Origin of the sequence: Streptomyces curacoi (assembly GCF_001513975.1) — a bacterium.
GTDB lineage: Bacteria > Actinomycetota > Actinomycetes > Streptomycetales > Streptomycetaceae > Streptomyces > Streptomyces curacoi.
Window position 1 is genome coordinate 512179 of record NZ_KQ947984.1, and the last position, 56263, is coordinate 568441.

Annotated in this window: 50 protein-coding genes (2 of these 50 running past the window's edge); 29 read left to right on the forward strand and 21 right to left on the reverse strand. The window is 72.1% G+C overall.

Annotated elements, in window-relative coordinates:
* Positions 1 to 616, forward strand: partial view of a cysteine desulfurase/sulfurtransferase TusA family protein gene (locus AQI70_RS02300; protein WP_079051111.1) — the end only. Its footprint begins 761 nt before the window's first position; the window shows 616 of its 1377 coding nt (coding positions 762-1377); its start codon lies off the left edge, out of view; its stop codon occupies positions 614 to 616.
* A gap of 69 nt (positions 617 to 685) precedes the next feature.
* Here the strand turns inward: AQI70_RS02300 and AQI70_RS02305 are convergent, their stop codons facing one another.
* Entirely contained in the window at positions 686 to 1660 is a 975-nt protein-coding gene (locus AQI70_RS02305; RefSeq protein ID WP_062143301.1) for a carbohydrate kinase family protein, read from the reverse strand.
* 130 nt (positions 1661 to 1790) lie between these two features.
* Between AQI70_RS02305 and AQI70_RS02310 the strand changes: the two genes are divergently transcribed.
* On the forward strand, positions 1791 to 2000 hold the full coding sequence (locus tag AQI70_RS02310; protein WP_062143304.1) for a hypothetical protein: 210 nt from the start codon (positions 1791 to 1793) through the stop codon (positions 1998 to 2000).
* A 168-nt stretch (positions 2001 to 2168) separates the two neighbouring features.
* Entirely contained in the window at positions 2169 to 3992 is a 1824-nt protein-coding gene (locus tag AQI70_RS02315; RefSeq protein ID WP_062143306.1) for a hypothetical protein, read from the forward strand.
* Positions 3993 to 4061: 69 nt separating this feature from the next.
* On the opposite strand, the gene AQI70_RS02320 is transcribed toward AQI70_RS02315, so the two are convergent.
* Complete coding sequence (locus AQI70_RS02320; RefSeq protein ID WP_004001854.1) at positions 4062 to 4418, reverse strand: HesB/IscA family protein; 357 nt, start codon at positions 4416 to 4418, stop codon at positions 4062 to 4064.
* Between the two features lie 328 nt (positions 4419 to 4746).
* Between AQI70_RS02320 and nadA the strand changes: the two genes are divergently transcribed.
* Positions 4747 to 5931 carry a quinolinate synthase NadA gene (nadA, locus tag AQI70_RS02325; protein ID WP_107116911.1) on the forward strand — a complete coding sequence of 395 codons (1185 nt, stop codon included), beginning with the start codon at positions 4747 to 4749 and terminating at the stop codon, positions 5929 to 5931.
* Positions 5932 to 5952: 21 nt separating this feature from the next.
* On the opposite strand, the gene AQI70_RS02330 is transcribed toward nadA, so the two are convergent.
* From AQI70_RS02330 to AQI70_RS02355, 6 genes are all read right to left on the reverse strand, one after another.
* Entirely contained in the window at positions 5953 to 8184 is a 2232-nt protein-coding gene (locus tag AQI70_RS02330) for a serine/threonine-protein kinase (RefSeq protein WP_062143311.1), read from the reverse strand.
* 118 nt (positions 8185 to 8302) lie between these two features.
* Positions 8303 to 11431: an efflux RND transporter permease subunit gene (locus AQI70_RS02335; protein WP_062143314.1), complete on the reverse strand. Its 3129-nt coding sequence runs from the start codon at positions 11429 to 11431 to the stop codon at positions 8303 to 8305.
* A gap of 178 nt (positions 11432 to 11609) precedes the next feature.
* A complete protein-coding gene (locus AQI70_RS02340; protein WP_062143316.1) occupies positions 11610 to 12293 on the reverse strand; it encodes a response regulator in 684 nt (227 codons plus the stop codon).
* A gap of 100 nt (positions 12294 to 12393) precedes the next feature.
* Entirely contained in the window at positions 12394 to 13623 is a 1230-nt protein-coding gene (locus tag AQI70_RS02345) for a sensor histidine kinase (protein ID WP_425264595.1), read from the reverse strand.
* A gap of 126 nt (positions 13624 to 13749) precedes the next feature.
* Positions 13750 to 14028: a PspA-associated protein PspAA gene (pspAA, locus tag AQI70_RS02350; protein ID WP_062144968.1), complete on the reverse strand. Its 279-nt coding sequence runs from the start codon at positions 14026 to 14028 to the stop codon at positions 13750 to 13752.
* 42 nt (positions 14029 to 14070) lie between these two features.
* Positions 14071 to 14862 carry a PspA/IM30 family protein gene (locus AQI70_RS02355; protein WP_279616739.1) on the reverse strand — a complete coding sequence of 264 codons (792 nt, stop codon included), beginning with the start codon at positions 14860 to 14862 and terminating at the stop codon, positions 14071 to 14073.
* Between the two features lie 296 nt (positions 14863 to 15158).
* On the opposite strand from AQI70_RS02355, the gene AQI70_RS02360 reads away from it, so the two are divergent.
* The 3 genes from AQI70_RS02360 to AQI70_RS02370 all read left to right on the forward strand — a co-directional run bounded on the left by AQI70_RS02360 (position 15159) and on the right by AQI70_RS02370 (position 17739).
* Positions 15159 to 15803, forward strand: coding sequence for a DUF3043 domain-containing protein (locus AQI70_RS02360; RefSeq protein WP_062143321.1), 645 nt, complete (start codon positions 15159 to 15161; stop codon positions 15801 to 15803).
* 83 nt (positions 15804 to 15886) lie between these two features.
* Positions 15887 to 16588 carry a class I SAM-dependent methyltransferase gene (locus AQI70_RS02365; RefSeq protein WP_062143324.1) on the forward strand — a complete coding sequence of 234 codons (702 nt, stop codon included), beginning with the start codon at positions 15887 to 15889 and terminating at the stop codon, positions 16586 to 16588.
* Positions 16589 to 16644: 56 nt separating this feature from the next.
* Positions 16645 to 17739, forward strand: coding sequence for a S1C family serine protease (locus AQI70_RS02370; RefSeq protein WP_062143327.1), 1095 nt, complete (start codon positions 16645 to 16647; stop codon positions 17737 to 17739).
* Positions 17740 to 17781: 42 nt separating this feature from the next.
* On the opposite strand, the gene AQI70_RS02375 is transcribed toward AQI70_RS02370, so the two are convergent.
* Complete coding sequence (locus tag AQI70_RS02375) at positions 17782 to 17994, reverse strand: hypothetical protein (protein ID WP_062143330.1); 213 nt, start codon at positions 17992 to 17994, stop codon at positions 17782 to 17784.
* Between the two features lie 112 nt (positions 17995 to 18106).
* On the opposite strand from AQI70_RS02375, the gene AQI70_RS02380 reads away from it, so the two are divergent.
* Positions 18107 to 19309 carry a bifunctional adenosylcobinamide kinase/adenosylcobinamide-phosphate guanylyltransferase gene (locus AQI70_RS02380; protein WP_062143334.1) on the forward strand — a complete coding sequence of 401 codons (1203 nt, stop codon included), beginning with the start codon at positions 18107 to 18109 and terminating at the stop codon, positions 19307 to 19309.
* A gap of 96 nt (positions 19310 to 19405) precedes the next feature.
* Here AQI70_RS02380 and AQI70_RS02385 read toward each other — a convergent pair whose 3' ends face one another.
* Positions 19406 to 20221 (reverse strand): class I SAM-dependent methyltransferase, encoded by an 816-nt coding sequence (locus AQI70_RS02385; RefSeq protein ID WP_062143337.1) that lies wholly within the window; start codon positions 20219 to 20221, stop codon positions 19406 to 19408.
* 228 nt (positions 20222 to 20449) lie between these two features.
* Between AQI70_RS02385 and cobT the strand changes: the two genes are divergently transcribed.
* Positions 20450 to 21568 (forward strand): nicotinate-nucleotide--dimethylbenzimidazole phosphoribosyltransferase, encoded by a 1119-nt coding sequence (gene cobT, locus AQI70_RS02390; protein ID WP_062143340.1) that lies wholly within the window; start codon positions 20450 to 20452, stop codon positions 21566 to 21568.
* Positions 21569 to 21818: 250 nt separating this feature from the next.
* The gene (locus AQI70_RS39735) at positions 21819 to 22559 is read left to right on the forward strand and encodes a hypothetical protein (RefSeq protein ID WP_062143343.1); all 741 of its coding nucleotides are present in this window, start codon (positions 21819 to 21821) and stop codon (positions 22557 to 22559) included.
* Here AQI70_RS39735 and AQI70_RS02400 read toward each other — a convergent pair.
* Entirely contained in the window at positions 22457 to 23221 is a 765-nt protein-coding gene (locus AQI70_RS02400) for a hypothetical protein (RefSeq protein WP_062143346.1), read from the reverse strand. The two genes, AQI70_RS39735 and AQI70_RS02400, sit on opposite strands and share 103 nt — an antisense overlap.
* 74 nt (positions 23222 to 23295) lie before the next feature.
* Between AQI70_RS02400 and AQI70_RS02405 the strand changes: the two genes are divergently transcribed.
* Entirely contained in the window at positions 23296 to 24075 is a 780-nt protein-coding gene (locus AQI70_RS02405; protein ID WP_062144972.1) for an adenosylcobinamide-GDP ribazoletransferase, read from the forward strand.
* 14 nt (positions 24076 to 24089) lie between these two features.
* Here AQI70_RS02405 and AQI70_RS02410 read toward each other — a convergent pair whose 3' ends face one another.
* The 5 genes from AQI70_RS02410 to AQI70_RS02430 all read right to left on the reverse strand — a co-directional run bounded on the left by AQI70_RS02410 (position 24090) and on the right by AQI70_RS02430 (position 30782).
* Complete coding sequence (locus tag AQI70_RS02410) at positions 24090 to 24914, reverse strand: endo alpha-1,4 polygalactosaminidase (protein WP_107116890.1); 825 nt, start codon at positions 24912 to 24914, stop codon at positions 24090 to 24092.
* Entirely contained in the window at positions 24875 to 25525 is a 651-nt protein-coding gene (locus AQI70_RS02415; protein WP_062143354.1) for a spherulation-specific family 4 protein, read from the reverse strand. The genes AQI70_RS02410 and AQI70_RS02415 overlap by 40 nt, the downstream gene beginning before the upstream one ends.
* On the reverse strand, positions 25522 to 27090 hold the full coding sequence (locus tag AQI70_RS02420; RefSeq protein ID WP_062143356.1) for a hypothetical protein: 1569 nt from the start codon (positions 27088 to 27090) through the stop codon (positions 25522 to 25524). Before AQI70_RS02420 ends, AQI70_RS02415 begins: the two co-directional genes overlap by 4 nt.
* Entirely contained in the window at positions 27087 to 28610 is a 1524-nt protein-coding gene (gene pelF / locus AQI70_RS02425) for a GT4 family glycosyltransferase PelF (RefSeq protein ID WP_062143359.1), read from the reverse strand. Before pelF ends, AQI70_RS02420 begins: the two co-directional genes overlap by 4 nt.
* 135 nt (positions 28611 to 28745) lie before the next feature.
* On the reverse strand, positions 28746 to 30782 hold the full coding sequence (locus tag AQI70_RS02430; RefSeq protein WP_062143362.1) for a hypothetical protein: 2037 nt from the start codon (positions 30780 to 30782) through the stop codon (positions 28746 to 28748).
* A gap of 62 nt (positions 30783 to 30844) precedes the next feature.
* Between AQI70_RS02430 and AQI70_RS40575 the strand changes: the two genes are divergently transcribed.
* The 4 genes from AQI70_RS40575 (at position 30845) to sucB (ending at position 36320) form a co-directional block, all read left to right on the forward strand.
* Positions 30845 to 30970, forward strand: coding sequence for a hypothetical protein (locus tag AQI70_RS40575; protein WP_279616740.1), 126 nt, complete (start codon positions 30845 to 30847; stop codon positions 30968 to 30970).
* 165 nt (positions 30971 to 31135) lie between these two features.
* A complete protein-coding gene (locus AQI70_RS02435) occupies positions 31136 to 32686 on the forward strand; it encodes a leucyl aminopeptidase (RefSeq protein WP_062143365.1) in 1551 nt (516 codons plus the stop codon).
* A 370-nt stretch (positions 32687 to 33056) separates the two neighbouring features.
* The gene (gene lpdA, locus AQI70_RS02440) at positions 33057 to 34445 is read left to right on the forward strand and encodes a dihydrolipoyl dehydrogenase (RefSeq protein WP_062143368.1); all 1389 of its coding nucleotides are present in this window, start codon (positions 33057 to 33059) and stop codon (positions 34443 to 34445) included.
* 63 nt (positions 34446 to 34508) lie between these two features.
* Positions 34509 to 36320, forward strand: a complete 1812-nt coding sequence (gene sucB, locus AQI70_RS02445) for a 2-oxoglutarate dehydrogenase, E2 component, dihydrolipoamide succinyltransferase (RefSeq protein WP_062143374.1) — start codon at positions 34509 to 34511, stop codon at positions 36318 to 36320.
* A gap of 73 nt (positions 36321 to 36393) precedes the next feature.
* Here sucB and AQI70_RS02450 read toward each other — a convergent pair whose 3' ends face one another.
* Positions 36394 to 37065 (reverse strand): hypothetical protein, encoded by a 672-nt coding sequence (locus AQI70_RS02450; protein ID WP_062143378.1) that lies wholly within the window; start codon positions 37063 to 37065, stop codon positions 36394 to 36396.
* Positions 37066 to 37301: 236 nt separating this feature from the next.
* Here AQI70_RS02450 and AQI70_RS02455 point away from each other — a divergent pair, with 236 nt between their 5' ends.
* From AQI70_RS02455 to AQI70_RS02475, 5 genes are all read left to right on the forward strand, one after another.
* Entirely contained in the window at positions 37302 to 37934 is a 633-nt protein-coding gene (locus AQI70_RS02455) for a GntR family transcriptional regulator (protein WP_062143381.1), read from the forward strand.
* A 96-nt stretch (positions 37935 to 38030) separates the two neighbouring features.
* The gene (locus AQI70_RS02460; protein ID WP_159042601.1) at positions 38031 to 38429 is read left to right on the forward strand and encodes a hypothetical protein; all 399 of its coding nucleotides are present in this window, start codon (positions 38031 to 38033) and stop codon (positions 38427 to 38429) included.
* Between the two features lie 322 nt (positions 38430 to 38751).
* Entirely contained in the window at positions 38752 to 41454 is a 2703-nt protein-coding gene (gene aceE / locus AQI70_RS02465) for a pyruvate dehydrogenase (acetyl-transferring), homodimeric type (RefSeq protein ID WP_062143388.1), read from the forward strand.
* 74 nt (positions 41455 to 41528) lie between these two features.
* Positions 41529 to 42503 carry a helix-turn-helix transcriptional regulator gene (locus tag AQI70_RS02470; protein ID WP_062143391.1) on the forward strand — a complete coding sequence of 325 codons (975 nt, stop codon included), beginning with the start codon at positions 41529 to 41531 and terminating at the stop codon, positions 42501 to 42503.
* 188 nt (positions 42504 to 42691) lie between these two features.
* Positions 42692 to 43210: a DUF4240 domain-containing protein gene (locus AQI70_RS02475; RefSeq protein ID WP_037889506.1), complete on the forward strand. Its 519-nt coding sequence runs from the start codon at positions 42692 to 42694 to the stop codon at positions 43208 to 43210.
* 3 nt (positions 43211 to 43213) lie between these two features.
* Here the strand turns inward: AQI70_RS02475 and AQI70_RS02480 are convergent, their stop codons facing one another.
* The gene (locus tag AQI70_RS02480; protein ID WP_062143395.1) at positions 43214 to 43417 is read right to left on the reverse strand and encodes a hypothetical protein; all 204 of its coding nucleotides are present in this window, start codon (positions 43415 to 43417) and stop codon (positions 43214 to 43216) included.
* A 168-nt stretch (positions 43418 to 43585) separates the two neighbouring features.
* Here AQI70_RS02480 and AQI70_RS02485 point away from each other — a divergent pair, with 168 nt between their 5' ends.
* Complete coding sequence (locus AQI70_RS02485; RefSeq protein ID WP_062143399.1) at positions 43586 to 44713, forward strand: lipid II:glycine glycyltransferase FemX; 1128 nt, start codon at positions 43586 to 43588, stop codon at positions 44711 to 44713.
* Positions 44714 to 44737: 24 nt separating this feature from the next.
* On the opposite strand, the gene AQI70_RS02490 is transcribed toward AQI70_RS02485, so the two are convergent.
* Complete coding sequence (locus tag AQI70_RS02490) at positions 44738 to 45496, reverse strand: peptidoglycan recognition protein family protein (protein ID WP_062144975.1); 759 nt, start codon at positions 45494 to 45496, stop codon at positions 44738 to 44740.
* 36 nt (positions 45497 to 45532) lie between these two features.
* Here AQI70_RS02490 and AQI70_RS39475 point away from each other — a divergent pair, with 36 nt between their 5' ends.
* Both AQI70_RS39475 and AQI70_RS02495 read left to right on the forward strand, forming a co-directional pair.
* On the forward strand, positions 45533 to 46075 hold the full coding sequence (locus AQI70_RS39475) for a hypothetical protein (protein ID WP_167358873.1): 543 nt from the start codon (positions 45533 to 45535) through the stop codon (positions 46073 to 46075).
* Positions 46076 to 47104: 1029 nt separating this feature from the next.
* Positions 47105 to 48289 carry a MarP family serine protease gene (locus AQI70_RS02495; RefSeq protein ID WP_062143402.1) on the forward strand — a complete coding sequence of 395 codons (1185 nt, stop codon included), beginning with the start codon at positions 47105 to 47107 and terminating at the stop codon, positions 48287 to 48289.
* Between the two features lie 93 nt (positions 48290 to 48382).
* Here AQI70_RS02495 and AQI70_RS02500 read toward each other — a convergent pair whose 3' ends face one another.
* Entirely contained in the window at positions 48383 to 48883 is a 501-nt protein-coding gene (locus AQI70_RS02500; RefSeq protein WP_062143405.1) for a GNAT family N-acetyltransferase, read from the reverse strand.
* A gap of 69 nt (positions 48884 to 48952) precedes the next feature.
* Between AQI70_RS02500 and AQI70_RS02505 the strand changes: the two genes are divergently transcribed.
* Both AQI70_RS02505 and AQI70_RS02510 read left to right on the forward strand, forming a co-directional pair.
* The gene (locus AQI70_RS02505; protein ID WP_062143408.1) at positions 48953 to 49852 is read left to right on the forward strand and encodes a TIGR01777 family oxidoreductase; all 900 of its coding nucleotides are present in this window, start codon (positions 48953 to 48955) and stop codon (positions 49850 to 49852) included.
* Positions 49853 to 50022: 170 nt separating this feature from the next.
* Positions 50023 to 51402: an NAD(P)/FAD-dependent oxidoreductase gene (locus AQI70_RS02510; RefSeq protein WP_062143411.1), complete on the forward strand. Its 1380-nt coding sequence runs from the start codon at positions 50023 to 50025 to the stop codon at positions 51400 to 51402.
* 14 nt (positions 51403 to 51416) lie between these two features.
* On the opposite strand, the gene AQI70_RS02515 is transcribed toward AQI70_RS02510, so the two are convergent.
* Complete coding sequence (locus AQI70_RS02515; protein WP_062143415.1) at positions 51417 to 52892, reverse strand: NsdA family TPR-like regulatory protein; 1476 nt, start codon at positions 52890 to 52892, stop codon at positions 51417 to 51419.
* A gap of 280 nt (positions 52893 to 53172) precedes the next feature.
* Between AQI70_RS02515 and lipB the strand changes: the two genes are divergently transcribed.
* The 4 genes from lipB to AQI70_RS02535 all read left to right on the forward strand — a co-directional run.
* Complete coding sequence (gene lipB, locus AQI70_RS02520; RefSeq protein WP_062143422.1) at positions 53173 to 53970, forward strand: lipoyl(octanoyl) transferase LipB; 798 nt, start codon at positions 53173 to 53175, stop codon at positions 53968 to 53970.
* A 107-nt stretch (positions 53971 to 54077) separates the two neighbouring features.
* A complete protein-coding gene (lipA, locus tag AQI70_RS02525; protein ID WP_062143427.1) occupies positions 54078 to 55043 on the forward strand; it encodes a lipoyl synthase in 966 nt (321 codons plus the stop codon).
* Between the two features lie 291 nt (positions 55044 to 55334).
* Positions 55335 to 55535: an SCO2195 family GlnR-regulated protein gene (locus AQI70_RS02530; protein WP_062143430.1), complete on the forward strand. Its 201-nt coding sequence runs from the start codon at positions 55335 to 55337 to the stop codon at positions 55533 to 55535.
* A gap of 81 nt (positions 55536 to 55616) precedes the next feature.
* Positions 55617 to 56263, forward strand: the 5' portion of a protein-coding gene (locus AQI70_RS02535) for a DUF4191 domain-containing protein (protein ID WP_004001810.1). It continues 55 nt past the right edge of the window; the window shows 647 of its 702 coding nt (coding positions 1-647); the start codon lies at positions 55617 to 55619; the stop codon falls past the right edge of the window.

Sequence of the window (56263 nt, forward strand, 5' to 3'; positions counted from 1 at the left end):
AGAGGCGGTACGGCTGCGGGAGCTGACGGAGCGGATCCGGGCGCGGGTGCCGGGGCTGGTGCCGGATGTGGAGGTGGTGGGGGATCCGGCGCGGCGGCTGCCCGGGATCGTCACCTTCTCCTGTCTCTATGTCGACGGGGAGACATTGCTGCACGAGCTGGATCGGGCCGGATTTTCGGTTTCATCCGGTTCGTCCTGTACGAGCAGCACGCTGACGCCCAGCCATGTGCTGAAGGCGATGGGGGTGCTGAGCGAGGGGAACGTGCGGGTGTCGCTGCCGCCGGGGACGGCCGAAGAGGATGTCGAGCGGTTCCTGGAGGTGCTGCCGGGGGCGGTGGCCGGGGTGCGGGAGAAGCTGGGGGCGCCGGCCGGGGAGGCGGTCGTACGGGACGACGTCCTGGTCGTGGACTCGCTCGGCAAGCGGTGCCCGATTCCCGTCATCGAGCTCGCCAAGGTGATCGGCGAAGTGCCGGTGGGCGGACTGGTACGGGTCCTCTCCGACGACGAGGCGGCCCGGCTGGACATCCCGGCGTGGTGCGAGATGCGGGGGCAGGAGTACGTGGGCGAGGAGCCGACGGACCAGGGAACGGCGTACATCGTCCGCCGGGTGAGCTGAACGCCCCCGAGGGGTGCGGGGAGCTGACCGGCCGGCCCCCGCGCACCCGTACCCGACGACGGGCCGGAATCAGCCCAGGTGCGCCTGAACGTCCGCGGCGGCCTCATCCCCGTACGCCTTGGTGAACCGCTCCATGAAGTGCGCCCGGCGCAGCTGGTACTCCTGCGTGCCGACGGTCTCGATGACGAGGGTCGCCAGCATGCAGCCGACCTGCGCGGCGCGCTCCAGGGACACACCCCACGCCAGTCCCGACAGGAACCCCGCGCGGAAGGCGTCGCCGACGCCCGTGGGGTCGGCCTTGCGCTCCTCCTCCGGGCAGGGCACCTCGATCGGGTCCTCGCCGGACCGCTCGATGCGGACGCCCCGCGAGCCGAGGGTGGTGACGCGGTGGCCGACCTTGCCGAGGATCTCCTCGTCCGTCCAGCCGGTCTTGGACTCGATGAGGCCCTTCTCGTACTCGTTGGAGAAGAGGTACGTCGCGCCCTCCAGCAGTACCCGGATCTCGTCGCCGTTCATGCGGGCGATCTGCTGGGAGAAGTCGGCGGCGAAGGGAATCGCCCGGGAGCGGCACTCCTCGGTGTGGCGGAGCATCGCCTCCGGGTCGTCGGCGCCGATGAGGACCAGGTCGAGACCGCCGACGCGGTCCGCGACGGTCTTCAGCTCGATGAGGCGGGCCTCGCTCATCGCGCCGGTGTAGAAGGAGCCGATCTGGTTGTGGTCGGCGTCGGTGGTGCACACGAAGCGGGCGGTGTGCAGGGTCTCGGAGATACGGACCGAGCCGGTGTCGACGCCGTGCCGGTCCAGCCAGGCCCGGTACTCGTCGAAGTCGGAGCCCGCGGCGCCGACCAGGATCGGCTGCGTGCCCAGCTGCCCCATGCCGAAGGCGATGTTCGCCCCGACACCGCCCCGGCGTACGTCCAGATTGTCGACCAGGAAAGAGAGCGAGACCGTGTGCAGCTGGTCCGCGACGAACTGGTCGGCGAAGCGGCCGGGGAAGGTCATGAGGTGGTCGGTGGCGATGGAGCCGGTGACTGCGATGCGCACGGCGTGAAGTCTCCTGGGGGGAGGTTTGATTGACAGTCCACGCTACCGTTGGCGACCGGGACTCTGAAGCGGCCAAAACTACCCGATAGTAGATCTTTCTTCACGGCTTCTCCGTGCATACGGTGCCGCTATGACGAAATTCGAGGTCCACGCCTCCGCTCCGGCCGACCTGGAGGTCGACCTGGCGTCACTGCTCGGTGACTGCGCGCGGATGGCTCCCCACTGGGCCGCTCCCGATCGCGTCCTCTCCCGTCCGGTCTCCCCGTCCCTCATCCATGGCGTGACCGTGCCGCCGGAGTCGGCGCGACTGCTGGACGCGATGTCCGACTACGGCGACTGAGCGCACCCCGGTAGCCGAATCGGCGCCTTTGGGGGAACCGCGCGCTCCCCCGCTGCGTCCCATCGCTGTCCCCCGTAAAGGGGATGCGGAATACGACCCGGCACGCCGACCTCTTTGACAGGGGCGGGTCAGGTCAAGGGACATGTGCGCAGCCGAAGGAGCGATGCGGTGAACACCGAGCGACCCGACAATGACGACGTGGCCGCCGACGGCTCCGCCGAGGAACAGGGCGCCCGGGAGCACAAGGGTGCCGCCGGCACCGAGGCTTCCGGCGTCACGGACGTCGAGGCTTCCGGCGTCGCGGACGGCGACACCGGCGCTTCCGACACCGGGACAGAGCAGGCCGCCGTGGACGAGCCGAGTGCCGCGGATGAGCAGGCCGCCGCGGACGAGCCGAGCGCCGCGGACCAGCACGCCGCCGCGGACGAGGGCACCGGACCCGAGAGGGCTGCCGTCGGCGAGCAGGCTGGTGGCGTCGAGGTCGGGGACGCCACTCCTGCTCCCGAAGAGGCGGGAGCCGACGGTTCGGCCCGGCGCCGCTCCCCCGCGATCATCGCCTCCGTCGCCGCCGCCGTACTGCTCGTCGGGGGCGGCGGGGCCTATCTCGCCGCGAACGCGGCCGGGGGGTCGGGCGGCGGTACGGCGTCCGGGGCGACCGGCGGTGACACTCCCCCGCCCCTGCACCTCGACGGTTACAGCGAGGGCGGTACCAACGGCATCGCGCCCGGGGAGCCCAACCCGTACGGCGCCACCTACCGGGCCGACGGGGAGCTGCCGGACGGGCCCGGGTCGGCGCCCGTGTACCGGGCGGGAGGTGAGGTCGGCGCGGACGAGGTGGCCCGGCTGGCCAAGGCGCTCGGGATGGACGGGAAGCCGGTGGCGCAGGGGCAGACCTGGAAGGTCGGGGCCAAGGACGGGGCGGGGCCCAGTCTGCAGGTGAACAAGAGGGCGCCGGGGACCTGGACGTTCTACCGGTACGCCCCCGGCACCGACGACTGCGAGAGCACCACCGTCTGCGCGAAGAAGCCCGGCGGCCAGGCCGGCGACCCGGTGAGCGAGGAGGCCGCGAAGAAGGCCGCCGCACCGGTTCTCAAGGCGGTTGGTCAGGATGACGCGAAGCTCGACGCGAGCCAGCTGATGGGTGCCCAGCGGGTGGTGAACGCCGATCCCGTGGTCGGCGGGCTGCCGACGTACGGCTGGACCACCGGGGTGACCGTGAGCGCCCAGGGCGAGGTGGTCGGCGGGAGCGGTCAGCTGAAGGCGCCGGTGAAGGGGGCCACGTACCCGGTACTGGACGCCGAGAAGACGCTCGGGCTGGTGAACGCGGCGCCGGGGGCCGGCCACCGTATGGGCATCGGGGGCTGCGCCAGCCCCGTACCGCTGAAGGACCGTCTTGAGGCGCCCTGTGGGTCCGAGGCGTCGGCCGGCGCGCCGAAGAAGGAGACGATCACCGTCGAGAAGGCGGTGTTCGGGCTGGCCGCGCACTATGTGGACGCGCGGCAGGCGCTGGTGCCGTCCTGGCTGTTCGAGGTGCGGGCGCCGGGCGCGAAGGACAGCTTCACGGTCACGCATCCGGCGATCGACCCGAAGTACCTGGTCTCGTCGACGCCGTCCGAGGAGCCGCCCGCGCAGCCGAGCCCGCGGCCGACCGGGCCGAAGGACGAGCCCACCGCGGCGCCCGTCACGCGGAACGTGGCCGTGGACGGCTACACGGCCGACGGCCGGGAGCTGACGGTGGCCTTCACGGGCGGTGTGTGCGCCGACTACAAGGTGACGGCGAGCGAGAGCGGCGAGGAGGTGACGGTCCGGGTGACCGAGACCTCGCAGCCGGAGAAGGTCTGCATCCTGATCGCGAAGGTGTTCCACAAGACCGTGCAGCTGGACGAGCCGCTCGGGGACCGGAAGGTCGTGGGCACGGACGGCCAGGAGGTGCCGCTGGAGAAGCCCGGGGCTCGGCTCCCGGACGCGCCGCAGTCGTCCGGGGCCCGGTAAAGGGCCCGCGGATACGGGAAGGCGGCGGCCCCGTCGGAGGGGGTCGCCGCCTTTCTGCGTCGGCTGGGCTCAGCTGAAGGAGTCGCCGCAGGCGCAGGAGCCCGTCGCGTTCGGGTTGTCGATCGTGAAGCCCTGCTTCTCGATGGTGTCGACGAAGTCGATGGTGGCGCCGCCCAGGTACGGGGCGCTCATGCGGTCGGTGACGACCTTCACACCGCCGAAGTCCTTCTCCACGTCGCCGTCGAGGGAGCGCTCGTCGAAGAAGAGCTGGTAGCGCAGGCCGGAGCAGCCGCCGGGCTGGACGGCCACGCGCAGGGCGAGGTCGTCACGGCCTTCCTGGTCGAGCAGGGCCTTGACCTTGGACGCGGCGGCGTCGGTCAGGACGATGCCGTCGGTGACGGTGCTGGTCTCGTCCGATACGGACATCTACATCTCTCCCGGGTTGTACGGAGACTGCTTGCCGACGGTTGCAACCGGCGGGGCCGCGGATTCATTCCGGGCCGGGCGCTTGTCTTTCGGTCCCTCTTCATGCTCGCACACGGCGCACGGAGCGGAAAACGCCTCATCGGGGAATACGCGGGCCCCTCACCGGGATTCATGTCACATCGACGCGATGGCCATCGTCAAACTGACGTGAACCGGTTATGATAGATAGCGTCAATTCGACGAAAAGTCGAAGAAGGTGTCCCGCATGACCCGCCGGGTCCGGATCTTTCCGGTCCCGGCGAGCCGCAGAACAGAAAGGGTGCGTGTCGTGACCACCGCCCAGACCCAGGAGCTCGACGTACAGCCGACGCCCCTCGCCCTGCTGCTCCTCGGCCGTGAGGCCGACCCGAGGAGCGAACGCGGCGTCGAGTGTCCCGGCGATCTGCCCTCGCCGTCCGACCCGGACCTGGTCGAGCGCGCCCGCGCCGCCAAGGAGAAGCTCGGGAACAAGGTCTTCGTGCTCGGCCACCACTACCAGCGCGACGAGGTCATCCAGTTCGCGGATGTCACCGGCGACTCCTTCAAGCTGGCCCGGGACGCGGCCGCGCGCCCGGAGGCCGAGTACATCGTGTTCTGCGGCGTGCACTTCATGGCGGAGTCGGCGGACATCCTGACGTCCGACGACCAGAAGGTCGTGCTGCCCGACCTCGCCGCCGGCTGCTCGATGGCCGACATGGCGACGGCCGAGCAGGTCGCCGAGTGCTGGGACGTGCTGACCGAGGTCGGCATAGCCGAGCAGGTCGTGCCGGTGTCGTACATGAACTCGTCCGCCGACATCAAGGCGTTCACGGGCAAGCACGGCGGCACCATCTGCACCTCCTCCAACGCCAAGCGGGCCCTGGACTGGGCCTTCGAGCAGGGCGAGAAGGTGCTGTTCCTGCCCGACCAGCACCTCGGGCGCAACACCGCGGTCCGCGACATGGGCATGTCCCTGGAGGACTGCGTCGTCTACAACCCGCACAAGCCGAACGGCGGACTGACCGCCGCCGAGCTGCGCGCCGCGAAGATGATCCTGTGGCGCGGCCACTGCTCGGTGCACGGCCGCTTCAGCCTCGACTCGGTGAACGACGTGCGCGAGCGCATCCCGGGCGTGAACGTCCTGGTGCACCCCGAGTGCCGGCACGAGGTCGTCGCCGCCGCGGACCACGTCGGCTCGACCGAGTACATCATCAAGATGCTGGAGGCCGCCCCGGCCGGCTCCAAGTGGGCCATCGGCACGGAGCTGAACCTGGTCCGCCGCCTGGCGAACCGTTTCGCGCCCGAGGGCAAGGAGATCGTCTTCCTCGACAAGACGGTCTGCTTCTGCTCGACCATGAACCGCATCGACCTCCCCCACCTGGTGTGGGCCCTGGAGTCGCTCGCCGAGGGCAACCTCGTCAACCGCATCGAGGTCGACAAGGAGACCGAGGCGTTCGCGAAGCTGGCGCTGGAGCGGATGCTGGCGCTGCCGTAGGCGTGGCCGTAGGCCTGGTGCTCACCCCGGGACGGGTTTCCGGTCGGGGTGGGCCGGGTCGAGGGTGAACACGTCACCGTCCGCGGTGGCCACGACCAGGGCGCCGTTGTGGAGCAGCACCTTGGACGCCGACCAGCCCTGGTTCGTCACCCGCTGGGCGCGCGGCAGGGTCTCCCAGAGCGGCGTGCCCTTCCTCGTGTCCAGGGCGGCGACCCGGCCGCTGGCGCTGCACAGGTAGACCACGCGGGCGCGGGGGTCGTGGGTGACGCCGCTCGGCTGCTCCAGGCTCGTCGGGGTTCGCCACAGCTGCTTGCCCGTGCGGGCCGACACGGCGGTCACCTGGCCGGAGGAGGTGGCGAACCACAGCGTGCCGTCCGCGAACGTCACGTTGCCCTCGACGTCCTCGGCCAGCTCCGTCGAACCGGCGCGACCGGTGTCCGGGTCCACCAGCCGGATCCAGGAGAACGGCCCCTCGTCGCCGCCAGCCGGGCCGACGAAGAGCAGACGGCCCTCGAACATCCCGGCGAGGATGCCGCGGTTGGGCACCGTCAGGCGCCGCGTCGAACCGTCGGCCCGGTCAAGCCCCAGGATCAGCATGTCCTTGCCGACCGTCAGGTGCGGCCCGCACTGGAGGTAGAGCTCCTCGCCGGTGTTCGCCCAGTCGCAGTACTGGCCCTGCGGCAGCGGTGCCGTCCAGCGCTGGGTGCCGGTGCGCGGCGAGCGGGCGGTCACCGAACGGCCGCTGTCGTCCGGGACGATCACAAGGCCGCCGGACAGGTGCGGGCGGACCGACCCGGTGTTCACCGTGCGATGCCAGAGCCGCTTTCCGGTCCCCGAGTCGAGGGCGGCGACCGAGGTCACGACGTCGTCCCCGTCCTCGGGGCGGTACTCCTGCTCGACGAGCACCGCGTCGTCCGCGACACCGAGGAGCGAGAAGAGGTACGACCCCTTGCCCGTGGCGGGCGGCAGCACGTCGGCGCGCCAGACGGCCCGTCCGGTGAGCGCGTCGAGGCGTAGGGGCAGGATCCCGTCGCCCGCGCAGTGGACGGCGCCCTCGTACACCTCGCACTCCGGGCGGCCGGGCATCCCGACGTCATCGACGCCGATCCCCTTCTTCACCCCGTGCGCGGCGGTGGCGTACACCGTCGTCTGCCAGGGCTGCCAGCCGGTCGGCAGGGCCGCCCACCGGGAGGGCGCGGACGTGGCGGAGCCCGCCGCCGTCCGGGTGCCGTCGTCCATCAGTCCGGGCCCGAGCAGCAGGTATCCCGTCAGGCCGAGCGCGAGGGCGCCGACCGTGCCGGCCGTGGCCCACAGCGGGCGTACGCGGCTCCGTCGCCGGCCGTCGGTCAGGGCTCCGGGGCCGGCTGCCGTCTCGGGGCGGGTGCGCACCACGGCCACCTCGTCCGCGCGCAGCGTCACGGTGTGCGAGTCCTCCGCCGTCGCCTCCGGCAGTGCCGTCGCGAACTCCCGCGCCAGTTCGGCGGGTTCGGGCCGGTCCGCGGGCTCCTTGGCCAGGCAGCGCTCCAGGGTCGCGCGCAGCGGCTGCGCCACGCCGTCCAGGGCGGGCTCGTCGTGGACCACCCGGTACGCCGTCAGATAGGGGCTGTCCGCGTCGAAGGGGCCGCGCCCGGTGACGGCGTACACCAGCAGGGCCCCGAGGGAGAAGACGTCCGAGGCGGGGCCGACCGTGCGGGCGTCGGTGAGCTGTTCCGGGGACATGAACGGCGGGGTGCCGATCATCTGGCCGGTCTCGGTCAGGGTGTTGTGGTTCTCGGCGGCGCGCGAGATGCCGAAGTCGATGACGCGGGGGCCGTCCTCGGCCATCAGGACGTTGGCGGGTTTGAGGTCGCGGTGGACGACCCCCGCCCGGTGGATGTCGTGCAGCGCCTCCACCAACCCCAGCGCCAGCTGCCGCAGTTCGGTGCCCCGCAGCGGGCCCCGGTCGCGGATCCGGGCGGCGAGCGAGAGCCCGGGCACGTACTGGGTCGCCATCCAGGGCCGTACCGCCTCCGGGTCGGCGTCCACCACCGGCGCGGTGAAGGCGCCGCTCACCTTGCGGACGGCCTCGATCTCCTGCCGGAAGCGGGTGCGGAAGACCGGGTCCTCGGCGTACTGGGCGTGCACCACCTTGACGGCGACCTCACGGCCGGAGCGCGACCTGCCCCGGTAGACGGCACCCATGCCACCGGCGCCGAGCCGGTCGAGCAGTCTGTACCCGCCGACCGACTTCGGGTCGTCCTTGTGCAGCGGCACGCCCGTTCTTCCTCCCCCGTGCGGCACTTCGAGGCCTCAGGATACGTAACGGCGAAACGGCGGAGGCCGGGTACCGAACCCCGACGGTTCGGTACCCGGCCTCCGCGTGGTGGGACGGTCACACGGACGCGGGCTCCGGCTCGTCCGAGGCCGACGCCGGCTCGGCAGGCGCCCCCGCCTTCTTCGCGCGCTTGGCCGCCCGCTTCTTCGCCCGCCGCTCCTTGCGGAGCTCCAGCATCGCGTACAGCGTCGGGACGAGCAGCAGCGTCAGCATGGTCGAGGTGACCAGGCCGCCGATCACGACCACCGCCAGCGGCTGGGCGATGAAGCCGCCCTCGCCCGTGACGCCCAGTGCCATCGGGAGCAGCGCGAAGATCGTCGCCAGGGCCGTCATCAGGATCGGGCGCAGCCGGTGGCGGCCGCCCTCGATCACGGCCTCCACGACGCCGTAACCCTGCCTGCGGTACTGGTTGATCAGATCGATCAGCACGATCGCGTTCGTCACCACGATGCCGATCAGCATCAGCATGCCGATCATCGCGGGGACGCCCATCGGGGTGCCCGTGGCGACCAGGAGACCGATCGCGCCGGTCGCCGCGAACGGGATGGAGACGAGCAGGATCAGCGGCTGGGCCAGCGAGCGGAACGTCGCCACCAGCAGCATGAAGACGATCGCGATCGCCGCCAGCATCGCCAGGCCCAGGTTGGCGAACGCCTCGTCCTGGTCCTGCGAGACGCCGCCGATCTCGGCCGTCGCGCCCGCCGGGAGCGTCAGGCCGTTGATCTTGGACTGGAGGTCCGCGCTGACCGCACCGGTGTTGTCACCGGTCGGCTTCGCGGTGATCGTGGCGGCGCGCCGGCCGTCGATCCGGGTCATCGAGACCGGGCCGTCCACCAGCTCCACGGTGGCGATGTCGCCCAGCTTCACCGGGCCGAGCCGCAGGTTCCTCAGCTCGTCCAGCGTCCGCGCCGGCTTCGCCGACCTGATGACGATGTCGCGCTCGGTGTCGTCGAGGGTCGCCTGGGCCGCCTTGTTGCCGCGCACCGCCTGGGCGACGGCCATGCCGAGGGTCTGGTCGTCGAAGCCGGCCGCGGCCGCCTTGTCGTTGGCCTTCACCGACACGCGCGGCACGCTCTGCGCGAGGTCGCTGTTCACGTCGGTGACGTCGTCCAGGCCGGCCACCGCCTCGCGGACCTGCTCGGCCGCCTTGCGCAGGACGTCCGCGTCGGCCGCCTTCACGACGACGCTCAGGTCCTGGGCGCCGAAGCCGTCACCGGCCGCGATCGTGGTCGTACCGATGCCGTCCAGCTTCTTCAGGCCCGCCTCGACGCGGTTGTGCACCTCGTCGAACGACGCCGACTCCTCCAGCATCACCTGGTAGGACGCCTGGTTGGTGTCCGTGCCGCCGCCGAAGGCCGCCATGAAGCCGGACGAGCCGACCGTGACCTGGTAGTCCTTGACGCCCTTGGTGTCGGCGAGCAGCTGCTCGACCTTCTTCGCCTGCTCGTCGGTGGCCGCGAGGCTGGTGCCCGGCTTCAACTCCTGCTTGACGGTGAGGACTTCCTGCTCGCCCTGGTCGAAGAAGTTCGTCTTCAGCAGCGGCGCCATGCCGAACGTGCCGACGAGGACGACGATCGCGAGCAGCACGCTGGTCAGCCGGCGCCGCGTCGCGAACCGCAGGACGGGGACGTAGAAGCGCTGAAGCCTGCTCTTCGCCTCCTTCTCCTCCGCCAGGCGCCGCGCCTCCTCGGCGTCCTCCGGCGTGCCCTTCGGGGCGCGCAGGAACCAGTACGACAGGACCGGGACGACCGTCAGCGAGACCAGCAGCGACGCCAGCAGCGCGGCCGTGACCGTCAGGCTGAACGGGCCGAACAGCTCGCCCACCATGCCGCCGACCAGGCCGATCGGCAGGAAGACCGCGACCGTGGTGAGCGTCGACGACGTCACCGCGCCGGCCACCTCACGGACCGCGTTCAGGATCGCCGACTGGCGCTCCTCGCCGTAGCCGAGGTGCCGTTTGATGTTCTCCAGGACCACGATCGAGTCGTCGACGACCCGGCCGATGGCGATGGTCAGCGCGCCCAGCGTCAGCACGTTCAGCGACAGGTCGCGCGTCCACAGCACGATCAGGGCGAGGACGACCGAGAGCGGGATGGAGACCGCGGTCACCAGCGTGGAGCGGATCGACGCGAGGAAGACCAGGATGACGAGGACCGCGAAGAGCAGGCCGAGCCCGCCCTCGGTGGTCAGACCGTCGATGGACTTCTTCACCGCCGGGCCCTGGTCGCTGACGACCGTGACCGTCGCTCCCGTGCCGAGGTCCTTGCGCAGTTCGGGAAGCCTGTCCCGGACCGCGTCGGAGATCGCGACCGCGCTGCCGTCGCGGTCCATGGTGACCGCGACCGCCAGGGACGGCTTGCCGTCGGTGCGCGTGATGGAGTCGGCCGGGGCCTGCTCCTGCTTGACGGCCGCGACGTCACCGAGGCGTACGGGCTTGCCGGCGCCCTGGCCGGTGACCATCAGGTCCTTGATCTGGTCCAGCGAGGTGAAGCCGCCGCCCACCTGGACGGTGCGGTTGGCGCCGCCCTCGTCGAAGGAGCCCGCCGGGACGGTGGCGCCGCCCGCCTGGAGTGCCTGGGACAGTGCCGCCGAGGTCAGGCCCGCCTTCGCCAGCTTCGCGTCGTCCGGGGTGACGGTGACCTGGAGGTCCCGTACGCCGTCGACGGTGACCTGGCCGACGCCGTCGATCTCCTTCAGGTCCGGCACGACGGTCCGGTCGATCCGGTCGGCCAGGGCCTGCTGGTCCGTGTCGGAGGTGACGGCGAGGACGACGGTCGGGATGTCGTCCGTGGAACCGGCGATGACCTGCGGGTCCACCTCGTCCGGAAGCTGGATGCGAGCCCGGTTGACGGCCTGCTGGACGTCGGCGACGAGCTGCTGGGAGTCGGGGCCGTAGTCGAAGGACGCCATGATCACGGCGTTGCCCTCGCTCGCCGTGGAGGTGACGCCGGTGATGCCGTCGACGGCTTCGAGGCTGTCCTCAAGGGGCTCGACGACCTGCTTCTCGACCACGTCCGGCGACGCGCCCTGGTAGGGCGCCAGCACGGACACCATGGGCAGTTCGATGGAGGGCAGCAGCTGCTGCTTGAGCTGAGGTATGGCGATCGCGCCGAAGGCGATCGCGATGATCGACACGAGGCCTATGAGGGCGCGTTGGGCGAGGCTGAATCGGGACAGCCAGGACATGGGTCAGGGTCTCTCTTCTGTGAGCGGCAGAAGTGGGCAGCGGACGTGGCAGGAGCGTCTGTGCGCACATGTGAGCGCCCGCCCTTACACCCTGAGCCATCGGGGAGCCCGTTTTCCTAGGCCCCAGGTCCATTTCCTTATCCGGCGCATACTCCGGCCGCAGTAGCCCGCGCCGAGATCACTCCACCCTTGGACGTACCAGCCCGGACTCGTAGGCGATCACCACGAGTTGGGCGCGGTCGCGGGCGCCGAGCTTGGACATGGCCCGGTTGACGTGCGTCTTCACGGTCAGCGGGCTGACCTCCAGCCGCTCGGCGATCTGGTCGTTGGAGTGCCCGCCCGCGACCTGCACCAGAACCTCGCGCTCCCGGACGGTGAGGGCGTCGAGCCGCTCGGCGCGGGCGGGGTCGCCGTCGTCGTTCGCGGCGTCGCCCTGGGCGAGGAAGCGGGCGATCAGGCCCTTGGTGGCGGCCGGGGAGAGCAGGGCCTCGCCGCCGGCCGCGATGCGGATGGCGCTCAGGAGTTCGTCGGGTTCGGAGCCCTTGCCGAGGAAGCCCGAGGCGCCGGCGCGCAGCGACTGCACGACGTAGTCGTCGACCTCGAAGGTGGTCAGGATGACCACCCGGACATGGGCGAGGGCGGGGTCGGCGCTGATCATGCGGGTGGCGGCGAGGCCGTCGGTGCCGGGCATCCGGATGTCCATCAGGACGACGTCCGCCCGCGCCTCCCTGGCCAGCCGCACCGCCTCGGCTCCGTCGGACGCCTCGCCGACGACCTCCATGTCGGGCTCGGAGTCGACCAGCACCCGGAAGGCGCTGCGAAGGAGGGCCTGGTCGTCTGCGAGCAGGACACGGATGGTCATGCGGGGTCCTCTGTTACGGGGTCCTCTGCGGGGCACGAGGCGGACGGCTTCGTCATACGACAACTTCCGCGGGGCACCCGGGAGTTCCCCGGGCGGGCCATCAGGCGTCTTCCGCGGCGCCGGTGCCGCTCTTGACCGGCAGGATCGCATGGACGCGGAAGCCGCCTCCGTAACGGGGACCGGTGGTGAGGGTGCCGCGCAGGGCGGTGACCCGCTCGCGCATGCCGAGCAGTCCGTGGCCGCCGCCCCCGGGGGTGTCGTCCTCGCCGGCGCCGTCGTCGAGGACGGTGATCTCGATGTTCGGTCCCACCCGGACCACGCTCACCTCGGCCTTGGCCTTGGGGCCCGCGTGCTTCTGCACGTTGGTGAGGGCCTCCTGGATGACGCGGTAGGCGGCCAGGCCGACGGCGGCGGGAAGGGTGGTGTCCTGGTCCGCGCGGGCGACCTCCACGTGGAGGCCCGCGCTGCGGAAGGTGCCGGCGAGTTCGTCGAGGCGGTCGAGGCCGGGCGCGGGCTCGGTGGGGGCCTCCGGGTCGCCGGACTGCCGGAGCAGGCCGACGGTGGCGCGGAGTTCGTTGAGCGCGGAGCGGCTGGCTTCGCGTACGTGCGCCAGGGCCTCCTTGGCCTGGTCGGGCCGCTTGTCCATGACGTGGGCGGCGACGCCGGCCTGGACGTTGACGAGGGCGATGTGGTGGGCGACCACGTCGTGCAGGTCCCGGGCGATACGCAGGCGCTCCTCGGCGACGCGGCGGCGGGCCTCCTCCTCACGGGTGCGCTCGGCTCGTTCGGCGCGCTCGCGGATGGCGGCGACGACGGCTCGCCGGCTGCGGACCGCGTCGCCCGCGGTGGCGCCGATGCCGGTCCAGGCGAAGATGGCGAGGTTCTCCTGGGCGTACCAGGGCAGGGGCCCGGCGAGCATCGCGGAGCCGGTCAGGACGGTCATGGTGAGCAGGCCGACGCGCCAGGTGGTGGAGCGGTCGGTGGTCGAGGCCACGGTGTAGAGGGCGATGACCGCGGACATGGCGACGGGGGCGCGGGGGTCGCCGGTGACGGACTCGACGAGGGAGACGGTGCCGGTGAGGGCGAGCACCGTCACGGGAACGCGGCGGCGGAAGACCAGGGCCGCGGCGCCGAGGGTGATGAGCAGGAGGCTGAGGGCGTCCGGGCTGCGCACGCCCCAGGTCACCCCGTTCTCCCCGTGCGGGTCCACGAACGAGCCGGCCACCATGCAGGCCAGTACGCCGACCGCCAGTGCCGCGTCCAGCGCCATGGGGTGCGCCTTGAGATGACGCCGGACGCGTACCCCTGCGGGGCTCGGAACGGGGGTCAACTGGGGGTTCCTCGTGTTGTGTGCCCGGCGTCGCGGTGCGCGCGTCGCCCGGGGGCTGCCGCCCCCGGACCCCCGCTTCGGCCCTGAACGGGCCTCGTCCTCAAACGCCGGACGGGCTGATACGGCTCAACCCGGGATCAAGCCGTCGTCGCTCAGCAGCTCCCTGACCTCATCCAGCGTCGCGTCCGGCGACGGCAGGATCAGCTCGGACGGTTCCAGGGAGTCGTCGGGCAGGGGCTCGCCCAGTTCGCGGACCGTGGACAGGAGTGCGTCGAGGGTGCGGCGGAAGCCGGGGCCGTCGCCGTTCTCCATTTCCACCAGGAGCTCGTCGTCGAGCTTGTTCAGCTCGGGCAGATGGCTGTCGGACAGCTTCACCTGCCCCTCACCCATGATCCGGACGATCATGTCGCCCATCTCGGCCTCCTCGGCGTGAGCCCCGGCCGTCGGCTACTGCTTGTCGAAGCGCGGGGTGTCCTGCGGCTGCTGCCGGCCCTGCTGCGACTCGTTGCCCGTGCCGCCCTCGATGGCCTGCTGGCCACCGGACGAGCCGCCCGCGAGCTCCGCCTTCATGCGCTGCAGTTCCAGCTCTACATCCGTACCACCGGAGAGCCGGTCCAGCTCGGCCTGGATGTCGTCCTTGTGCATGCCGGACTGGTCGTCGAGGGCACCGGAGGCGAGGAGTTCGTCGATGGCGCCCGCGCGTGCCTGCAGCTGGGCCGTCTTGTCCTCGGCCCGCTGGATGGCCAGGCCGACGTCGCCCATCTCCTCGGAGATGCCGGAGAACGCCTCGCCGATCCGGGTCTGGGCCTGGGCCGCGGTGTACGTGGCCTTGATCGTCTCCTTCTTGGTGCGGAAGGCGTCGACCTTCGCCTGCAGGCGCTGGGCCGCGAGGGTGAGCTTCTCCTCCTCGCCCTGCAGCGTCGCGTGCTGGGTCTCCAGGTCCGTCACCTGCTGCTGGAGGGCGGCGCGGCGCGACAGCGCCTCGCGGGCCAGGTCCTCGCGGCCCAGCGCGAGCGCCTTGCGGCCCTGGTCCTCCAGCTTCGACGACTGCTGCTGGAGTTGGTTGAGCTGGAGTTCGAGGCGCTTGCGCGACGTGGCGACGTCCGCGACGCCGCGGCGCACCTTCTGGAGCAGCTCCAGCTGCTTCTGGTACGAGTAATCGAGGGTCTCGCGCGGGTCCTCGGCCCGGTCAAGGGCCTTGTTCGCCTTCGCGCGGAAGATCATCCCCATACGCTTCATGACACCGCTCATGGGCTTCGCGCGCCCCCTTCTGACGGACTCCAGCTCCAGCACCTGCGACAGAACCCACAGTACGGGCCCTGCATCCATTACCGCACTGTTCGGGGACGGATGCGCTCATCCCCAAGGACGACTGCGTACGCTCCCGCTCCGGCGTAAGGAGTAGGTGACTCCCGGGTGGACTCGTGGGTGTCCACCGGGCGTCTTCCACACGCCTCCCCCGTGGCCGCCGGACGAACCGTCTGCAACGTCCCCTCTGTCCCCCTACGACGACTGGTGTTGCCGGATCGTTCCCCATGCGGCTGGGGTCCATGCCCCGCCACCCCGTACCCTTGGGTTTTGTGTTCCGTAGCCGTGCCAAGGAAGAGAAGGCCCAGGCCGCCGACAAGGCGCCGGTGACCGACTCCACTCAGACCCGTCACCCCGAGGCCCCGAAGGGCCGCCCCACGCCCAAGCGCAGTGAGGCCCAGTCCCAGCGTCGCAGCGTGGCCAACACGTCGACGACGCGTAAGGAGGCCGCCAAGCGGCAGCGCGAGGAGCGCCGGGCCGCGCTGGAGCGCCAGCGCCAGGCGCTGGCCGGGGGCGACGAGCGGTATCTGCCGGCCCGTGACAAGGGTCCGGTCCGCAAATTCGCGCGCGACTTCATCGACTCGCGCTTCAACATCGCGGAGTTCTTCCTGCCGATGGCCGTGGTCATCCTCGTGCTGAGCATGGTCCGGGTGGCGGCGCTGCAGAACATCGCGCTGCTGCTGTGGCTGATCGTGATCGTGCTGATCGTGCTGGACTCCATCGTCACGGGCGTCCGCCTGAAGAAGCGGCTCGCCGAGCGCTTCCCCGACGACAACCGGCGCGGCGCCGTCGCCTACGCGCTGATGCGGTCCCTGCAGATGCGCCGGCTCCGGCTGCCCAAGCCGCAGGTCAAGCGCGGAGAGCGGCCCTGAGCACAACCGCTTTTTCCGGGGGAGCGGCCGACGCCTGGCTGAGCGGGCTGGGTGGGCTGCGTGATGTCGTACGACAGGAGCTGGTGGCCCGGCAGCTCGACGAGCAGATAGTCGGGCGGTTCCCGGTCGGGCAGCGGCTGCGGGTGCTCGACGTGGGGATGGGCCAGGGCACCCAGGCGCTGCGCCTGGCCCGGGCCGGGCATCAGGTGACCGGCGTCGAGCAGGACCCGAAGATGATCGCGGCGGCCCGTGAGGAGCTCGCCGGCGAGCCGGAGGGGATCCGGGAGCGGGTGCGCATCGTCCAGGGGGACGGGCGGGACACCGGCGTGCATTTTCTGCCGGGCAGCTTCGATGTCGTGCTCTGCCATGGCGTGCTGATGTACGTCGAGGATCCTGATCCGCTGGTGGCCGGGCTGGCCCGGATGCTCGCCCCGGGCGGGCTGCTGTCGCTGCTCGTGCGCAACGGCGACGCGCTGGCCATGCGGCCGGGGCTGGCCGCGGACTGGGCGGGCGCGCTGGCCGCCTTCGACACGACCGCCTACCGGAACCGGCTCGGCCGCGACGTACGGGCGGACCGGCTGGCGGAGCTGACCGCGACACTCGCGGGGATCGGGGCGCCGCTGCACGCCTGGTACGGGGTGCGGGTGTTCACCGACACGGCGGCCGACGGGGCGCAGATCCCGGCGGACCTGGAGGCGTTGCTGGCGGTCGAGGAACGCGCCGGGAAGACGGACCCCTATCGCAGTGTCGCGGCGCTGCTGCATCTGTGCGGGGTGCGCGGCTGAGCTCGTTCGGGTGAGCAGCACAGGCCGGACCGTCCCCGCGAAGTGAGACTCGGGGCATGGACACTCGCCCTTCCCGTGCCCTGCGGCCGGTCGTCATGGCCGTCGCCCTGCTGTGCTGCCTCGGTCTCGTCTCCGCCTGCTCGGACTCGCCGCGCGAGGGCTCGCGCGGGCGGGCGGACTCGACCGAGCGGGCCGCGCAGGCCGCCGCCCCGCGGGCGGTCGAGGCGGTCGACGATCTGCAGAACGGCTATCTGAAGGTGATCAGGGACGTGCTGCCGTCGGTCGTGCAGATCCAGGCCAGGAACGACCTGGGCTCCGGCGTGGTCTACGACGGCCAGGGGCACATCGTCACCAACGCCCATGTCGTCGGCGACGAGAGGACCTTCCGGGTCACGACCGCCAACAGCGAGGACGAGTTCACCGCGAGCCTCGTCTCCTCCTACCCGCAGCAGGACCTCGCCGTCGTCAAGCTGGACGATGTGCCGAAGGGGCTGCGGGCGGCGAGGTTCGGGGACTCGTCGAAGATCGAGGTCGGGCAGATCGTGCTGGCCATGGGCTCGCCGCTCGGGCTGTCGTCCAGCGTGACGCAGGGCATCGTCTCGGCGACCGGACGGACCGTCACCGAGGGCAGCGGCGACGGCGGTACGGGCGCGACGATCGCCAACATGGTGCAGACGTCGGCGGCCATCAACCCCGGCAACAGCGGCGGCGCCCTGGTGAACCTAGACGGCCGGGTCATCGGCATCCCCACCCTCGCGGCCACCGACCCCGGCGTCGCGGACAGCACGGCGCCCGGCATCGGGTTCGCGATTCCGGCGTCGACGGTGCGGTCGATCGCCGACCAGATCATCAAGGAGGGCCGGGTCACCGACTCGGGCCGGGCGGCGCTCGGCATCACGGGCCGTACGGTCGTGAACGACGACTACGAGGCCGCGGGCGTGGCGGTCGTCGAAGTGAGCCCGGGCGGGGCGGCCGACAGGGCCGGACTGGAGCCCGGCGACATCATCACCCGGCTCGGTGACACGGACATCACGACCATCACCTCGCTCGCCGAGGCACTGGCCTCCGCGCGGCCGGGCGAGCGGACGTCGGTGACGTACACGCGCAACGGCGGTGAGAAGACGGTCGGTGTGACGTTGGGTGAGCAGTGAGGGGGCGGCGGGGCGAGGGCCCTGGGGCCCTCGCCCGTGCGGTCACGCCTCCGCGGCGTGCAGACTCATCGGCCCGTAGATCTCCGTGGAGTCCTCGAACAGCCGTACCTGGTCCGCACCGCCCTCGAGCAGCGCCTTCCAGTGCTCCCCGATCCAGGACTCGGCGTCCCCCTGGGTGGTGAACTCCTCGGGCTGCACCGCGGGCTGGACCTCCGCCCCGTCGGCCTTCTCGAACCGCCACGTCCATGCCGCCATGTACGCCTCCAAGGTCTCGGCACATGCAGAGCCGAAGCCGGATCTTGGTCCGGCTCCCGCTCTGAGCCTAGTCGGATGGGCGGCACCTGCGCAGACACGCGAAAATCGGTCCGTGGAACTCACTCTGCTCGGCACCGGTGCCCCCGCGGGACTCCCCCGCCCCGACTGTCCGTGCGCGGCCTGTGCGACCGCGCTCGGTGATGACGCGCGGGCGGCGACCGCGCTGCTCGTGGACGGGGCGCTGTTGCTGGATCTGACGCCCGGGGCGGCGTTCGCGGCGGCTCGGGCGGGGCGTTCGCTGGGCGGCGTACGGCAGGTGCTGCTGTCGCATCCGCACGACGGGCCCGCCGTGGAGGTGCCGGCGGGGGTACCGCAGCCGGGACGGGTGCCGGACGGGCGGGAGTTGGCGCTGCTGACGGGGCATCGGGTGCGGGCGGTGGCGATGGACTCGCCGGGCACGGGCTACGCGGTGACCGGGCCGGACGGGCAGCGGCTGCTGTATCTGCCGCCGGGGGGCGCGCCGGCCGGGCTGGAGGAGGGGTCCTTCGGGATGTACGACATGGTGGTCGCCGATGTCGTGGGGCGGCCGGACGCCCTGGCCAAGCTGCGGGCGGTGGGCGCGGTCGGGCCGACGACGGATGTCGTCGCCGTCCATCTGAACCATGACGTGCCGCCGGGTGCCGAGTTGCGGCGGCGGCTGGCCGCGGCCGGGGCGCGGGCGGTGCCGGACGGGGTGACGCTGGTGGTGGGGGCGTACGAGGACGTACCGGATGTGCCGCGGCGGACCCTGGTGCTGGGCGGGGCGCGCTCGGGGAAGTCGGTGGAGGCGGAGCGGCGGCTGGAGGCCTTCCCCGATGTGCTGTACGTGGCGACCGGGGGCAGTCGCAGCGGGGACACCGAGTGGGCGGCGCGGGTCGCCGCGCACCGGGAGCGGCGGCCGGGGTCGTGGCGTACGGCCGAGACCTGCGATCTGGTGCCGCTGCTGGCCGAGGACGGGGCGCCGTTGCTCATCGACTGTCTGTCCCTGTGGCTGACGGACGCCATGGACGCCGCCGGGGCGTGGGACGACGCGGTGTGGGCGGACGGCGGCGAGCGGGCACTGAGGGAGCGGGTGCGGGAGTTGACGGAGGCGGTGCGGGCCACTCGGCGCAGTGTCGTCGCCGTGTCCAACGAGGTGGGGTCGGGCATCGTGCCGGCCACGGCGTCGGGGCGGCGGTACCGGGACGAGCTGGGGCGGCTGAACGCGGCGTTCGCCGCGGAGTGCGAGCAGGTCGTGCTGGTGGTGGCGGGGCAGGCGATGGTGCTGCGCGGCTAGGCCCCGTCGTTTGGATCATCCCGGCGTCGCGGGGCTGATCCGGACGACAGGGCCTGGGCGCTGCGCCGGCTGCGGCCGGTATCCGGCGGCAGGGCGTCAGGCCGGTGCGGTCGGCTCCTTGCGGGCGATGACGCGGTACGCGTTCGACAGGGGGGTGTGGCGCAGTACGGGTGCCAGGACGAGGTCGAGCGCCCAGGCCGCGGCGATCAGGGGCGTGCCCAGCAGTGCCAGGAACGGGGACAGCAGGGTACTGAGCACCCGTGAGGTCGTGACCGCGAAGTCGTACGGGGTGTGCGCGGTACGGTCCGTCGAGATGATCGTGCAGCCCTGGGACTCCAGCTCCTGGCGGAGTGCGTTCAGGGGCAGCAGGTGCAGATGGCCGGGCCCGCTGTGCGGGGTCCACCACTTGCCGAGCAGCAGGGCGAACGGGCTTCGCGGATTGGGCAGTTCGAGGAGCAGGTGGCCGCCCGGGCGGAGGACGGTGAGGGCGGCGCGGAGCTCGGCACGGGGGTCCGGGGTGTGTTCCAGGTGGCGGAGCATGCTGACGACGTCGTAGCGGGCGCGCAGCCGGGCCGTGACGCGGGGGTCCGTGAGCCGGCCGACGTGGGCCTCCTCCACCCGTTCGGCCACGCGGGCGTGCAGGACACGGGGGGTCGGGTCGAGGCCGTCGAACGCCGTGTACGGGAAGAGTTCCTTCGCCGCCTCCGGGAAGCGGCCGTCGCCGGTGCCCACGTCCAGCCAGCTCTCCGGCTCGGGGAAGGGGAGCGCCGCGCGGGCGGCGGCTCTCAGGCGGCGGGGCGGGGCCTGCCGGGCGAGCCACAGGTACCGGGGGACGTAGGTGTGCTCCCGGCATGCGGCGAGGGTGAACGCGCAGAGGGCGGGGCGTCGTTCGGAGGGGACGGTCGCGGTCATGGGCGGCTCCCGGGCGCGAGGGCGTACGGCGGGGGCGTCCGCCGGGGCATACGGCGCGGCTTACGGCGGGACGGTGCGAGCATGCCCCGACAATCCACTGCAAAACGGAACGTATGGGATGCCGATCTTGGGTGCAACGACGTCGCGCCGATGTGGTGGTCACGTGGCGGGGCCCGTGGGGGCCATGTGGCGCCGTTCTGTTCGACCGGTGCCGGTACTGTTCGGCGAATGAGCTCGCTGAATCTCGACGACTTCACTGATCTGATCGAGCGCCCCGACGGCGGGGTGCGCCGGGACGCCGAGGCACGCCGTGAGCGTCAGATCGTGCCGCCCGGCGCGCTGGGCCGCCTCGACGACCTGGGTGAGTGGCTTGCCGCGGCGCAGTCCGCCGTGCCGGTGCGGCCGGTCGAACAGCCGCGGGTCGTGCTGTTCGCCGGTGACCACGGCGTCGCCGAGCTGGGCGTCTCGGCGCGACCCGCGGGCGGCGCCGGGGAGTTGGTGCGGGAGATCCTTGAGGGCGGCCGGCCCGTGTCCGTGCTCGCGCGGCGGCTCGGGGTCGCGGTGCGGATCGTCGACATGGCGCTGGACTGCGATCCGGAGTCGCTGCCGGAGGCGGTCGTACGGCATCGGGTGCGGCGCGGCAGCGGCCGTATCGACATCGAGGACGCGTTGACCCTGGAGGAGGCCGAGGCCGCCTTCCGGGCCGGTGTGGCGGTGGCCGACGAGGAGGCCGACTCCGGTACGGATCTGGTGGTGCTCGGCGATGTGAGCGTCGGCGGGACCACGGCGGCCGGGGTGCTGGTCGCCGCACTGTGCGGAACCGACGCGTCCGTGGTCACCGGGCGGGGCGGGGTGGCCATCGACGACCTCGCGTGGATGCGCAAGTGCGCGGCGATCCGGGACGCCCTGCGCCGGGCCCGGCCCGTGCTCGGGGACCAGCTGCAGCTGCTCGCGACGGTGGGCGGGGCGGACCTCGCCGCGATCACCGGGTTCCTGCTGCAGAGCGCGGTGCGGAAGATGCCGGTCGTGCTCGACGGGGTCGTGGTCGCCGCCTGCGCGCTGGTGGGGCAGCGGATCGCGTTCCGGGCGCCGGACTGGTGGCTGGCCGCGCACGACAGCGGGGAGCCGGGCCAGGCGAAGGCGCTGGACCGGATGGCCCTGGAGCCGCTGCTCGACCCGGGCGTGAAGGTCGGGGAGGGCGCCGGGGGGCTGCTGGCGCTGCCCCTGGTCCAGGCCGCGGCCGCGCTGGCCGCGGAGCTGCCGGAGAAGCCAAAGGCATCCCAGGCACCGGAGGACGAGGCGCCGGAGGACGAGGAGCCGGAGGACGAGGAGCCGGGGCAGGAGTAGCCCGCCGCCAGGGGGCCGACAGGGGACAGGCGACAAACGACAGGGGACAGGGGACAGGCGACAGCGAAAGGGCGGTTTGCCCGAGCCTCACCCATATGATCCCTGTTCGTGGGACATGTCCGAGTCGGCCTCCTGAGGCGCGGGCGGGAGAGCGAGATCACGAAGGGGCCGCTCAACGCGGCCGGCCTTCGCTTCGTCTTCGGGGGTACGTGTCGTAAGCCGCCGAAGTCGCCCAAGTGAGGTCCTCCGCATGAACACCCTCGGCCGCCTGGCCCGCGCGGAGTGGGGGGCGTTGTTTCTCGCCCTGCGGGGGCCGTTGGCGGCACGGCGGTGGCGGGCCGTGCCCATGACCATGGGGGCCGTGTGTCTGACCGGGGCCCTGCACTTCGTGCACAACCAGGACTGGGGCTACCAGGCCGTGCAGAATCTCGGGGCCGTACGGGCCGAGGATCCCCTGTGGCTGGCGATCGTACGTACGCCGTTGTCCCTCTTCGTGCCCGCCCTCGACCTGCCGGTGTGGGGTGCGCTCGCGCAGATCCTGCTCGTGTTCGGGATCGCCGAGATCTGCCTGGGCTGGTGGCGGACCCTCGTCATCGCCTACGTCGCCACGCTCGCCGGAACCCTGTACGCCCGCGTGGGCATCGCCCTCGGCCCGGACAATCCGGTCGGGCTGCCCGGCTCGGACGCGCAGGTCGTGGACACGGGCCCGTCGGCGGCGGTGGTGGGCCTCGCCGTGTTCCTCGGATGGCGCTACGGCGCCTGCGTTACGGCCGGTGCGGTGATCGCGGCGATGGTGGTCGAGGTGGTGCTGAAGGAGAACCTCGCCGGGAAGGAGCACCTCGCGGCGATCGCGGCCGTGCTGGTGCTGTGCGCGGTGGCGCAGCTGCGTCAGCGGCGGTCGGCGGTGCGGTCGGGCTCCGCGTCCGGCTTGCCGCCCAGCCACTCCTCGAAGGCGCGCCGGGGGCCCGCCCAGCGGCGGTCGTGGCGGTAGGCGCGCAGGCTTGACCGGGCGCGGGCGCGCGGGCGGCGGCGGTAGAAGCGCTTGGCCCACGGGGAGTCGGGGCGGGCCAGGCGGATGGCGCCGATCAGAGCGATGACCGGCACGATCACGCCGAAGATCGCGGTGCGGGCCTTTCCCTTGCTGAGCGCGACGAGGGAGAAGAGGAAGTTCACCCCGGTGTTGAGCAGGACGGTGCCCCTGCTCTGCACCTCGTCCTCGTCGAGGTCGTTGACCCCCAGCGGGGAGAACCCCGCGAGCAGCAGCCCCACCAGGGCCGCGGTGAGGACGACCATCTCCACGCTCTTGCGTCCCGCCTCGCTCCAGTACACGTCGTCGAGGTGCAGGATCAGCGCGAACTCGTCGAGGACCAGCCCCGCGCCCATGCCGAAGATCACCGCGAAGACGGCGGCGCCGAAGCCGTACCGGCTGCTGGACACCGCCCCGAAGCCCCCGACGACGGTGAGGACGACGCCCGGCACCACGTGGTGGACATGGACGGCGCCGGTCTCGATGTTGCGGAAGGGCCCCTTGCCCGCGCGGATGAGGCGGGTGATGACGCGGGTGACGAGGAAGGTGACCACGAAGGCGGTCAGGGCCAGCAGCAGGGGCAGTTTGCCCGGTTCGATGATGTTGCGTTCCAACCAGTGGCCCATGGTGTTCAGTGTGTGCGGGCCAGGGGTGGGCCGCCCCGCGGGTGCGGCGTCCGGGCTACCCTGCCGACGTGTTCATGACCCCGCCGTCGCTCCACGGTCTGCGTTTCGCCTTCGGCACCCTGAGCGTGCTCCCCGTCAGGGTGAGCCGGTGGGACCGGGCGACGGCACGCGGGGGGATGCTGTGCGCCCCGCTCGTCGGGGTGGTCCTCGGCTGCGGTGCCGCCCTCGTCGCTCTGGTGCTGCTGTTCCTCGGCGCCGGCCCGCTCCTCGCCGCCGTCGCCGCGGTCGCCGTCCCCGCCGTGCTCACCCGGGGACTGCATCTCGACGGGATCGCCGACACCGCCGACGGGCTCGGGAGCGGTAAGCCCGCCGAGGACGCGCTGCGGATCATGAAGCAGTCGGACATCGGGCCGTTCGGGGTCATCACCCTGGTGTTCGTGCTGCTCGCGCAGGTGGCCGCGCTGTCCCGGCTGTTCGGCGACTCCTGGGCCCGCGGCGCCCTCGCCGCCGTCGTGTCGGCCGTCGCCGCCCGGCTGGCGCTCACCCTCGCCGCGCGGGCCGGCGTGCCCGCCGCGCGGCCGGAGGGGCTGGGGGCCGCGGTGGCCGGGGTGGTGCCCGTACGGGGTGCGCTGGCCGTCGCCCTGGCCGTGACCGGCGTCGCCGCCGCGGCGGGAGCGCTGTTCGGGACGTACGGCATCGCCCGCACCGCCCTCGCGGTCCTCGCCGCGCTCACCGTCGCCGAACTCCTCCTGAGGCACTGCACCCGCCGCTTCGGCGGCGTCACCGGTGACGTGTTCGGCGGCCTCGCGGAGACGGCGGCGACGACCGTGCTCGTCGTGCTGTCACTGGGCTGACACCGGGCCGGCGCTCAGCAGGCCCGGCGCCATGCCCCCAGCTCGTACTTCTTCAGCATCGAACTCAGCCTCAGGCGGCGGGACTCGGCGCAGAAGCGGCGCGTCGGCAGCTCGTACTCGACGTGGAAGACCGCCTTGCCCGCCTTCACGAAGGGGCTCAGCGCCGCGCACTCCCCGTACTGCGCACACTGCTCGTTCACCGCGAAGTCGAAGTCGCCGACCAGCTCCGGGATCTGGTCCAGGTCGTTCTTCAGGCCCACCGCCAGGCCCCGCTCGTGGGCCAGCCGCGCGATCAGGCGGTTGTAGCGGAGCTGGTCACGGGCGGTCAGGGGGAAGCCCGTGCGGTTCTGGTAGCCGTCCATGTTGTCGGGCTCCACCGCGTCGAAGCCCTTGTCGCGGCACATGTCCAGGCGGGCCGCCATCAGGGGTTCCAGGACGTCGGTACGGCGGATGTCGAGCCAGCGCTCGCCCTCCCAGCCGTTGCCCCGGCCCAGCACCGACCTGGGGAACTTCGCGGCGTCGGGGCGCCAGTCCTCCCAGGCGCCGGTGGAGAGGTAGCAGATGACCTTGCGGCCCTCGCGGTGCAGTGCGGCGACGGCCTTCGCGGACTGGTCGAAGCCGTCGATGTCGTACACCGGCACGTCGACCGAGGTGTCCAGGCGGCCCCTCAGCTGCCACTGCCAGGCCGTGCCGGGGCGCGGCTGCCAGCGGGGGCCGTCCGGCCGGCCCTCGGTGCCGTCGGGGGCCGTCGTGCAGCCCGCGAGCAGGAGAAGCAGCACGGCCGGAGCGATGAGGCGTCTCACCGAGCGGGCTCCAGGGTGTGCGGCAACGTACCCCATGGATGATCGCCCATGCCCGGCACCGCGCAGTGGACGGTGGCCCCGCGGGCGCGGGCCAGTGCCGCCGGGTCGGCGTCGGCCGGCACGCCGTACACCAGGTGGCACAGGCGCACTCCGGTGCCGCCGGGCCACTGCTGCGGGCCGAGCCGGGTGTACGACGCCCAGGTGCCCTCGAAGGTGACCAGGACGTCCGCGATCCTGGCGTACGACGGGTGCGGTGCCGTGCCGTGGTTCAGGGCGAGCGTGCCGCAGCCGGTGCCCCAGGCCGCCGTCGCGAGCCGCTGGTAGTACCGGAACTCCTCGCGGCCCGCGGCGACCTGGTCGAGGAAGACGCCGTCCGTGCCGTACCAGTCGCGGTGTCGGGCGAGGTCCCGGACGACCTCGGCGTGCGGTCTGCGGCCGTAGTCGGTGTCGGTGTAGCCGAGCACCCGGACGTCCACCGCCCGCAGCCGGGCGGCGACCTCGGCGAACGCCGGGTCGGGCGTCTCGCCGGGGCCGCTGGCCGGGTTCAGGACGACCCCGTAGAGGCGGGGCGCCGCCGCGATGATCGCGTCCCATTCGGCGGGGCGGACGGACGGGTGCTCGTAGTACGGGATCAGCAGTTCGCTCATCGGTGGGCGGTCGCTCTCCCCAACAGGGCGCAGACCAGGGCGGCCTGGGCCACCGCCGCCGTCCCGTGGACGATCAGACCGATCCAGTGCGGGCTGCCGGCGTGCGCCACCACGGCCGCCGTCTGGGCGAGGGCCGCCGCGCAGCAGATCACCGCGGCGCTGAGCACCGCGCCGAAGGACTGGAGCAGCAGGCCCGTCCACAGGACCACGCCGAGCAGGAGCAGACCGGCCAGGCGTACGCCCGCGATGCCGGGGGCGTGCGGCCACAGCGCCGAGGTGACGAGGCTGAGGGCGAGCAGGGCGACCAGGTAGCCGGAGAGGCACTCCACGACCGTGCTCACCGTCGTCCGCCAGAACGCCTTCGGTGTGCTGCTGGAGCGCAGGCCCGCCAGGCTGCCGCTGCGGAAGCGGTACAGCAGCCATTCGGCGGGGCCCATGCTGAGGGTGAGGGCGACGGCGGCGGGTGCGGCGACCGCGCCGGTCCCCTCGTCGGCCAGGGCGTCGCCGAGGGCCGCGTACAGCACGAGCACGCCGCTGCCCAGGCCGAACAGGGCGTATGGGAGGGAGCCGGTGAGGCCGGGGGCGATGGGGGCACCTCCCTGCTCGAGCGAAGCCGAGAGCTTGGGGGAGCGCCGGGCCTTGGGCGCGGTGCCGTAGGAGCCGAAGGGCAGCAGGGCGGTGAGGCCGGCGGTCCAGCTGCCTTCGCCCGACTCCTTTATCGCGGGCGCCACTTCGAGGAGGGCGAGCACCGCCACCGCGAGCAGCGAGGCCGGCAGCAGCGTGAGTCTCGCGAGCTCGGGGAGGGGGTGCGCCAGGGCGAACACGGCTGCCGCCGCCATCGGCAGCAGGGCCGCCAGCAGGGCCCGCTCACGGCCCATGACCAGCAGGACCGTGGCCGCGCCGAGATAGCAGGACTGCCCGGCGGCGAAGGCGACCGCCGCCGGGTCGGCCGTGGCCGCCGTACCCGCCACGACCAGGGCGACCAGGGCGCCGAGCAGCGCGCCGGCCGGGGCGCCGAGCAGCAGTGAGCGGCGGGCGGCACCGCGGTCGCCCAGGCCGAGCCAGGAGTACGCCCGATGGGCGAGGCCCTGGTTCCAGGTCCAGCCGACCAGGGCGCCGGCCAGCAGCGGGACCGTGCCCGCGGGGAGGCCGAAGTCATCCTCCGAGCCCGCGAGCAGGGGTGCGCCGAGGACGTAGCCGAGGCCGGGGAGGGCGAAGACGACGCCGCGCAGGAGGCAGCCGAGCAGGCCCACCTGCCAGGGGTCGTGGACCGGGCCGTCCGGCTCCGGGTAGCGGCGCTCGACCCGCTCGTAGAGCTCCTCGGCGAGGGCGAAGGAGTTCTTGAAGCCGTAGCGCTCGCGTATCTGGTCGTCCGACAGGCCGTCGGACTCCAGCAGCGCGGCGATCTCGTCGGGGTGGACGGCGGCGGCTATGAAGTCGTCGAGGCGTTCGGCGAGTTCGTCGAGGGGGTCGGGCTGTGCCCAGCTGGGTGCGATGCGCTGGCGCGGGATCGCGGGCAGGGCGTCGGGGTGGGAGCCGGGCGGCATCCAGAGGCTTCCGCTCACCAGCCGGCCCCGTCCGTCGCGACCTTCTGGTACCAGGGGTCCCGCAGTTCGAGGGTCCAGTCGGCGACCGTCTCCAACGTCGGCTCGTACACCTCGGCGCTGCCCGCGAGCTCCTGATAAATCGTCCGGAAATTGTCCACGGAGCGGCGGAGTGTGAACCGGTCGATCACCCGCTGGCGGGACAATTCACCCAGTTTCCGGCGCCGCTCGTCGTCGCGGAGCAGGGTGAGCGCGGCCGCCGCCATCTTCTCCGGCTCGCGCGGCGGGACCACCAGGCCGGTCTCGCCGACGGCCTCGCGCACTCCCCCGACGTCCGTCGAGACGGTCGTACGGCCGCAGGACATGGCCTCGATGATGGAGAACGGGAAGCCCTCGGAGATGGACGACAGCATGACGACGTGGCCGGCGGCATAGGCGCGCCACACCTCGCTGATCCGGCCCTCGAAGGTCAGGCCGTCCCGCACGCCCAGCTCGGCGGCGAGCTTCTCCAGCTTGGTGCGGTAGGCCTCGCCGCCGGGCGGTACGGGGCCGAACAGGCGCAGCCGGGTCTCCGGGAGCTCGGCGCGGACCATGGCGTAGGCCCGCAGCAGGGTCTCCAGGTCCTTGATGGGGTCCACGCGGCCGCACCAGGTGAGGGTGGGGACCTCGGGCTCGGGGCCGGCGTGCGGGAAGGCGTGCGGGTCGACGCCGTTGTAGACGGTGCGGATCTTGTCGGCGTCGGCGCCGCCGCGCTCCTCCCAGCGGCGGTTGTACTGGTTGCACGGTGTGATCAGGTCGGCCGTGCGGTAACCGTGTGAATTCAGTTCACGGTAGAAGCCGAGCATGAACGCCTTCACGGGCCAGCGCTGGGCATCGCTGCGGTAACCGAGATAGCGCTCGCGCAGATAGATGCCGTGCTCGGTGAGGAGGAAGGGCACGCCGTCCAGCTCGCGGGCGGCGAGGGCCGGCAGGGTCGCGAGGCCGCTGCTGACGGCATGGGCCACGGAGTCCTCGGGGATGCGGAACCCGAGGGGGCGCAGAGCGTGCTCCAGCAGGTCCGTCGCGGTCAGCGCGTCATGGACGGTGGGGCGGGCGGCCGCGGTCGGCAGATGCGGCATCGTCCAGATCCACATCAGCGACCGCAGCGCCGACTCGGTGCGCAGCGCAGCCGAAAGGCGCCCGTCGCGGGCCAGTTCGGCCAGCTCGTACAGGGCCTCCCCGAAGTCGCACCGCGCCTCCGGGTCGAGGAAGGAGAGCAGGAAACGCTCGTAGGAGTCGGTGAAACGGCGACGGGCCCGGCCGTACGGCGCGCGCGCCCGCCCCGGACGCGGACCCCAGGTCGGTACGGAGGTGTGCCGGTAGACGTTCGGCGGCAGCTCCCAGGTCACGGGTTCGCGGCCGGTTCCGGTGAGCGACACGACGTGGAAGTCGACCTCCGGCATGCCCTTGACGAGCTGGTCGCACCAGGTGCTGACTCCGCCGTGGACATGCGGATAGGTGCCTTCGGTGAGCATGGTGACATGACGGCCGGTGCGCATCATGTGAGTTCCCCCCTGTGACTGTGTTCTCCGGGGGACGCCCCCGGGCCCCCGAAAGGTGGTGCTGTGGCTCGGAAGCACACCCCGGCCGGTCGGTCATGAGGTGACCGGGGTGCACTCTGCTCCGGCGGCGCCGCGCTACGACGGCAGGTTCAGCTTGAGAGCGGTCTGCAGCAGCTCGGGCGTGGTCCAGCCCGAGCGCTCTCCCGCGTACGGCGTCCCGAACGCGGTGGTGCCGATGAAGAGTTGCCTGGTGGTCCCTTCCGGTGCGGTCACCGGGATCTGCGTCCCGGACGGTGCGGTGACGGTGACGGTGTCGCCGACGCGGTACGCCGTGACGGAGCCGTTCGCGAGGGCGCTCTGCCAGGCGGCGCGGCGCTGCAGCTCGGTGCCGATGGCGCGCTGCGCGAGGTTCTGCACCGGGGTGTTGTCGGCGAAGAGGGCCTGGTAGTCGGCGAGCACCTGCTCCAGGACCGGGTACAGCGTCCGGTCCTCGGCCAGGTTGGACTGGTGGGCGTAGTGCGGACGCGGATCGCCCGAGACGACGTGCCCGAGGGCGGTACGGGCCTCCTGCGGGACGATGTGGGAGTCGTACCCGGTGGCCGGGTCCAGCGGGTCGGCCAGACAGGTGGCGGCGGGGTTGGTCTCGCAGACGCCGCTGCCGCCGTCGGCCTCGGAGGTGTAGATCCAGTTGTACTCGTCGACCATCTCCTCCTCGGTGCCCACGTTGTAGTACACGTTCATCGGGTGCCGGGGCACGGTCAGCGCGGCGCCGACCGAACGCTGCCGGGGCTCACGGGAGTTGTCCGAGGCGATCCACTTGACGCCGTTGTCGGCGAGGGCGCCGGCGAGGCCGGGGTTGTCGTCGGGCTGCTGCGGCAGGGTCCTCAGACCCGAGTGCTCGCCGGTGACGAGCTCGGTGCGGTCGAGCGGGAGGCCCTTGGTGACGCCCCAGTTGTGGTTGTTCCTGATTTGCGCCGCGATGTCGGAGCGGCTCATGTACCGCGTCGAGCCGTCGGCGTTCTCGGCGCAGCTCCACGGGACGGTCGAGGTGTCCTGGACGCAGCCGAGGAACGGGTGCGTGTAGGTGTGGTTGATCCAGCGGTACTCGGCCTTGTCGGCGAGCAGCTGGTCGGTGAGCGGATCGGTGCCGCCGTGCTCGCTCTTCCACGCCTCGCCGGAGCCGGCGTTGTAGACCATGTCCAGCGTGAAGCCGTGCTCCCGCTGCCACTGCGCGGCGTGCACCGCGTCCTCGGCCGTCATACGGATCGGCGTGGTCCCCTCGCCGTCACCGCCCACGCAGTCGAAGTCGCCGGGCGTGCAGTTGCGCTCGGTGTCCCAGCGGCTGTCGGGCGCGAGGATGTCGTCGACGTGCACCGCGAAATAGTTGCGCGACTGACCGAGGTGCACGCCCTGTGTCAGCCATTCGACGATGCCCCGGGCAAGCACCCGGAACTGCTGCTGGTGCTCGTTGTAGGCGAAGGTCACCACGAGCTCGCGGCGCCCGTCGTGGCGGTACTCGCCGATCAGGCTGCCGCGCCCGGACCCGGCGGGCACGGGAAGGTCGACATAGCTGGTGAAGCCGGTGCGGGGCCTGGCGACATAGCCGTAACTCTCCTGTACGGCGCCATCGTTGTCCTCGAAGGTGAAGGCGCCGTCGAGATAGCCGAAGTACCCCGCCCTGCCCGCGTCCGTGACGGCCGCCGCACGCCCGTCGAGGGTGCCGGCCCAGCCGCCCTCGCTGGTGTAGTCGAGGCCGACGCCCGGGTGGGCCCAGGTGTAGGCGTCGACCTGCGGGATGCCGTAGGTCCGCTCGTAGCTCTCCAGCGCGCCCTGCTCGGCGGAACCCGCGCCGAAGGGCGTCTCGTTGGGCAGGACGACGCCCTGGAACTTGGCCCGGGGCCTGCCGTTCACCGTGTCGCTGAGGAACGCCTCCGTGATGGTCGGGCGGTTCGCGTCGGTCAGGTCGACGGTGGTGTACGGGATGCCGGTGCTCTTCAGCTGGGCGGCGATGGCCCGGACGGGGCTGTCGCCGTTGTCCACGACCAGCACCCTGAGATCGATGCGCGGTTGCTCCGCGGCCGCGGCGTCGGGTACCCGCTGCCCCAGCACCAGCAGACCGGCGGCCGCCACCGCGGCGGCCGTGTTTCTCCATCTGTGCGCGCTCAGCGCCATTGAATGTCCCTTCCCCCCAGAAGATCCCCTGCTGCCTCACATGGCGAATCCGAGGAGGACCTGTGGAAATCATGCAAAGCGGCAAGCCGTTGACTCATCCGAACCAGACGAGTGTGACTCAGCTCACCGAGGGCGAGGATCAAGAAATGGCCCCGACGCCACCGACAGGTGAACGCCCGGAGGAATGAGCGAACGCTCACACGAGCGTAGGCTCGTCCCGAGTGTTCGCCGTACCGGGGAAGGCCCCGCTGATACCGCACCCATAGGTCGGAACTAGGGTCGGCCGACGGGCCCGGTCGACCCACACCATTCGGCCATTCGCAACTTCACATCGGAAGCGAGAATTCACCACCGTGACTGCTCTCACTCTCAGCACCGCCGCGGCGCCCGGCCTGCGCGCCGACGCGATCGTGATCGGTGTCGCCAAGGGCGCTGGTTCCAAGGCCGCCGGGGGCCTGGTCGTCGCACCGGGCGCCGAGGCCGTGGACAAGGCGTACGACGGCAGGCTCGCCGGCGTCCTGGAGACCCTCGGTGCCTCCGGCGCCGAGGGCGAGGTGACGAAGCTCCCCGCACCCGCCGGCTTCAAGGCCCCGCTCGTGGTGGCGGTGGGCCTGGGCGCCGAGCCCGAGAAGGACGCCGACTACGACGGTGAGGCGCTGCGCAAGGCCGCCGGTGCCGCCGCCCGCGCCCTCGCCGGCGCCAAGAAGGCCGCCTTCGCCCTGCCGCTCACGGACGCCGCCGACGCCGGCGCGATCGCGGAGGGCGCACTGCTCGGGGCGTACTCGTTCGACGTCTACAAGGAGTCGAAGGGGAGCGGCGGCAACGCCAAGGCCAAGAACGGCAAGGCGCCGCTCGCCGAGGTCGCCGTGCTCGGCGGCAAGCCCCGCGACAAGGAGCACAAGGCGGCGATCGCGCGCGCCATCGCCGTCGCCGAGGAGCTCAACCGTGCCCGCGACCTGATCAACATGCCGCCGAACGACCTCAACCCGGCGTCGTTCGCCGCCGAGGCCCAGAACGTGGCCAAGCAGCACGGCATCAAGGTGCAGATCCTCGACGAGAAGGCCCTGGCCAAGGGCGGCTACGGCGGCATCCTGGGCGTCGGCGGCGGCTCGGCGGCGGCTCCGCGGCTGGTGAAGCTGACGTACACGCACTCCAAGGGGGCCAAGCACCTCGCCTTCGTCGGCAAGGGCATCACCTACGACTCGGGCGGCATCTCGCTGAAGCCGGCCGGTCACAACGAGACGATGAAGTGCGACATGAGCGGCGCGGCCGCCGTGTTCGCCGCCGTGGTCGCCGCCGCGCGGCTCGGACTGGAGGTGAACGTCACCGGCTGGCTGGCGCTCGCCGAGAACATGCCGTCGGGGACCGCCGTGCGCCCGGGCGACGTGCTGCGCATGTACAGCGGCAAGACCGTGGAGGTGCTCAACACCGACGCCGAGGGGCGGCTGGTGCTGGCCGACGCCCTGTGGGCGGCCTCCGAGGAGAAGCCGGACGCCATCGTGGACGTGGCGACGCTGACCGGGGCGATGGTCCTGGCGCTCGGCAACCGCACCTTCGGTGTGATGGCCAACGACGACGCGTTCCGCTCCGCGATCGTCGAGGCGGCCGAGGAGGTCGGCGAGGCGTCCTGGCCGATGCCGCTGCCGGAGCACCTGCGCAAGGGGATGGACTCGCCGACCGCCGACATCGCCAACATGGGTGAGCGCATGGGCGGTGGCCTGGTCGCCGGTCTCTTCCTGCGCGAGTTCGTCGGCGAGGGCATCACGTGGGCGCACCTCGACATCGCCGGGCCCGCGTTCAACGAGGGCGGGCCCTTCGGGTACACACCCAAGGGTGGTACGGGGTCCGGTGTGCGGACGCTGGTGCGGCTCGCTGAGCTGACCGCCTCCGGCGACCTGGGCTGAGGTCGGTTCTCGGCTGACGGGGCTTCGCGTGCGGGTAGGGCGAGGCCCCGTCGCCCCTTGGGTGGGTCCATTCCGTTATTGGGTGGGTCCATTCCGTTTGTCCGGCGGCTGCAGGTGGTCCGTGCTTGATCGCGCAGTCCCCGCGCCCCTCAACGGCACTGTCCCTCCGTCGGCCATGAGTGAACCTTGCACATATGAACGTGCTACGTCTCACACACCGGCCCGGCGTCTCGTCAAGCATCGACTAGTGCGAAGATGGGGCTCGGCAGGACAGGGCCCCACCGAAGGGCCGAAGAACGAGCGGCCGGACACCAGCCGCCTGTCGGTCAGTGAAGACCGGCGCACGGCGCACATGCATGGAGGACGTGACGTGGCGAACGACGCCAGCACCGTTTTCGACCTAGTGATCCTCGGCGGTGGTAGCGGTGGTTACGCCGCGGCCCTGCGCGGGGCGCAGCTGGGCCTGGACGTCGCCCTGATCGAGAAGGACAAGGTCGGCGGCACCTGCCTGCACCGGGGTTGCATCCCCACCAAGGCCCTGCTGCACGCGGGCGAGATCGCCGACCAGGCTCGCGAGAGCGCGCAGTTCGGCGTGAAGGCCACCTTCGAGGGCATCGACATCGCCGGGGTCCACAAGTACAAGGACGGCGTGATCGCCGGCCTGTACAAGGGCCTGCAGGGCCTCGTCGCCTCCCGCAAGGTGACGTACATCGAGGGTGAGGGCCGCCTGTCCTCCCCGACCTCCGTCGACGTGAACGGTCAGCGCATCCAGGGCCGCCACGTCCTGCTGGCGACCGGCTCCGTGCCGAAGTCGCTGCCGGGCCTGGAGATCGACGGCAACCGCATCATCTCCTCGGACCACGCCCTCGTCCTGGACCGCGTACCGAAGTCCGCGATCATCCTGGGCGGCGGCGTCATCGGCGTCGAGTTCGCCTCCGCCTGGAAGTCCTTCGGCGCCGACGTCACCGTCATCGAGGGCCTGAAGCACCTCGTCCCGGTCGAGGACGAGAACAGCTCGAAGCTTCTTGAGCGCGCCTTCCGCAAGCGCGGCATCAAGTTCAACCTGGGCACCTTCTTCCAGAAGGCCGAGTACACCCAGGACGGCGTCAAGGTCACCCTCGCCGACGGCAAGGAGTTCGAGGCCGAGGTGCTGCTGGTCGCCGTCGGCCGTGGCCCCGTCTCCGCCGGTCTCGGCTACGAGGAGCAGGGCGTCGCCATGGACCGCGGCTACGTCCTGGTCGACGAGTACATGCGCACCAACGTCCCGACCATCTCCGCCGTTGGTGACCTCGTCCCGACCCTCCAGCTCGCGCACGTCGGCTTCGCCGAGGGCATCCTGGTGGCGGAGCGTCTGGCCGGTCTGAAGACCGTCCCGATCGACTACGACGGTGTCCCCCGCGTGACGTACTGCCACCCGGAGGTCGCTTCCGTCGGTATCACCGAGGCCAAGGCCAAGGAGATCTACGGCGCGGACAAGGTCGTCGCTCTGAAGTACAACCTGGCCGGCAACGGCAAGAGCAAGATCCTCAACACCGCGGGCGAGATCAAGCTCGTCCAGGTGAAGGACGGTGCGGTGGTCGGCGTCCACATGGTCGGCGACCGCATGGGCGAGCAGGTCGGCGAGGCTCAGCTGATCTACAACTGGGAGGCGCTGCCCGCCGAGGTCGCCCAGCTCGTCCACGCCCACCCGACGCAGAACGAGGCGCTCGGCGAGGCCCACCTGGCCCTGGCCGGCAAGCCGCTCCACGCGCACGACTGACCCCTCGGTCGACGAACGCGACGACACAGACTTCCGCACTTTCCGTAAGGAGCAACCGAAACCATGGCGGTTTCCGTAACCCTTCCGGCGCTCGGCGAGAGCGTCACCGAGGGCACTGTCACCCGCTGGCTGAAGGCCGAGGGTGAGCGCGTCGAGGCCGACGAGCCGCTGCTCGAGGTCTCCACCGACAAGGTCGACACCGAGATCCCCTCCCCCGCCGCCGGTGTCCTGGCCTCCATCAAGGTCGCCGAGGACGAGACGGTCGAGGTCGGCGCCGAGCTGGCCGTGATCGACGACGGCACCGGTGCCCCGGCCGCCGCCCCGGCTCCGGCCGCCGAGGAGGTCGCCCCGCCGGCTCCCGAGCCGGCCCCGGCCGCCCAGCCCTCCACCGAGCAGGCCGCCCCCGCTCCGGCCCCGACCGCCGAGGCCGCCGCCGGCGCCGGTACGGCCGAGGGCACCGACGTGGTCCTGCCCGCGCTCGGCGAGTCCGTCACCGAGGGCACCGTCACCCGCTGGCTGAAGTCGGTCGGTGACAGCGTCGAGGCCGACGAGCCGCTGCTGGAGGTGTCGACGGACAAGGTCGACACCGAGATCCCGGCGCCCACCTCCGGCACGCTGCTGGAGATCGTGGTCGGCGAGGACGAGACGGCCGAGGTCGGCGCCAAGCTGGCCGTCATCGGCGTCGCGGGTGCCGCTCCGGCGGCTGCCCCGGCCCCGGCTCCGGCCCCCGCCGCCGCTGCCCCGGCTCCGGCCGCCCCGGCCGCGCCCGCGGCTCCGGCCGCTCCGGCGCCCGCCCCCGCCGCTCCGGCCGCGCCCGCCCCCGCCGCTCCGGCCGCGCCCGCCGCTGCCGCCCCGGCGGCTCCGGCTCCCGCGCCGGCCGCCCCGGCCCCGGCCCCGGTCATCCCGGCTCCGGCCGCTCCGGCCGCCGCCAAGCCGACCGACGAGGGCGCCTACGTCACCCCGCTGGTGCGCAAGCTCGCCGCCGAGAACGGCGTCGACCTGGCCACCGTCAAGGGCACCGGCGTCGGCGGCCGTATCCGCAAGCAGGACGTCGTCGCCGCCGCCGAGGCCGCGAAGGCCGCCGCCGCCGCTCCGGCCCCCGCCGCCGCCGCTCCGGCCGCCGCGAAGAAGGCCCCGGCGCTGGAGGTCTCCCCGCTGCGCGGCCAGACCGTCAAGATGCCGCGCATCCGCAAGGTCATCGGCGACAACATGGTCAAGGCCCTGCACGAGCAGGCCCAGCTGTCCTCGGTCGTCGAGGTCGACGTGACCCGCCTGATGCGGCTGCGCGCACAGGCCAAGGACTCGTTCGCGGCACGCGAGGGCGTCAAGCTCTCCCCGATGCCGTTCTTCGTCAAGGCCGCCGCCCAGGCGCTGAAGGCCCACCCGGTCATCAACGCCAAGATCAACGAGGCCGAGGGCACGATCACCTACTTCGACTCCGAGAACATCGGGATCGCGGTGGACTCCGAGAAGGGCCTGATGACCCCGGTCATCAAGAACGCCGGCGACCTCAACATCGCCGGGATCGCCAAGGCCACGGCGGAGCTGGCCGGCAAGGTCCGCGCCAACAAGATCACGCCCGACGAGCTGTCCGGCGCGACCTTCACCGTCTCCAACACCGGTTCGCGCGGGGCGCTCTTCGACACGATCATCGTGCCGCCGGGCCAGGTCGCGATCCTCGGCATCGGTGCCACGGTCAAGCGCCCGGCCGTCATCGAGACGGAGGAGGGCACGGTCATCGGCGTCCGCGACATGACGTACCTGACCCTGTCCTACGACCACCGCCTGGTGGACGGCGCCGACGCGGCCCGTTACCTGACGGCGGTCAAGGCGATCCTGGAGGCGGGCGAGTTCGAGGTCGAGCTCGGGCTGTAACCCCCAGGGTCTGTACGGCTGTACGGTGCCCCCGTCCGGAGCCTGCGGGCTTCCGGGCGGGGGCACCGGCATGTCACCGCGGCGTCAGCCGCCTGTCCGGCCACCCCACCAGCGACTCCACCCACACGTTCGGGACCGCCGGCTCGGCCGCGGGCGTCAGCCGCCGCGTCCGGTACGCCTTGAGCACGTCGTACGTGGCGTCCGGACAGTCCCGCGAGGTGAGCTCCCCGGTCTTCGGGTCGACGCCGACCAGGAAGCCGCGCGCCTCGACGGTACGGATCATGCGGCGGGCGGCCGTCACGTCGCTGGTCGAGGAGGGGGTGCAGCGGTAACGGCGGTAGGGGTGGGCGGAGCGGCCCGGGTAGTGGGCGTCGCGGGACATGTCGCTGAGCATGCGGGCGTACGAGCCCTCCGCGTGCCAGGCTCCGATGTCGCCGCCGGGCGGGGTGTACAGCCTGCCGCTCGGGTTCTCGACCGCCCCGTACACCCACGTGCGGGTGCCGGTGACCTGGAAGCCCCAGCCGACGTGGCCGAACCGCTGCGCCCCGTCGGGCTTCACGAAGACGCAGGCCGCGCCGGACCGGCCCGCCGCCGCGGCCATGCCCCTGATCTCCTCCGAGGCGCCGGCCCGCGTCTTCGCCGCGCCGTCCGGGGCCTGTTGGCACCCCGTCATCGCCATGGCCGTACCGATCACGGCTCCCACGACCGCCGCGCGCAGCCGCGCGTGCTGTCCCCCGATGTCCATGCCGTCCCCCGGTCCTCAAGGGCGTCCCGGAGCGGGACCCCTCTGCCGACCGCGACACGGATCCGCTCCTGAAGGTTCCGGGACTTGACACAAGACGCCGGACTGGGAGCGTGTAAGCCTCGTCTCACCTGCAGGAAAGCGCCCCCGTGCGCCCCTCCGGGAGGGCCGTGCGGCTTTATTGTCATAGCGTCAAACGCCTCCGGGGCCGCTGAGCGGTCCCTCCTTAAGGAGCCCTCATGACCGCGCCCGTCGTCCACTCGCTGCGCGAACAGATCCGCGAGCACATCCTGGAAGGGATCATCAGCGGACGCTGGCAGCCGGGCGAGCGGATCGTGGAGCGCCGGATCGCGACCGAGCTGGAGGTGTCGCAGACTCCGGTGCGGGAGGCGTTGCGTGAGCTGGAGTCGCTGCGGCTGATCGAGTCGGCGCCCAACAAGGGCGTGCGGGTGCGCAGTCTGACGGCCGCCGACCTGGAGGAGAGCTACCCGGTCCGGGCCGGTCTGGAGGCGATCGCGGCGGAGCTGGCGGCGGAGAAGCTGGCGCTGGACTGCTCCGCCCTGGAGCCGCATGTCGCCGCCCTGTACGAGGCCGACCGCAAGTCCGACGGCACGGCCCAGGTGCGGCACACGGTCGCCTTCCACCGCGAGCTGGTGCGGGCGGCGGGCAACTCTGTGCTGCTGCACACCTGGGAGGGCCTGGGCATCGAGGTGTTCACGGCGCTGTCCATCCGGTGGCTGGGGACGGTGCAGCAGTCGTACGCGGAGGAGCACGAGGAGCTGGTGGCCGCGTTCCAGCGCCGGGACCCCCGGATCGCCGAGATCGTCAAGGCGCATGTGCTGGGCTGCGCGCCGCGGCACGAAGGCGAATAGCGAATTGCCGGTTCTGGGCGGGTTTATCCCCGTTCATGAATGGAAGGCGGCTGGAAGGACCCACCACCCAGCACTTTCCAGCAGGGGATGACGGCGATGAGTTCCGCCAAGTCACACAAGCAGCAAGCACAGCAGCCCGCCCCACCGCAGACCGAGCAGACCGAGGAGAAGCGGACCGGCGGCAAGGTGGTGCACCTCCACACCGCGCACCCCCGCGTTCCCATCCCCTATGTGACACCGGGCGACATGTTCACCACCAACGCCCGCAAGGTCACGTCCACGGCCACGGCCCTGCTCCCGCCGCCCCGCCGACTGGCCCTCTACGGCGTCCTCGGCGGCATGAGCGTCGCCGGAGCCATCGCCTGGCCGGTCGCCGTGGCCGTGGGCGCCGCCACCGAGGTGATCAGCCGCGAGCAGGCCGCACGGCATCGCGAGGACCATGAGCGCATGGAGCGGGGACGCACCGAGCAGGAACGCACCGAGCGCGCGTCCTGAACGCACGAAGCGCGCATCCTGAACGCACCGACCGTCCGTCCGGCCGCCCAAGCTAGCCGGGCGGACCTCAGGTGAGCAGGGAAAACGCGGCACCGCGTGCCGGATTGCCCGGCACCGGATGCCAATTTCTCGATACCGAGGGTTTTTAGCCGTCAGACCTTTGATCGATCATCGATCAGGGAGTTACAGTCGCCGACGGGCCCACGCGGCACAGCCGCAAGGTGTTACAGCACCCAAGCCCAGCCCTGTCCTGCCAAAGACCAAGGGCACCCCCGAACCCTTACCGATGAGGGAACCCCCTTCGACTGAGGAAGGCGGCGACATGACCGACCCCAACGCCATCCAGCCGAGCGAGCTCGACCAGCTCCCGGACCGCGACCCCGAGGAGACCGCCGAATGGCAGGCCTCGCTGGACGCGGTCGCCAAGGCTGCCGGCCCGCACCGTGCCGCGTACCTGATGCGCCGCACGCTGGAGCGCGCGGAGGGCACCGGCATCGCGCTGCCCAAGCTCCTCGAGACCGACTACGTCAACACCATCCCCACCTCCGCCGAGCCGAGCGTGCCCGGTGACGAGGAGATGGAGCGCCGGATCACCGCGTGGAACCGCTGGAACGCGGCCGCGATGGTGACCCGCGGCTCGAAACACGGCGTCGGCGGCCACATCGCCACCTTCGCCTCCGCGGCCTGGCTCTACGAGACCGGCTTCAACCACTTCTTCAAGGGCAAGGAAGCCGACGGCTCCGGCGACCAGCTCTACATCCAGGGCCACGCCTCCCCCGGCATCTACGCCCGCGCCTTCCTCGACGGCCGCCTGAACGAGCAGCACCTGGACAACTTCCGCCAGGAAGCCGGCGGCAACGGTCTCCCGTCGTATCCGCACCCGCGCCGCCTGCCCTGGCTGTGGGAGTTCCCGACGGTGTCGATGGGCCTCGGCCCGCTGTCGGCCATCTACCAGGCCCGCTTCAACCGCTACCTCACCAACCGCGGCATCAAGGACGTCTCCGCCTCCCACGTCTGGGCCTTCCTCGGCGACGGCGAGATGGACGAGCCCGAGTCCACGGCGGCCCTCGCCCTGGCCTCCCGCGAGGGCCTGGACAACCTGACCTTCGTCATCAACTGCAACCTGCAGCGCCTCGACGGCCCGGTGCGCGCCAACTTCAAGATCGTGCAGGAGCTGGAGGCCCAGTTCCGCGGCGCCGGCTGGAACGTCGTCAAGACGCTGTGGGGCACCGCCTGGGACGAGCTGTTCGCCCTCGACACCACCGGCGCGCTGGTACGCCGCCTGCGCGAGGTACCTGACGCGCAGGTGCAGACGTACCAGACCCGGGACGCCGCCTACATCCGCCAGGACTTCTTCGGCAAGGACCCGGCGCTGGTCGAGATGGCGAAGCTGCTCAGCGACGACAAGATCCTTGAGTGCTTCCACCTCTCGCGCGGCGGTCACGAGGCGCGCAAGGTGTACGCGGCGTACAAGGCGGCCCTGGAGCACAAGGGCGCGCCGACCGTGATCCTCGCCCAGACCGTCAAGGGCTTCACGCTCGGTGAGGGCTTCGCGTCGAAGAACGCCAACCACCAGATGAAGAAGCTGACGGTGGACGAGTTCAAGGCGATGCGCGACCTGCTCGACCTGCCGATCAAGGACGGCGACTTCGTCGACGGGGTCGTCCCCTACGGCCACCCGGGCGCCGACTCCCCCGAGGTCCGCTACCTCCAGGAGCGCCGCGCCGCCCTCGGCGGCCCCGCCCCGGCCCGCCGCGTCCACCCGGTGGCGCCGCTGCCCGCCCCAGCCGAGAAGGCCTTCGCCTCCTTCGACAAGGGCTCCGGCTCCCAGAACGTGGCCACCACCATGGCCTTCGTCCGCCTCATCAAGGACCTGGTCCGCGACAAGGAGACGGGCAAGCGCTGGGTGCCGATCGTCCCGGACGAGGCGCGCACCTTCGGCATGGAGTCGCTGTTCCCCTCCCTCGGGATCTACTCCCCCAAGGGCCAGACGTACGAGCCGGTCGACCGCGACCAGCTGATGTACTACAAGGAGGCCAAGAACGGCCAGATCCTCAACGAGGGGATCACCGAGGCCGGTTCGATGGCCGACTTCATCGCCGCGTCGACCGCGTACTCCACGCACGGCGAAGCGATGATCCCGTTCTACATCTTCTACTCGATGTTCGGCTGGCAGCGCACGGCCGACCAGATGTGGCAGCTCGGCGACCAGCTCGGCCGCGGCTTCCTCATCGGCGCGACGGCCGGTCGTACGACGCTGACGGGCGAGGGCCTGCAGCACGCGGACGGTCACTCGCCGGTGATCGCGGCGACGAACCCCGCCGCGCTGACGTACGACCCGGCGTTCGCGTACGAGGTCGCGACGATCGTCAAGGACGGTCTGCGCCGTATGTACGGCGAGGCGGCGCCGGGTGAGGACCCGAACGTCTTCTACTACCTCACCGTCTACAACGAGCCGCTGCCCCAGCCCGCCAAGCCGCAGGGCCTCGGCATCGACGAGGGCATCGTCAAGGGCCTGTACCGCTTCAACACGGCGGAGTCGGCCGGTCTTTCGCCGGTGGCCAACGCCCCGCGGATCCAGCTGCTCGGCTCCGGTACGGCGATCCACTGGGTGCTGAAGGCGCAGAAGCTGCTCGCGCAGGAGTGGGGTGTCGCCGCCGACGTCTGGTCGGCGACGTCCTGGACGGAGCTGCGCCGGGACGCCCTGGAGGCGGACGCGGCCCTGCTGCGCGGCGAGGAGCGGGTGCCGTACGTTCGTCAGGCGCTCCAGGGGGCCGAGGGCCCGGTGCTGGCGGTGTCGGACTACATGCGCCAGGTCCCCGACCAGATCGCGCAGTGGGTCGAGCAGGACTACTCCTCGCTGGGCGCGGACGGCTTCGGCCTGTCCGACACCCGCGAGGCCGCCCGCCGCCACTTCGGCGTCGACGCCCAGTCGATCGTCGTCGCGGCCCTGGCCCAGCTCGCGAAGCGGGGCGAGGTCCAGGCGACGGCGGTGAAGGAGGCGCGGGAGAAGTACGGCCTGTAAGGGCTGACGTCCGGTGAAGGGGTACGGCGGCCGCCGTACCCCTTCGTCGTCGGTGGGCCCGGCATCATGACCGTATGCGTGCTGCCCGGCTCATCAAGATGGTGCTGCTTCTCCAGTCCCGGCCCTCCATGACCGCTGCCGAGTTGGCGCGGGAGCTGGAGGTGTCCGAGCGGACGGTCACCCGGGACGCGCAGGCGCTCTCCGAGGCGGGGGTGCCCGTGTACGCGGACCGGGGACGGGCCGGAGGGTATCGGCTGATCGGGGGATACCGGACCCGGCTGACGGGCCTCGCCCGTAGTGAGGCCGAGGCGTTGTTCCTCAGCGGCGTTCCGGGGGCGCTGCGCGAGATGGGGCTGGAGGACGCCGCCTCCGCCGCCCGGCTGAAGGTGTCCGCCGCCCTGCTGCCCTCCCTCCGCGACGCCTCCCGTACGGCCGCTCAGCGGTTCCATCTGGACGCCCCGAACTGGTTCAGGGAACCCGGAACACCCGGGCTGCTGCCGGCCGTCGCGGACGCGGTGTGGGACGACCGGCGGATCGTCGCCCGGTACCGGCGCGGGCAGGACGAGGTCGAGCGGGAGCTGGAGCCGTACGGGCTCGTGCTGAAGGCGGGGGTCTGGTACCTGTGCGCCCGCGTGGCGGGGCACGGGTCGTACCGGGTGTACCGAATTGACCGGTTCACCGCCGTGGAGGCCGGTGACGAGCGGTTCGAACGGGACGAGGAGTTCGATCTGCCGGGCTTCTGGGACGAGCGGGCCGAGCAGTTCGCGCGGTCCATTCTGCGCGCCGAGGTCGTGGTGCGGGTGTCCCCGGACGGGGCGCGCCGGTTGCCGTACACCGTCGATCCGCAGTCCGCGCGGGAGGCGCTGGAGTCGGCCGGTGCGCCCGACGGGGACGAATGGGTGACGGTGACCCTCCCGGTGGAGTCCGAGGAGGTCGCCCACGCCCAGCTCGCGGCGCTCGGCCCGGAGGCCGAGGTGCTGGCGCCAAAGGCGCTGAGAGCCCGTTTCGCGAGCGACGCGACACGGCTGGCCGCGCTCTACCGCTCATGAGCCCACGGCATGCGCCGAACGCCGTCAGCGGTACGCCATCCGCCGTGCGCCCTCAGTCGTACGTCATGAAGCGGGCAGTCGTACGTCATGAAGGGCGCCGCCTGACGGCGCCCGGGGGCCGTGACCCCATAACAATCCGCCGCACTCCACGTGCGTCCCACCCCTCCAGGGCCGATGCTGGAGCGGTGATGGACGAGACGGAGTTCTGGGAGCTGATCGACGCGACCCGGGAGGCCGCCGAGGGCGACCCCGAGGAGCAGGCCGACCTGCTGGTGGAGCGGCTCCTTGCGCTGGACCCGGAGATGGTCCTGGACTTCGCCCGTCACTTCGAGGCCCGCTACAACCGCGCGTACACCTGGGACCTGTGGGGCGCCGCCTGGGTTCTGCTGGACGGGGCGAGCGACGACGCGTTCGACTTCTTCCGGTGCTGGCTGATCGGCCAGGGCCGTGAGGTGTACGAGGGCGGGGTGCACGAACCCGACTCGCTCGCCGACCTGCTGGACGACTTCGACGAGGAGTTCGACGGCGACGGCGAGGAGCTCGGGTACGCGGCGGACGAGGCGTACGAACAGCTCACCGGCACGGTCGCCCCCGACCTCGGCATCGCGCCCGCGCCCCCGGAACCGGACGGCACCCCGGTCGACTTCGAGAACGAAAGGGCCCTGGCGGAACGGTTCCCCAGGCTCTGGGAGCGGTTCAAGGGCTGAGCCTCAGGCCACGGCACGCCTGCGGCCCGGCTCCGCCGGGATGTACGCCTGCGGCTGGTCGGCCTTCACCGCGTGGTCCATCGGCGCCTGGTTGGCCTGGTCGAGCGCGGACGCCGTGACGGCGGCCGGCCCCAGGACGACGGTCGCGACCGCGCAGACGACCGTCCAGACCCGCTTGCCGCCGTTGCGCCTGTTGCTGCTGCTCATGATCCCCACCTTCGGTCGGTGCGTGTGCGGGACGACGCGAGAACGATAGGAAGGCTGTCTCGGGATGAGCCTTGAGCCGGCTGGGAGAAACCTGTGAGGCCGTGGACTCTTGACCGGTGCGGTGATCCCCGGCTTAGGGTGGCCGCCCCGACCAGGAGCACCCTGCCCATGACCAGCCTGTTCGTGCGTGAGATACCGCGCGCGGAACATCTCGCCCATCTGCGGCGGCATCCCGACGCGAGCCATCTCCAGATCCCCGAGTGGGGCGATGTGAAGCCCGACTGGCTGCCGGAGAGCGTCGGCTGGTTCGAGGGCGAGACGATGGTCGCGACGGCGCTCGTCCTGTACCGGCCGCTGCCCGGGACGCGGCGCTACCTCGCCTACCTCCCGGACGGGCCCGCGATCGACTGGCGTACGCCGCGCCTGGAGCGGTGGCTGGACCCGCTCGTCGCCCATGTCAGGCGGATCGGGGCGTTCTCGGTGCGGATCGGGCCGCCGCTGGTCGTACGGCACTGGGACGCGGACACGGTCGCGGCGGGGATCGCCGATCCCGACGTACGGCATCTGCGCGACCTGCCCGCGGCCGGCATCGACGGATACGCGCTGGACGCCGCGGAGCGGCTGCGGCGGCTCGGGTGGCGGCCGTGCGAGGAGGGCGAGGGGAGCGGTTTCGGCCTCGGCCAGCCGCGCTACGGCTGTGAGATCCCGTTGGCGGGGCGCTCGATGGACGATCTGCGCGGCGCCCTCGCACCGCACTGGGAGCAGTCCTTGCGCACGGCCGAGTCGGCGGGCGTGCGGGTCTCCTGGGGCTCGGCCTCCGACCTGCCCGACTTTCACCGCCTGTACACCGCGACCGCCGCTCACGACGGCTTCAAGGCCCGCCCGCCGGACTACTTCCGGCGCATGTGGAAGGCCCTGAACGCCGAGGACGACGACCGGCTCCGCCTCTATCTCGCCGAGTACGACGGCGAGGTGCTCTCCGCGGCCCTCATGATCAACGTCGGCTCCCGGGTCTGGCACTCGTACGCCGCGTCCGGCCGCCGGGGGCGCCGACTGCGGCCCAGCAGCGCGCTGTTGTGGCGCATGCTGGGTGACGCGCGGGCCGCGGGCGCGAAGACGTACGACCTGCGCTCCATCACCCCCGCCCTCACCGAGGACCGCCTGCTCGGACGGCTCCGCTTCAAGACGGGGACCGGCGGCCGGGCCGTGGAGTACCTCGGGGAGTGGGAGCTGCCGGTGGGCGCCCAGGGCAAGGTGCTCCAGCGGGCATTGGGGGTCTACCTCGGACGCAGGTGACCCGGTGGCGAGGCGGGGCGCCGGCTATCGGCTTCTGCCCTGCAGACGTGCCGCCAGCTGTCTGATCTCGGGCAGGCGGGCGGTGAGGGCCGCGCCGGGGCAGCTGGTCATGTAGCCGTCGTCGTGGCCGGCGAGGGCGGGGAGCAGGGCGGTGGTGCCGGCGGCGTAGCGGCTGTGGCTGTTGCTGGAGGTCAGTCGGACCCTCGCGCGCGGGTCGGTGTCGGAGAGCCCCAGTTTCCAGGCGGCCAGTGCGGCGATCGCGTCGGTCATGGCCTTCGGCACGGGCACGCCGGCCGTGAAGGTGCCGAGGGCGGCGATGCCGGTGGTGCGGTGGTTGAAGCCCTGGGTGTGGGCGCCGGTGACCGGGCGGTCGACACCGCCCGCGCGGCCCTCGTAGATGGTGCCGCAGCGGTCGACCAGGAAGTTGTAGCCGATGTCGTCCCAGTCGCGGGAGCCGGTCTGGCCCGCGTACAGGTAGCGGATGATGCGAGGCGCGTCGGCGCAGTCATAGCCGTTGGGCGAGTCGGTGTGGTGGACGAAGACGGCGACGACCCGGTCGTCGTAGCGCGGGGGCGGCCGGTCCTGCCGGGTGTCGTCACCCAGCCAGACCGACCTCGGCACGACAGGCGGCCGGGCCGCCCGATGCGGGGCGGCCGGCCGCGCCGCGACCGACCGCGCGGACTCCGCGACGGCAGCCTCGATCCCACGCGCACACAGCGCCGGCGCGAGAACGGCGGCAAGCCCGGGGAGACAGCCGAGGACCAGGAGAAGAACGGGGGGTATGCGCCGCCGGGCACGGGGGTGGGGCCGGGGGCGAGGGTGCCGACCGGAAGAGGGGCGCGGCTGGGGGCGGCGGTGTTGGCGGGGATGGGGGTGCCGCTGGGGGCGGCGCTGCTCTCCGGAACGGGGGTGCCGCTGGGGGCGACGCTGGTCGCCGGAAGGGGGGTGCGGCTGGGTGCGGCGCTGCTCGCCGGAAGGGGGCTGCGGCCGGGGGCCGCCGTACTGGCCGGAGGGAGGCTGCGGCCGGGGGCGGCGGTACTGGCCGGAGGGAGGCTGCCACTGGGGGCGGCGCTGCTCGCCGGAAGGGGGCTGCGGCCGGGGGCCGCCGTACTGGCCGGAGGGAGGCTGCGGCTGGAGGCGGCGGTACTGGCCGGAGGGAGGCCGCCGCTGGGGGCGGCACTGCTCGCCGGAAGGGGGCTGCGGCCGGGGGCCGCCGTACTGGCCGGAGCGAGGCTGCGGCTGGGGGCCGCCGTACCAGCCGGAAGAGGGCTGCCGCCGAGGGCCGGATGGCCGGCTGGCGGAGGGCTGCAGCCGGATTCGGGGTGGCTGACCGGCGGAGGGTTGGAGTCCGGCTCCGGGTGACAGGCCGGCCGAGGGTTGCAGGCCGGTTCGGGGTGGCTGACCGACCGAAGCTTGCAGCCCGGTTCGAGGCGGCCGACCGGCTCGTAGGCGCCGCCGGATTCGGGACTGTCGCTGGGGCAAGGACTGCGGCTCGCCACGGGACTCCCGTTCAGCAGAGGACCGCCACTCAGCAGAGGACTGCCGCGCGGCACGAGGCTGCCGCTCGGCCCTCGACCGCCGCCCGGCGCCGGGCTGCCACGCGGTCCCAGGACCCTCACTCGGCAGGGCTTGCCGGGCCGTACCAGCCCTCGGCGCAACTTGCCGACCAGGCATGACCGGCTGCACTCGCACACACGGCTGCACTCGAACAACCGGCTTCTCTTGTACAGCCGGCCCCTCCCGCACGGTCGGCTCTCCCTCGCCGACCGGCTCTCCCTCCACAGCCGGCTCTTCCCGGGCGGCCGACTGCCCCCGCACCAGCGGCTCTCCCCCACCGACCAGCTCTCCTCGCAGGGCGGACTGCTCCCGCCCGCCCGACACTCCCCGCAGGGCCGACTGCTCCCGCCCGCCCGCCTCTCCCCGCCCACCCCCCGACACACGCGAGCCACCGGCCGCCCCCGCATCCAGCGGTGTCCGTCGCACATCCGACGCTCCCCCGCCCGCCCCCGCGGCAGCCCCCTCCGCCCAGCCCGGCTCCCTATCCGGCTCCACCGCCCAGCCCGCCCCCGGCGCACGCTCCGCCCCAGCCACCCCTCCTACGCGGGCGGCCCACGGTATTCGTACGGCACGTGGTCTTCGGCGCCCCCGTGTTCTGCGGAAGACCCTTCGGGTGACCCGTCGGAAGACACGCATGGTCCCACTGTCCGCCCGAACCGCTGCGCCCGCGATGTGTGGTGTGCCACCCGGAGGAACCATCGCCCCGGTCCGGGGCGTTTCTCCAGGTGCACGCACGGTTCACGCAGCGTGGCCGATTCCCTGCGGCGGGCACGCGCGTGCTGATCAACGGGCGCCTCCCACGCGTACTAAGGGGTCCGAGAGAAAGGCGGCTCCGTGGACCTGCTCGACATCCTGCTGTTGCTGGTCGTCCTGGCCTACGCGGCGTCCGGCTACCGGCGCGGGCTGGTGGCCGGCTGCGTCTCGCTGGCCGGTTTCGTGGGCGGCGCGGTGATCGGCGTATGGCTGCTGCCATGGATGATGGACCTGGTCACACCGGGTACGACGCAGGCGACGGTGACCGCGGTGCTGACCGTGCTGCTCCCGGCGGTGCTGGTGCACGAGCTGGCGGGGCGGCTGGCGCTGCGGCTGCGCCGGGAGCTGGACCGGGGGCCGCTCAGGGTGGCCGACGGGATCGGCGGGGCCGTGGCCAACTCGGTGGCCGTGCTGATCGTGGCGTGGGTGGCCGCGAGCGTCCTGGCCGCGTCCTCCTCGCCGCTGCTCACGACGGCGATCCGGGACTCCCGGCTGCTCGGGACCGTGCAGGAGGCGATGCCGGACACGACACCGGCCTGGTTCTCACGGGCCACCTCCGCGCTCACCGAGGCGGGCTTCCCGCAGGTCTTCAACCCGTTCGAGAACGAGTCGACCGCCGAGGTCGCCAAGCCCTCCGGTGACAGCGTCACGGCGGCGGCGACGAACGCCGCCAAGCGCAGCACGGTCAAGATCGAGGGCGTCGCGGGCACCCAGGGCCGCGAGGGCAGCGGCTTCGTGTACGCGCCGCGGCATGTGATGACCAACGCCCATGTGGTGGCCGGCATCGATGAGCCGGGCGTGCGGGTCGGCGGCGTGGGGCGGTCGTACGAGTCGCGGGTGGTGCTCTTCGACCCGCAGCGGGACGTGGCCGTGCTGTACGTGCCCGATCTGCGCGCCCCCGTCCTGCGGTTCGACGACGCCGCCACGCGCGGCGACTCGGCGGTCGTGGCGGGCTATCCGGAGGACGGCGACCTGAACCTCCAGGCGGCGACGGTCGCGAACCGGGTGCGGGCGACGGGCCAGAACATCTACAGCGACGAGACCGTCACCCGCGAGATCTACTCGATACGCTCCACCGTCCGCCCCGGCAACTCCGGCGGCCCGCTGCTGACCACGGACGGCAAGGTGTTCGGCGTCGTCTTCGCCCGCTCCACCTCCGACGACGAGACGGGCTATGTCCTGACCGCGGCCGAGGTCGCCTCCGACGCGCAGCGCGCGGCGAAGGCGACGGCGCCGGTGGACACGGGGGACCTCGTCACGTCGTGACGCTACCGTTCCGTCGTCTCCGTCTCCGTCTCCGTCGCCCCAGCCGCCCCGCCGTCTCCGCCGCCCCCGTCGTCTCCGTCGTCGACGGCCAGGTCAGAGACCGCGCCCCATGAACACGTCGTCCACGTACTCCCCGCCCAGGAGGAACTCCTCGGGCAGCACTCCCTCCACCACGAACCCCTCGGACTCGTACAGCTTGCGGGCCGGTGTGTTGTGGGCGAGGACGCGCAGGGTGACACGACGGGCACCCCCGCGCCGGGCCTCCTCCAGGGCCGCGCGGATCAACGCCCGGCCGACTCCTCGACCGCGCGCCTCGTCGGAGACGGCGAGACCCTGGATCTGCCGCACATGCGCGTTGGACGCGAGCGGGGTGGGGAATCCCAGGCGGACGTAACCGACGATCCGGCGGTCGAGTTCGGCGACCAGACAGCCGTCCGGCGAGTGACGCTCGCTGAAGAAGGGCGGATACGGCGGCTGCGGCTTCGGCGTTACCGCGTGCAGGTACGACCACGTGAGACGGTCGAGCTCGGCCAGTTCCTCGTCGTCGTCCGGAAGAGCGGCGCGTATGTGCGGCGGCTGGATCATGTCGGGCATGAGCGCCACCCTACGACCGGGGGCGGGATACCGACCGGGGTTTTATACGCGCACCGGCAGGATGGTTTCATGGAACATTCAAGAATCGCGGTGGCCGGCTCCTCCGGCCTGATCGGCAGCGCCCTGGTGCGGTCCCTGGTCGCGGACGGCCACGAGGTGCTGCGTCTGGTGCGGCGGACTCCCGGAGCGGCCGACGAGCTCCAATGGGACCCCGAGCGGAAGTACGTGGACGCCGCGGGGCTCGCCGGATGCGACGTCGTGGTCAATCTGGCCGGGGCGAACGTGGGTTCGCGGCGCTGGACGGAGGCGTACAAGGCGCGGCTCCGGCGCGGCCGGGTGCTGGGCACGGCGGCGCTCGCGGAGGCGATGGCCGCGCTGGACACTCCGCCGCGGGTCTTCGTGAACGGCAGCGCGATCGGCTACTACGGCGACACCGGTGAGCGGGCCGTCGACGAGAGCGCCCCGCCCGGGGAGGGTTTCCTGCCGTCGCTGGTCAAGGAGTGGGAGGGCGCCGCGGCGCCCGCGCAGGATGCGGGCGTACGGACGGTGTTCCCGCGCACGGGGCTGGTGGTGGCCCGGCACGGCGGGGCCTGGGGGCGGCTGTTCCCGCTGTTCAAGGCCGGGCTCGGCGGACGGATGGGGGACGGGCGGCAGTACTGGTCGTTCGTCTCGCTGCACGACGAGGTGGCCGCGATCCGGCATCTGATCGACACCGACGGTCTGTCGGGGCCGTTCAATGTGACCGCGCCACAGCCGCTGACGAACCGTGAGATCACCGAGGCCATGGGGCGGGTGCTGCACCGCCCGACGCTCTTCGCGGTGCCGGCGCCCGTGCTGCGGGCCGTGCTGGGTGAGATGGCCGGCGATGTGCTGGGCAGTCAGCGGGTGCTGCCCAGGCGCCTGCTGGAGTCCGGCTTCACATTCGCGTTCCCCGAGATCGAGGCGGCGATCCGGGCGGCCACCGAGTGACGGCCGAGCGATCGCCAGCGTCCGTATGCGACCACCGTGCGACCGTGCTCTGTCGATGCGCGACTGTTCTTGACCGATCTCGGCCCTAACCTCGTCCCGAACTCGGGTATTCCCGGAGCCTGTTGGGGGCATGACGTCTCCACCGGCCGCGCAACCTCGAGGAGGGGCACGTGCTTGAGCCCGCGTACCAGGCGGACGTCGTCATCGTGGGAGCCGGGGTCGCCGGTCTCTCCGCGGCGCATCGGCTGACCAGCGCAGGAGTAACGACCGCGGTCCTGGAGGCCGCCCCTTACGCGGGCGGCCGAATGTCGACCGAGAAGATCGACGGGTTCCGGCTCGACCGGATCGGACAGCTCCTTTCGACGTCGTATCCCGAACTACGGCTGACTCCCGGCCTCGACACGATGGCGCTGCGCGCCTTCGCGCCGGGCGTACTGCTGCACAGCGACGGGCGCCGGCAGCGCGCGGGCGCGTTGGCGACCCCGAGCGCACGGCGCGCGAGGGGCGCACTGCACGCGGTGCGCGCCCTGGCAAGCGCCCCTCGGGCGGCGTCCGTGCGGGGTGTTCCGGGGCAGTCGTCCGTGCCCAGGGCGCGTACGGGCGCCCCGCTCGGTACCGCCGTCGACCAGGCCCGGCTCGGCGCCGCGCTCGCCCGCCTCGCCGGCGCGCCGGTCGAACGGCTGCTGGCCCGCCCCGAGTCGTCGGCCGCGCAGGCCCTCGCGGCGCGGGGCGTTCCGGCGCGCACCATCGACGGTTTCCTGCGGCCGCTGCTCGCCGCGCTGCTGTGCGATCCGGAGCTGACGACGTCCAGCCGGTGCGCGGATCTCGCGCTGCGCTCCTTCGCCGGCGGGCGGTTGTGCGTGCCCGAGGGCGGCGCCGAGGCACTGCCCGAGCTGCTGGCGCGCGCCCTGCCGCCGGGCACCGTGCACACCGGCGTGCGGGTCACGTCGATCGCCACGACGTCGGTGACCACCGCGGAGCACGGCGAGATACGCTGCCGGGCCGTCCTGCTCGCGACGGACGCCAGGACCGCCGCCGAGTTGCTGCCGGGCCTGCGTGTACCGGACTTCCATCCGGTCACGGTCGTCCACCACACGACGGACGAGCCGCCGGCGACCGGCGCCTCGCTGCTGCTCGACGCCGACCGGGGCGGCCCGGTCGCCCATACGGCGGTGATCAGCCAGGTCGACCCGAGCCGCGCGCCGGCGGGCCGGGCGCTCGTCTCGTCGACGGTCCTCGGCACACCGCCGCCCGACATCGACACGGCCGTACGCAGGCACCTGTCCCGCCTCTACGGCACGTCCACGGCACGCTGGGAGACCCTCGCCGTGCACCACACCCCCGAGGCCGTGCCCGCGATGCGCCCACCGCACGACCTGCGCCGCCCGGTGCGGCTGCTGGCGGGCCTGTACGTGTGCGGCGACCACCGGGACACCAGCACGGTGCAGGGCGCCCTGCACTCGGCCCACCGGGCCGCCTCGGCGATCCTGACGGACCTCGGGGCGGCCGGGTCCCTGCACCGGGCGGAGCCGTTGCGGGCGGCGGCCTGAAGCACCCTTACCCCTTACCCCAACGCAGCGACCTTGTCGCGATACCCCCGCACCGGCGCCGCGTCCCGATACGGCTCCAGCCTCCGCTCGAAGTCCCTGACGTACTCGATCGCCCGCACCGACCGCATCTCCGCGGCCTGCCCGGCGGCCTCCGCGCCGAGCGAGCAGGCCTGGTCGAGCTCGCCCAGGCCCAGACGCGCGGAGGCGAGGACGACGCGGCAGAAGAGGCGGCTGCGGGCGTAGGCGGGGGCGCGCAGTTGCAGGGAGCGTTCGGCGTGCTGGGCCGCCGCGCGGAACTGCTGCAGGTCGCGGTGGCAGTGGCCGAACTCGTCGGCGAGCTGTGCCTCGTCGAAGAAGCGCGCCCAGTACGGGACGTCGTCGCCGGGGCGGGCGGCCTCCAGGGCGCGTTCGGCCCGCACGAGGGAGGCCGTACAGGCGCGCACCTCGCCCAGTACGCCGTGTCCGCGCGCCTCGCACGCGTGCAGCAGGGCCTGCACGACCGGCGGGGCGCTGGTGCCCACCCCCTGCTGGGCCACGCGCGCCAGCTGGACGGCCTCGCGGCCGTGGCCCAGGTAGACGGCCTGGCGGCTCATGGTGACCAGGACGTAGGAGCCGTAGGCCCGGTCCCCGGCGGCCTGGGCGAGGCGCAGCGCCTGGACGAAGTAGCGCTGCGCGAGACCGTGCGCGGCGATGTCGTACGACGTCCAGCCCGCGAGCCTGGTGAGGTCGGCGGCCGCGGCGAACAGCCGGCGGCCGGTCTGCTCGCCGTAGGTGCCCCGCAGCATCGGCTCGCACTCGTGCTCCAGGTAGCGCACGAGGGCCTGCCGGGCGTGGCCGCCGCCGTACATGTCGTCCAGGGAGCGGAACAGCTCGCCGACCGAGCGCAGCGCGGCGATGTCACCGCCGGTGACCCGCTGTCCGGGACCGCGTTCGGCCTGGCCGCGCTGGCGGGCGGACGGTCCGCCCTGTTCGGGCGCAACCGAGAACTTGGGGGCGGCGGGACGGCCCTGGCTGGGGACGCGGGCGAGGGGCTCGCCGCGGGCGACCTTCTCGTCGGCGCGGCCGATCAGCCAGTCCCGGCTGGGCACGACGAGGCCGGCCGGGGTGAAGGCGATCTTGCGGAGCTCGGCGTGACTGCCGGAGTCCTTGCGCCACAGGCCGCTGACGATGTCCACGGCCTCCTCGGGGGTCGCGGCGAACTCCAGCCCCGCGTACACGGGCGCGCAGGCGTCGAGGCCGAGGTCCTGGGCGGTGAGCCGACGGCCGAGGCGGCGGGTGAAGACCTCGGCGATGAGGGCGGGGGTCGTGCCGCGCGGCTGCTGCCCGCGCAGCCAGCGGGTGACCGATGTCTTGTCGTATCTGAGATCAAGCCCGTGTTCGAGGCCGAGCTGGTCCACCCGGCGGGCGAGACCCGCGTTGGAGAATCCCGCTTCTGCGATGAGCGCGGCGAGCTGGCGGTTGGGAGTGCGCTGCGCGGGTCGTTCCGTCATCTGCGGTGCGGTCTCCTGCCTTTCGGGCCTCGCTGGGCCACTTGGCCGCTGCGGTGCCCGGATTGCCGGTGAGCAGCCCTTTTGGCCTCTCGAACGGCGCGAATGTAGCGGAGAGTAAGCAGCCGATCGCACATTTCCCCACCCATTCATCCGATCGTGTGAGGATTGCCCTACCGAGCTGACGCGGGGCCGCGCGGCATCACCCGAACGAGCCGGTCGTACAGTGGCGTGGGCACGCTTTGTGCCTTACGACCTTCCAGGGCTTCCAAGGAGGCTTGCCGTGAGTGAGTTGCGGTTCGTCCGCATGGGCTTCGGCGCGGACGCCGTCGAGTACCAGCAGGCGTGGGACGAGCAGCGCCGGGTGCACGCGGCGCGGTTCGCGGACGAGATCCCCGACACGGTCCTGCTGCTCGAACACCCTCCGGTCTATACGGCGGGCCGGCGCACGGCGGACAACGAACGCCCCCTGGACGGCACGCCGGTCATCGACGTGGACCGCGGCGGCAAGATCACCTGGCACGGCCCGGGCCAGCTGGTCGGCTACCCGATCCAGAAGCTGCCGCGCCCCGTGGACGTCGTCGCCCACGTGCGCCGCCTGGAGGAGGCCCTGATCCGCACCTGCGCCGAGTTCGGTCTGGAGACCACCCGGGTCGAGGGGCGCAGCGGCGTGTGGGTCCTGGGCGACCCGGTGGAGCAGCGCCCGGCGCTCGGCGGTCTGTCCCTGGACTTCGACCCCCGGCTGCAGGACGAGGAGTTCGACCCGCGCCTGAACGGCCCCGAGTACGCGCCCTCCAACGCCGGCCAGCGGCGCGAGGACCGCAAGATCGCGGCGATCGGGATCCGGGTCGCGAAGGGGGTCACGATGCACGGCTTCGCGCTGAATGTGAACCCGGACAACAAATGGTTCGACCGGATCATCCCCTGCGGGATCCGTGACGCGGGGGTCGCCTCGCTGGCGGGGGAACTCGGCCGGGACGTGACCATCGACGAGGTCCTGCCAGTGGTCGAGCGGCACCTGAAGGACGTACTGGAGAACGCGGACCTGAAGCCGCGGGAGGTCGAGAAGGCCTCCGCCTGAGGCAGGGAATGGACCCCGGGGCCCACAGGTTGGCCTCACCGGATGGGCCCATCAAACACGGGCGTACCCTGGGGTGCGCCGAAGAATCGAAGCTACAGGGAGCCGACGTGTCCGCAGTCTCACCCGACGGACGCAAGATGCTGCGCCTGGAGGTCCGCAACAGCCAGACCCCCATCGAGCGCAAGCCCGAGTGGATCAAGACCCGGGCGAAAATGGGCCCCGAGTACACGAAGATGCAGAACCTCGTGAAGAGCGAGGGCCTGCACACCGTCTGCCAGGAAGCCGGCTGCCCCAACATCTACGAGTGCTGGGAGGACCGTGAGGCGACCTTCCTCATCGGCGGCGACCAGTGCACCCGGCGCTGCGACTTCTGCCAGATCGACACCGGCAAGCCCGAGGCGCTCGACCGGGACGAGCCGCGCCGCGTCGGCGAGTCCGTGGTCACCATGGACCTGAACTACGCCACCATCACCGGCGTCGCCCGCGACGACCTCCCCGACGGCGGTGCCTGGCTGTACGCCGAGACGGTCCGCCAGATCCACGAGCAGACCGCCTCCCGCGAGGCCGGCCGCACCAAGGTCGAGCTGCTCGCCCCCGACTTCAACGCCGTGCCGGAGCTGCTCCAGGAGGTCTTCGCCTCCCGCCCCGAGGTCTTCGCGCACAACGTCGAGACGGTGCCCCGGATCTTCAAGCGCATCCGCCCGGGCTTCCGCTACGAGCGCTCCCTGAAGGTCATCACCGAGGCCCGCGACTACGGCCTGGTCACCAAGTCGAACCTCATCCTCGGCATGGGCGAGACCCGCGAGGAGGTCAGCGAGGCGCTCAGGCAGCTGCACGACGCCGGGTGCGAGCTGGTCACCATCACGCAGTACCTGCGGCCCTCCGTGCGGCACCACCCCGTGGAGCGCTGGGTCAAGCCGCAGGAGTTCGTGGAGCTGAAGGAGGAGGCCGAGCAGATCGGCTTCTCCGGTGTGATGTCCGGCCCGCTGGTGCGGTCCTCGTACCGCGCCGGGCGGCTGTACCGGATGGCCGTCGAGAAGCGTGGGAGCTACGTCGCCTCGCAGGCCGTCTGACGGCCGTACGGCCACACCCTCCACTGGCCCTCCGCTGGCACGGAGTGCCATTGCCTCGTGTGAATCCGAGCACAAGCGCTTACTGATCAGTAGCGGCCGATCGACGCGGCTCTGGGGCGTCCCCGCAGGTGGGGATGCCATCAGGGCCGCGTCAAGGTTTTGGCGCCACGAATCAAGGCTTCATTGGTGTTTGACCGGTCGGTCACGCCCTGGTAACACCAATCAGTGACGCTGGTTGTACACCCTGTGCACCGCTCACCAGAGCCGCCATCCCGAGGGGGGACCTCCATCATGCAGGCCGCGCCGGTTCGCGCCACCGCCATCCCGTCGTTCACCGATGCACTCCGTGCCGTCGAGTCCCTGCTCATGAGCGGCGGCCAGCGCACCGCCCGCCGCAACGCCTGGACCTCCGTCCTGGAGGACCGCCGCCGCGCCAAGGACCGCGTCGAGGCGCAGCGCGTCCTCGAACAGGCCCTGGCACCCCGTCCCTGACGCGTCCCCGTCCCTTCCCGTCGGGGTCGCGCCCGGACACTGCCGTCGTCGGCGCTTCCGGGGCCACGTAGACTTCGTGGCATGGCGAGGAAGGACACGGCAGCAGACGCTGCGAATCCCGGGCGACTGAAGCAGATCGCCCTGACCTACAAGATGACCCGCAGGGCCGACAAGAAGATCGGTCTTGTACTCGCGGCAGTAGGAATCGTCACCTTCGGTGTCTTCCTCGCGATCGGTTTCTTGATCGGTCACCCCATCTATCTCGGCATCCTGGGCCTCCTGCTCGCCTTCCTCGCGACGGCGATCGTGTTCGGGCGCCGGGCCGAGCGGGCCGCCTTCGGGCAGATGGAGGGCCAGCCGGGCGCCGCAGCGGCCGTGCTGGACAACATCGGCCGGGGCTGGACGACGACACCGGCGGTGGCGATGAACCGCAGCCAGGACGTGGTCCACCGGGCCGTCGGCAAGGCCGGCATCGTGCTGGTCGCCGAGGGCAACCCGAACCGGGTGAAGAGCCTGCTGGCGGCCGAGAAGAAGAAGATGAACCGCATCGTCGCGGACGTGCCGGTGCACGATCTGATCGTCGGCGTCGGCGAGGGCCAGGTCGAGCTGAAGAAGCTGCGGACCACCATGCTGAAGCTGCCGCGCGTGCTGACCGGTCCCCAGGTGACCGCCACCAACGACCGGCTGCGGGCCATGGGTGACCTGATGAGCAACATGCCGCTGCCGAA

What these genes read in the sequence shown, in the direction of transcription:
- AQI70_RS02310 (WP_062143304.1), top strand. Translation starts at nt 1,791, where the DNA reads ATGACGAAATTCGAGGTCCACGCCTCCGCTCCGGCCGACCTGGAGGTC.
- AQI70_RS02320 (WP_004001854.1), bottom strand. Translation starts at nt 4,418, where the DNA reads ATGTCCGTATCGGACGAGACCAGCACCGTCACCGACGGCATCGTCCTG.
- AQI70_RS02335 (WP_062143314.1), bottom strand. Translation starts at nt 11,431, where the DNA reads ATGTCCTGGCTGTCCCGATTCAGCCTCGCCCAACGCGCCCTCATAGGC.
- AQI70_RS02340 (WP_062143316.1), bottom strand. Translation starts at nt 12,293, where the DNA reads ATGACCATCCGTGTCCTGCTCGCAGACGACCAGGCCCTCCTTCGCAGC.
- pspAA (WP_062144968.1), bottom strand. Translation starts at nt 14,028, where the DNA reads ATGATCGTCCGGATCATGGGTGAGGGGCAGGTGAAGCTGTCCGACAGC.
- AQI70_RS02355 (WP_279616739.1), bottom strand. Translation starts at nt 14,862, where the DNA reads ATGAAGCGTATGGGGATGATCTTCCGCGCGAAGGCGAACAAGGCCCTT.
- AQI70_RS02360 (WP_062143321.1), top strand. Translation starts at nt 15,159, where the DNA reads ATGCGGCTGGGGTCCATGCCCCGCCACCCCGTACCCTTGGGTTTTGTG.
- AQI70_RS02370 (WP_062143327.1), top strand. Translation starts at nt 16,645, where the DNA reads ATGGACACTCGCCCTTCCCGTGCCCTGCGGCCGGTCGTCATGGCCGTC.
- AQI70_RS02375 (WP_062143330.1), bottom strand. Translation starts at nt 17,994, where the DNA reads ATGGCGGCATGGACGTGGCGGTTCGAGAAGGCCGACGGGGCGGAGGTC.
- AQI70_RS02385 (WP_062143337.1), bottom strand. Translation starts at nt 20,221, where the DNA reads ATGACCGCGACCGTCCCCTCCGAACGACGCCCCGCCCTCTGCGCGTTC.
- cobT (WP_062143340.1), top strand. Translation starts at nt 20,450, where the DNA reads ATGAGCTCGCTGAATCTCGACGACTTCACTGATCTGATCGAGCGCCCC.
- AQI70_RS39735 (WP_062143343.1), top strand. Translation starts at nt 21,819, where the DNA reads ATGAACACCCTCGGCCGCCTGGCCCGCGCGGAGTGGGGGGCGTTGTTT.
- AQI70_RS02400 (WP_062143346.1), bottom strand. Translation starts at nt 23,221, where the DNA reads ATGGGCCACTGGTTGGAACGCAACATCATCGAACCGGGCAAACTGCCC.
- AQI70_RS02405 (WP_062144972.1), top strand. Translation starts at nt 23,296, where the DNA reads ATGACCCCGCCGTCGCTCCACGGTCTGCGTTTCGCCTTCGGCACCCTG.
- AQI70_RS02410 (WP_107116890.1), bottom strand. Translation starts at nt 24,914, where the DNA reads ATGGGGTACGTTGCCGCACACCCTGGAGCCCGCTCGGTGAGACGCCTC.
- AQI70_RS02415 (WP_062143354.1), bottom strand. Translation starts at nt 25,525, where the DNA reads ATGAGCGAACTGCTGATCCCGTACTACGAGCACCCGTCCGTCCGCCCC.
- pelF (WP_062143359.1), bottom strand. Translation starts at nt 28,610, where the DNA reads ATGATGCGCACCGGCCGTCATGTCACCATGCTCACCGAAGGCACCTAT.
- AQI70_RS02430 (WP_062143362.1), bottom strand. Translation starts at nt 30,782, where the DNA reads ATGGCGCTGAGCGCGCACAGATGGAGAAACACGGCCGCCGCGGTGGCG.
- sucB (WP_062143374.1), top strand. Translation starts at nt 34,509, where the DNA reads ATGGCGGTTTCCGTAACCCTTCCGGCGCTCGGCGAGAGCGTCACCGAG.
- AQI70_RS02450 (WP_062143378.1), bottom strand. Translation starts at nt 37,065, where the DNA reads ATGGACATCGGGGGACAGCACGCGCGGCTGCGCGCGGCGGTCGTGGGA.
- AQI70_RS02455 (WP_062143381.1), top strand. Translation starts at nt 37,302, where the DNA reads ATGACCGCGCCCGTCGTCCACTCGCTGCGCGAACAGATCCGCGAGCAC.
- AQI70_RS02460 (WP_159042601.1), top strand. Translation starts at nt 38,031, where the DNA reads ATGAGTTCCGCCAAGTCACACAAGCAGCAAGCACAGCAGCCCGCCCCA.
- aceE (WP_062143388.1), top strand. Translation starts at nt 38,752, where the DNA reads ATGACCGACCCCAACGCCATCCAGCCGAGCGAGCTCGACCAGCTCCCG.
- AQI70_RS02470 (WP_062143391.1), top strand. Translation starts at nt 41,529, where the DNA reads ATGCGTGCTGCCCGGCTCATCAAGATGGTGCTGCTTCTCCAGTCCCGG.
- AQI70_RS02475 (WP_037889506.1), top strand. Translation starts at nt 42,692, where the DNA reads ATGGACGAGACGGAGTTCTGGGAGCTGATCGACGCGACCCGGGAGGCC.
- AQI70_RS02480 (WP_062143395.1), bottom strand. Translation starts at nt 43,417, where the DNA reads ATGAGCAGCAGCAACAGGCGCAACGGCGGCAAGCGGGTCTGGACGGTC.
- AQI70_RS02485 (WP_062143399.1), top strand. Translation starts at nt 43,586, where the DNA reads ATGACCAGCCTGTTCGTGCGTGAGATACCGCGCGCGGAACATCTCGCC.
- AQI70_RS02500 (WP_062143405.1), bottom strand. Translation starts at nt 48,883, where the DNA reads ATGCCCGACATGATCCAGCCGCCGCACATACGCGCCGCTCTTCCGGAC.
- AQI70_RS02505 (WP_062143408.1), top strand. Translation starts at nt 48,953, where the DNA reads ATGGAACATTCAAGAATCGCGGTGGCCGGCTCCTCCGGCCTGATCGGC.
- AQI70_RS02515 (WP_062143415.1), bottom strand. Translation starts at nt 52,892, where the DNA reads ATGACGGAACGACCCGCGCAGCGCACTCCCAACCGCCAGCTCGCCGCG.
- AQI70_RS02530 (WP_062143430.1), top strand. Translation starts at nt 55,335, where the DNA reads ATGCAGGCCGCGCCGGTTCGCGCCACCGCCATCCCGTCGTTCACCGAT.